The sequence below is a fragment of the Streptomyces sp. NPDC050988 genome, assembly GCF_044456225.1.
In the GTDB taxonomy this organism is placed as follows: domain Bacteria; phylum Actinomycetota; class Actinomycetes; order Streptomycetales; family Streptomycetaceae; genus Streptomyces.
The window spans coordinates 117,805-173,581 of record NZ_JBITFQ010000019.1 but is presented as its reverse complement, the minus strand read 5'-3'; the positions used below and the strand labels follow the sequence as shown (position 1 = coordinate 173,581).

Annotated in this window: 49 protein-coding genes and 10 pseudogenes (2 of these 59 running past the window's edge); 34 read left to right on the top strand and 25 right to left on the bottom strand. The window is 69.9% G+C overall.

The genetic code is table 11. From position 1 onward, the window contains the following. Window positions 1-504, bottom strand: the 5' portion of a protein-coding gene (locus ACIBEI_RS32630; protein ID WP_398893793.1) for a winged helix-turn-helix domain-containing protein. Its footprint begins 66 nt before the window's first position; 504 of the gene's 570 nt are visible here — the first part of the coding sequence; it begins with the start codon at window positions 502-504; the stop codon falls past the left edge of the window. Window positions 505-1,287: 783 nt separating this feature from the next. On the opposite strand from ACIBEI_RS32630, the pseudogene ACIBEI_RS32625 reads away from it, so the two are divergent. Both ACIBEI_RS32625 and ACIBEI_RS32620 read left to right on the top strand, forming a co-directional pair. Continuing rightward, window positions 1,288-2,476 (top strand): annotated as a pseudogene (locus tag ACIBEI_RS32625) (LLM class flavin-dependent oxidoreductase). After that, window positions 2,473-2,991 (top strand): GNAT family N-acetyltransferase, encoded by a 519-nt coding sequence (locus ACIBEI_RS32620; RefSeq protein WP_398893792.1) that lies wholly within the window; start codon window positions 2,473-2,475, stop codon window positions 2,989-2,991. The pseudogene ACIBEI_RS32625 and the gene ACIBEI_RS32620 overlap by 4 nt, the downstream one beginning before the upstream one ends. 24 nt (window positions 2,992-3,015) lie before the next feature. Here the strand turns inward: ACIBEI_RS32620 and ACIBEI_RS32615 are convergent, their stop codons facing one another. The 3 genes and pseudogenes from ACIBEI_RS32615 to ACIBEI_RS32605 all read right to left on the bottom strand — a co-directional run bounded on the left by ACIBEI_RS32615 (window position 3,016) and on the right by ACIBEI_RS32605 (window position 5,311). After that, window positions 3,016-3,870 (bottom strand): phosphotransferase enzyme family protein, encoded by an 855-nt coding sequence (locus ACIBEI_RS32615; protein ID WP_398893791.1) that lies wholly within the window; start codon window positions 3,868-3,870, stop codon window positions 3,016-3,018. A gap of 210 nt (window positions 3,871-4,080) precedes the next feature. Then, window positions 4,081-4,979 (bottom strand): annotated as a pseudogene (locus ACIBEI_RS32610) (NAD(P)-dependent oxidoreductase). Next, complete coding sequence (locus ACIBEI_RS32605; protein ID WP_398893803.1) at window positions 4,976-5,311, bottom strand: histidine phosphatase family protein; 336 nt, start codon at window positions 5,309-5,311, stop codon at window positions 4,976-4,978. The pseudogene ACIBEI_RS32610 and the gene ACIBEI_RS32605 overlap by 4 nt, the downstream one beginning before the upstream one ends. Between ACIBEI_RS32605 and ACIBEI_RS32600 the strand changes: the two genes are divergently transcribed. Continuing rightward, a complete protein-coding gene (locus ACIBEI_RS32600; RefSeq protein ID WP_398893807.1) occupies window positions 5,306-5,515 on the top strand; it encodes a hypothetical protein in 210 nt (69 codons plus the stop codon). The genes ACIBEI_RS32605 and ACIBEI_RS32600 overlap by 6 nt on opposite strands. Window positions 5,516-6,039: 524 nt before the next feature. Here ACIBEI_RS32600 and ACIBEI_RS32595 read toward each other — a convergent pair. Beyond that, the gene (locus ACIBEI_RS32595; RefSeq protein WP_398893790.1) at window positions 6,040-6,900 is read right to left on the bottom strand and encodes a helix-turn-helix transcriptional regulator; all 861 of its coding nucleotides are present in this window, start codon (window positions 6,898-6,900) and stop codon (window positions 6,040-6,042) included. A 126-nt stretch (window positions 6,901-7,026) separates the two neighbouring features. Between ACIBEI_RS32595 and ACIBEI_RS32590 the strand changes: the two genes are divergently transcribed. Both ACIBEI_RS32590 and ACIBEI_RS32585 read left to right on the top strand, forming a co-directional pair. Then, window positions 7,027-8,022, top strand: coding sequence for an aldo/keto reductase (locus tag ACIBEI_RS32590; RefSeq protein WP_398893789.1), 996 nt, complete (start codon window positions 7,027-7,029; stop codon window positions 8,020-8,022). Between the two features lie 497 nt (window positions 8,023-8,519). Continuing rightward, window positions 8,520-8,771 (top strand): hypothetical protein, encoded by a 252-nt coding sequence (locus tag ACIBEI_RS32585; RefSeq protein ID WP_398893788.1) that lies wholly within the window; start codon window positions 8,520-8,522, stop codon window positions 8,769-8,771. A gap of 77 nt (window positions 8,772-8,848) precedes the next feature. On the opposite strand, the gene ACIBEI_RS32580 is transcribed toward ACIBEI_RS32585, so the two are convergent. Continuing rightward, window positions 8,849-10,120 carry a hypothetical protein gene (locus ACIBEI_RS32580; protein ID WP_398893787.1) on the bottom strand — a complete coding sequence of 424 codons (1,272 nt, stop codon included), beginning with the start codon at window positions 10,118-10,120 and terminating at the stop codon, window positions 8,849-8,851. A 434-nt stretch (window positions 10,121-10,554) separates the two neighbouring features. On the opposite strand from ACIBEI_RS32580, the gene rox reads away from it, so the two are divergent. The 3 genes from rox (at window position 10,555) to ACIBEI_RS32565 (ending at window position 14,451) form a co-directional block, all read left to right on the top strand. After that, entirely contained in the window at window positions 10,555-11,982 is a 1,428-nt protein-coding gene (gene rox, locus ACIBEI_RS32575; RefSeq protein WP_398893786.1) for a rifampin monooxygenase, read from the top strand. Window positions 11,983-12,099: 117 nt separating this feature from the next. Then, window positions 12,100-12,888 carry a hypothetical protein gene (locus tag ACIBEI_RS32570; protein ID WP_398893785.1) on the top strand — a complete coding sequence of 263 codons (789 nt, stop codon included), beginning with the start codon at window positions 12,100-12,102 and terminating at the stop codon, window positions 12,886-12,888. Window positions 12,889-12,939: 51 nt separating this feature from the next. Then, the gene (locus tag ACIBEI_RS32565; RefSeq protein WP_398893784.1) at window positions 12,940-14,451 is read left to right on the top strand and encodes a WD40 repeat domain-containing protein; all 1,512 of its coding nucleotides are present in this window, start codon (window positions 12,940-12,942) and stop codon (window positions 14,449-14,451) included. Between the two features lie 88 nt (window positions 14,452-14,539). Here the strand turns inward: ACIBEI_RS32565 and ACIBEI_RS32560 are convergent, their stop codons facing one another. Further along, window positions 14,540-15,262 (bottom strand): VOC family protein, encoded by a 723-nt coding sequence (locus tag ACIBEI_RS32560; protein ID WP_398893783.1) that lies wholly within the window; start codon window positions 15,260-15,262, stop codon window positions 14,540-14,542. A gap of 251 nt (window positions 15,263-15,513) precedes the next feature. On the opposite strand from ACIBEI_RS32560, the pseudogene ACIBEI_RS32555 reads away from it, so the two are divergent. The 3 genes and pseudogenes from ACIBEI_RS32555 to ACIBEI_RS32545 form a co-directional block, all read left to right on the top strand. Then, window positions 15,514-15,888: pseudogene (locus tag ACIBEI_RS32555) on the top strand (TetR/AcrR family transcriptional regulator C-terminal domain-containing protein); the annotation flags it as partial. Window positions 15,889-16,252: 364 nt separating this feature from the next. After that, window positions 16,253-16,942, top strand: a complete 690-nt coding sequence (locus ACIBEI_RS32550; RefSeq protein WP_398893782.1) for a haloacid dehalogenase type II — start codon at window positions 16,253-16,255, stop codon at window positions 16,940-16,942. Between the two features lie 208 nt (window positions 16,943-17,150). Further along, window positions 17,151-17,924: pseudogene (locus ACIBEI_RS32545) on the top strand (alpha/beta hydrolase family protein); the annotation flags it as partial. Window positions 17,925-17,973: 49 nt separating this feature from the next. Here ACIBEI_RS32545 and ACIBEI_RS32540 read toward each other — a convergent pair. From ACIBEI_RS32540 to ACIBEI_RS32520, 5 genes are all read right to left on the bottom strand, one after another. Beyond that, window positions 17,974-18,486, bottom strand: coding sequence for an anthrone oxygenase family protein (locus ACIBEI_RS32540; RefSeq protein WP_398893781.1), 513 nt, complete (start codon window positions 18,484-18,486; stop codon window positions 17,974-17,976). A 144-nt stretch (window positions 18,487-18,630) separates the two neighbouring features. Next, window positions 18,631-19,299, bottom strand: coding sequence for an NAD(P)-dependent oxidoreductase (locus tag ACIBEI_RS32535; protein ID WP_398893780.1), 669 nt, complete (start codon window positions 19,297-19,299; stop codon window positions 18,631-18,633). After that, window positions 19,296-20,129: an NAD(P)H-binding protein gene (locus ACIBEI_RS32530; RefSeq protein ID WP_398893779.1), complete on the bottom strand. Its 834-nt coding sequence runs from the start codon at window positions 20,127-20,129 to the stop codon at window positions 19,296-19,298. The genes ACIBEI_RS32535 and ACIBEI_RS32530 overlap by 4 nt, the downstream gene beginning before the upstream one ends. Window positions 20,130-20,280: 151 nt before the next feature. Next, window positions 20,281-21,477, bottom strand: coding sequence for an NAD(P)/FAD-dependent oxidoreductase (locus ACIBEI_RS32525; RefSeq protein ID WP_398893778.1), 1,197 nt, complete (start codon window positions 21,475-21,477; stop codon window positions 20,281-20,283). 75 nt (window positions 21,478-21,552) lie between these two features. After that, on the bottom strand, window positions 21,553-21,999 hold the full coding sequence (locus ACIBEI_RS32520) for a nuclear transport factor 2 family protein (protein WP_398893777.1): 447 nt from the start codon (window positions 21,997-21,999) through the stop codon (window positions 21,553-21,555). 149 nt (window positions 22,000-22,148) lie between these two features. On the opposite strand from ACIBEI_RS32520, the gene ACIBEI_RS32515 reads away from it, so the two are divergent. Further along, window positions 22,149-23,039 (top strand): LysR family transcriptional regulator, encoded by an 891-nt coding sequence (locus ACIBEI_RS32515; RefSeq protein ID WP_398893776.1) that lies wholly within the window; start codon window positions 22,149-22,151, stop codon window positions 23,037-23,039. A gap of 203 nt (window positions 23,040-23,242) precedes the next feature. Beyond that, window positions 23,243-23,915 (top strand): annotated as a pseudogene (locus ACIBEI_RS32510) (transposase family protein); the annotation flags it as partial. A gap of 7 nt (window positions 23,916-23,922) precedes the next feature. Here ACIBEI_RS32510 and ACIBEI_RS32505 read toward each other — a convergent pair. Further along, a complete protein-coding gene (locus tag ACIBEI_RS32505; protein ID WP_398893775.1) occupies window positions 23,923-24,108 on the bottom strand; it encodes a hypothetical protein in 186 nt (61 codons plus the stop codon). A gap of 336 nt (window positions 24,109-24,444) precedes the next feature. Here ACIBEI_RS32505 and ACIBEI_RS32500 point away from each other — a divergent pair. Next, window positions 24,445-25,127: pseudogene (locus ACIBEI_RS32500) on the top strand (IS110 family transposase). A gap of 106 nt (window positions 25,128-25,233) precedes the next feature. Here ACIBEI_RS32500 and ACIBEI_RS32495 read toward each other — a convergent pair. The 3 genes and pseudogenes from ACIBEI_RS32495 to ACIBEI_RS32485 all read right to left on the bottom strand — a co-directional run. Continuing rightward, window positions 25,234-25,734, bottom strand: a complete 501-nt coding sequence (locus tag ACIBEI_RS32495) for a hypothetical protein (RefSeq protein ID WP_398893774.1) — start codon at window positions 25,732-25,734, stop codon at window positions 25,234-25,236. A 202-nt stretch (window positions 25,735-25,936) separates the two neighbouring features. Beyond that, complete coding sequence (locus tag ACIBEI_RS32490; protein WP_398893773.1) at window positions 25,937-26,302, bottom strand: IS3 family transposase; 366 nt, start codon at window positions 26,300-26,302, stop codon at window positions 25,937-25,939. A 286-nt stretch (window positions 26,303-26,588) separates the two neighbouring features. After that, a pseudogene (locus ACIBEI_RS32485) lies at window positions 26,589-26,740 on the bottom strand (3-oxoadipyl-CoA thiolase); the annotation flags it as partial. Between the two features lie 327 nt (window positions 26,741-27,067). Between ACIBEI_RS32485 and ACIBEI_RS32480 the strand changes: the two are divergent. The 12 genes from ACIBEI_RS32480 (at window position 27,068) to ACIBEI_RS32425 (ending at window position 40,520) form a co-directional block, all read left to right on the top strand. After that, window positions 27,068-28,264, top strand: a complete 1,197-nt coding sequence (locus ACIBEI_RS32480) for an ABC transporter substrate-binding protein (RefSeq protein WP_398893772.1) — start codon at window positions 27,068-27,070, stop codon at window positions 28,262-28,264. An 11-nt stretch (window positions 28,265-28,275) separates the two neighbouring features. After that, window positions 28,276-29,148: a branched-chain amino acid ABC transporter permease gene (locus tag ACIBEI_RS32475; RefSeq protein WP_398893771.1), complete on the top strand. Its 873-nt coding sequence runs from the start codon at window positions 28,276-28,278 to the stop codon at window positions 29,146-29,148. Further along, a complete protein-coding gene (locus ACIBEI_RS32470) occupies window positions 29,145-30,215 on the top strand; it encodes a branched-chain amino acid ABC transporter permease (protein ID WP_398893770.1) in 1,071 nt (356 codons plus the stop codon). The genes ACIBEI_RS32475 and ACIBEI_RS32470 overlap by 4 nt, the downstream gene beginning before the upstream one ends. Next, window positions 30,212-30,994, top strand: coding sequence for an ABC transporter ATP-binding protein (locus tag ACIBEI_RS32465; protein WP_398893769.1), 783 nt, complete (start codon window positions 30,212-30,214; stop codon window positions 30,992-30,994). Before ACIBEI_RS32470 ends, ACIBEI_RS32465 begins: the two co-directional genes overlap by 4 nt. Window positions 30,995-31,008: 14 nt before the next feature. Next, a complete protein-coding gene (locus tag ACIBEI_RS32460) occupies window positions 31,009-31,758 on the top strand; it encodes an ABC transporter ATP-binding protein (RefSeq protein WP_398893802.1) in 750 nt (249 codons plus the stop codon). Between the two features lie 25 nt (window positions 31,759-31,783). Then, window positions 31,784-33,325, top strand: a complete 1,542-nt coding sequence (locus ACIBEI_RS32455) for a tannase/feruloyl esterase family alpha/beta hydrolase (RefSeq protein ID WP_398893768.1) — start codon at window positions 31,784-31,786, stop codon at window positions 33,323-33,325. 83 nt (window positions 33,326-33,408) lie between these two features. Next, window positions 33,409-35,139 carry a 2,3-epoxybenzoyl-CoA dihydrolase gene (gene boxC / locus ACIBEI_RS32450; RefSeq protein ID WP_398893767.1) on the top strand — a complete coding sequence of 577 codons (1,731 nt, stop codon included), beginning with the start codon at window positions 33,409-33,411 and terminating at the stop codon, window positions 35,137-35,139. Between the two features lie 5 nt (window positions 35,140-35,144). Continuing rightward, window positions 35,145-36,566 carry a benzoyl-CoA 2,3-epoxidase subunit BoxB gene (boxB, locus tag ACIBEI_RS32445; RefSeq protein ID WP_398893766.1) on the top strand — a complete coding sequence of 474 codons (1,422 nt, stop codon included), beginning with the start codon at window positions 35,145-35,147 and terminating at the stop codon, window positions 36,564-36,566. A gap of 15 nt (window positions 36,567-36,581) precedes the next feature. Beyond that, on the top strand, window positions 36,582-38,180 hold the full coding sequence (locus ACIBEI_RS32440; RefSeq protein ID WP_398893765.1) for a benzoate-CoA ligase family protein: 1,599 nt from the start codon (window positions 36,582-36,584) through the stop codon (window positions 38,178-38,180). A 53-nt stretch (window positions 38,181-38,233) separates the two neighbouring features. Beyond that, the gene (locus ACIBEI_RS32435; protein ID WP_398893764.1) at window positions 38,234-39,265 is read left to right on the top strand and encodes an NAD(P)/FAD-dependent oxidoreductase; all 1,032 of its coding nucleotides are present in this window, start codon (window positions 38,234-38,236) and stop codon (window positions 39,263-39,265) included. Between the two features lie 22 nt (window positions 39,266-39,287). After that, window positions 39,288-39,629: a ferredoxin gene (fdxA, locus tag ACIBEI_RS32430; protein ID WP_398893763.1), complete on the top strand. Its 342-nt coding sequence runs from the start codon at window positions 39,288-39,290 to the stop codon at window positions 39,627-39,629. Window positions 39,630-39,662: 33 nt separating this feature from the next. Next, window positions 39,663-40,520, top strand: coding sequence for an amidohydrolase family protein (locus tag ACIBEI_RS32425; protein ID WP_398893762.1), 858 nt, complete (start codon window positions 39,663-39,665; stop codon window positions 40,518-40,520). 78 nt (window positions 40,521-40,598) lie between these two features. Here the strand turns inward: ACIBEI_RS32425 and ACIBEI_RS32420 are convergent, their stop codons facing one another. Next, window positions 40,599-41,432: a PaaX family transcriptional regulator C-terminal domain-containing protein gene (locus ACIBEI_RS32420; RefSeq protein WP_398893761.1), complete on the bottom strand. Its 834-nt coding sequence runs from the start codon at window positions 41,430-41,432 to the stop codon at window positions 40,599-40,601. 279 nt (window positions 41,433-41,711) lie between these two features. On the opposite strand from ACIBEI_RS32420, the gene ACIBEI_RS32415 reads away from it, so the two are divergent. From ACIBEI_RS32415 to ACIBEI_RS32405, 3 genes are read left to right on the top strand one after another with little or no spacing between them, the layout of a single operon-like run. Beyond that, a complete protein-coding gene (locus ACIBEI_RS32415) occupies window positions 41,712-42,236 on the top strand; it encodes a gamma carbonic anhydrase family protein (RefSeq protein WP_398893760.1) in 525 nt (174 codons plus the stop codon). 48 nt (window positions 42,237-42,284) lie between these two features. Further along, window positions 42,285-43,859, top strand: a complete 1,575-nt coding sequence (paaZ, locus tag ACIBEI_RS32410) for a phenylacetic acid degradation bifunctional protein PaaZ (protein ID WP_398893759.1) — start codon at window positions 42,285-42,287, stop codon at window positions 43,857-43,859. A gap of 58 nt (window positions 43,860-43,917) precedes the next feature. Continuing rightward, window positions 43,918-45,603 (top strand): CocE/NonD family hydrolase, encoded by a 1,686-nt coding sequence (locus ACIBEI_RS32405; protein WP_398893758.1) that lies wholly within the window; start codon window positions 43,918-43,920, stop codon window positions 45,601-45,603. Window positions 45,604-45,878: 275 nt separating this feature from the next. Here the strand turns inward: ACIBEI_RS32405 and ACIBEI_RS32400 are convergent, their stop codons facing one another. From ACIBEI_RS32400 to ACIBEI_RS32390, 3 genes are all read right to left on the bottom strand, one after another. After that, complete coding sequence (locus ACIBEI_RS32400) at window positions 45,879-46,145, bottom strand: hypothetical protein (protein WP_398893757.1); 267 nt, start codon at window positions 46,143-46,145, stop codon at window positions 45,879-45,881. Window positions 46,146-46,294: 149 nt separating this feature from the next. Beyond that, window positions 46,295-47,935: a CocE/NonD family hydrolase gene (locus tag ACIBEI_RS32395; protein ID WP_398893756.1), complete on the bottom strand. Its 1,641-nt coding sequence runs from the start codon at window positions 47,933-47,935 to the stop codon at window positions 46,295-46,297. Next, window positions 47,926-48,540: a TetR/AcrR family transcriptional regulator gene (locus ACIBEI_RS32390; RefSeq protein ID WP_398893755.1), complete on the bottom strand. Its 615-nt coding sequence runs from the start codon at window positions 48,538-48,540 to the stop codon at window positions 47,926-47,928. The genes ACIBEI_RS32395 and ACIBEI_RS32390 overlap by 10 nt, the downstream gene beginning before the upstream one ends. 128 nt (window positions 48,541-48,668) lie before the next feature. Here ACIBEI_RS32390 and ACIBEI_RS32385 point away from each other — a divergent pair. Continuing rightward, a pseudogene (locus ACIBEI_RS32385) lies at window positions 48,669-48,845 on the top strand (integrase); the annotation flags it as partial. Between the two features lie 112 nt (window positions 48,846-48,957). On the opposite strand, the gene ACIBEI_RS32380 reads toward ACIBEI_RS32385, so the two are convergent. Then, window positions 48,958-49,185, bottom strand: coding sequence for a hypothetical protein (locus ACIBEI_RS32380; RefSeq protein WP_398893806.1), 228 nt, complete (start codon window positions 49,183-49,185; stop codon window positions 48,958-48,960). Between the two features lie 350 nt (window positions 49,186-49,535). Between ACIBEI_RS32380 and ACIBEI_RS32375 the strand changes: the two genes are divergently transcribed. After that, entirely contained in the window at window positions 49,536-50,306 is a 771-nt protein-coding gene (locus ACIBEI_RS32375; RefSeq protein ID WP_398893754.1) for an NAD(P)/FAD-dependent oxidoreductase, read from the top strand. A 267-nt stretch (window positions 50,307-50,573) separates the two neighbouring features. Beyond that, window positions 50,574-50,732: pseudogene (locus tag ACIBEI_RS32370) on the top strand (alpha/beta hydrolase); the annotation flags it as partial. A 41-nt stretch (window positions 50,733-50,773) separates the two neighbouring features. On the opposite strand, the gene ACIBEI_RS32365 reads toward ACIBEI_RS32370, so the two are convergent. Next, window positions 50,774-51,439, bottom strand: coding sequence for a PH domain-containing protein (locus ACIBEI_RS32365; protein ID WP_398893753.1), 666 nt, complete (start codon window positions 51,437-51,439; stop codon window positions 50,774-50,776). A 189-nt stretch (window positions 51,440-51,628) separates the two neighbouring features. Further along, window positions 51,629-52,175: pseudogene (locus tag ACIBEI_RS32360) on the bottom strand (YciI family protein). Window positions 52,176-52,323: 148 nt separating this feature from the next. Between ACIBEI_RS32360 and ACIBEI_RS32355 the strand changes: the two are divergent. Continuing rightward, the gene (locus ACIBEI_RS32355; RefSeq protein ID WP_398893752.1) at window positions 52,324-53,019 is read left to right on the top strand and encodes a hypothetical protein; all 696 of its coding nucleotides are present in this window, start codon (window positions 52,324-52,326) and stop codon (window positions 53,017-53,019) included. Between the two features lie 77 nt (window positions 53,020-53,096). Beyond that, complete coding sequence (locus ACIBEI_RS32350) at window positions 53,097-54,545, top strand: FG-GAP repeat domain-containing protein (protein ID WP_398893751.1); 1,449 nt, start codon at window positions 53,097-53,099, stop codon at window positions 54,543-54,545. Between the two features lie 33 nt (window positions 54,546-54,578). Here ACIBEI_RS32350 and ACIBEI_RS32345 read toward each other — a convergent pair whose 3' ends face one another. Both ACIBEI_RS32345 and ACIBEI_RS32340 read right to left on the bottom strand, forming a co-directional pair. Continuing rightward, the gene (locus ACIBEI_RS32345) at window positions 54,579-55,241 is read right to left on the bottom strand and encodes an SGNH/GDSL hydrolase family protein (protein ID WP_398893750.1); all 663 of its coding nucleotides are present in this window, start codon (window positions 55,239-55,241) and stop codon (window positions 54,579-54,581) included. Between the two features lie 36 nt (window positions 55,242-55,277). Next, window positions 55,278-55,777, bottom strand: partial view of an FAD-dependent monooxygenase gene (locus tag ACIBEI_RS32340; protein ID WP_398893749.1) — the final stretch only. The gene runs 1,021 nt beyond the window's last position; only the last 500 of its 1,521 coding nucleotides appear in the window; its start codon lies beyond the right edge, outside the window; its stop codon occupies window positions 55,278-55,280.

Sequence of the window (55,777 nt, the reverse complement as noted above, 5' to 3'; positions counted from 1 at the left end):
GCGTCGTACGGTGACGATCCGGTGCTGGTGAGCCTTGCCCAGCTTGCGGCGCAGGCGCGCGATGTGGACGTCCACGGTGCGGCCGTCGCCGACGTGGTCGTAGCCCCAGACGTTGGCCACCAGCTGCTCGCGCGAGTGCACCTGATGGGGGCGCAGAACGAGATGGGCCAGCAGCTCGAACTCGAGGTAGGTGAGGTCGAGTTCGCGGCCGTCCGCCTGCGCGACATGCCGTGCGGTGTCGACGTGGATGCTGTCTCCGCTCGTTGGCGGCGCGGGCGGCGAGTCGTCGTAGGTGACCGGCCGGAGCTCCGGCCGTACGCCGTCCTTGACGAAGAGTTCGGCCGGGTCGGTGCCCTCGGGGACGAACAGGAGGTAGCCGACGAGCGGGGCCGCATCGCGTTCCCCGGTGCCGCTCTGTGGGGTGGCGCCCACCAGACGAAGATGGCGCACGTCGGAGAGCGGCGAATGCAGGGGAGCGGGCTGAGCGGGAAGTGCCGTGGTCATGGCGGTCGTCCTTCAGAAGGATGTCGGGCTGTCGGGAGTGGTGGGTGAGTTCACCTGAAGGATGCGGAGCGGCACGCGCGACGGGTGCGAGTCGCGTGCCCTAGCCGCGACAGCAGGCGGCGCTGACGACGTGACCAAAGTCGACATGCCGACGACGAACGAGTCGTTGCTGCGTGGGGCACATGTGCATCATCCTGCGCATCCCAGCAGGGCGTCGTCAATACTTCCCTAGTAAATCGATAGGAAATATAGGGAATGATCGACTGGGTGGCCGGTATTCGTTGTCGTGGCTGGGCGCATGGCCGGCCAGCCAGCATGCCGGAGCGGGTCCGGCATGCGGGCGTTGGTTGACGATGAGCGAGATGTACTGCTCAATTGGCCGCATGAACGCCCAGCCGCGCTTGGTCTCGCGTGACCACATCGACTTCGGTCGGGTGTGGTCCGCGGCGTGTCGCGCCTGACTCGGGCGGTGGGCCGTCCGTCGGCCCTCCCCTCCTCGGTGACCCCGTCGAACCCGTCGCGGACCGAGTTCTCCCTTCGGCGCATCGACCCTCGCAGGCACTGACCCGCACAAAGACGTGGTCCTGTGGGCCCTGACGCGCGCTGCCGCCGTCCGGTTCGCCGCCTGACGTCGAGTGTCGACTCGCTTGCTACAAGTGCCGCGCCGGTTCCTTGACGAGCCATTTCCCGACGAGCCGTTCCCTGATGAGCCGTTCCCTGACGAGTGGTCATATCCCGCTGCGCAAAGGACAGTTCCGCCAGCCCGTACGAAAGGTCATTCCCATGCCCGTGGAGTTCCTCGGCATCGCCGCGACCAACAACGGATCCGAAACCACCGCGCGGTCCGGAGCCGCCTTCGACAAGGAGTACACGCTCCGGCTGGCGCGGGCGCACGAGGAGCACGGCTGGGACCGGGTGCTGTTCGCCTACGGCTCCGGTTCGCCGGATCCCGCGCCGGCCGCCGCCTACATCGCGAGCAGGCTGGACCGGCTCCAGATTCTGCTTGCTCACCGGCCCAACGTCTCGTACCCGACCTTCGCCGCGAAGACATTTGCCACCCTCGACCAGATCAGCGAGGGCCGGCTGACCGTGCACTTCATCACCGGCGGCAATGACCAGGAGCAGGGCCGCGAGGGTGACATCCTCACCAAGGACGAGCGTTACGCCCGCACCCGCGAGTACATCCGGATCGTCAAGAAGATCTGGACCACCCACGAGCCCTTTGATCACGAAGGCGAGCACTACCGTTTCCACGACTTCGTCAGCGACGTCTTCCCGGTTCAACAGCCCCGCCCGAATGTGTCGTTCGGCGGTTCGTCGCCCGCCGCGTACGCCGCAGGGGGGCGCCGAAGCCGACATCTACTGCCTCTGGGGTGAGCCCCTCGCGACGACCGCCGAGCAGATCGAGAACGTGAAGGCCGCCGCGAAGGCCGCGGGCCGCACCGAAGTACCCCGCATCCAGGTGGCGTTCCGCCCGATCATCGCCCCGACCGAGGAACTGGCCTGGGAGAAGGCGCACCGCACGGTCGGTGTGATCAAGGCCCGCAAGGAGAAGGGCGAGGCGATCACCAAGCGCCACAACAGGCAGACGCAGCAGCAGGCCGCAGCACCTCAGAACGTCGGCTCGCAGCGTCTGATCGCCATCGCCGAGGCGGGGGAGCGCTACGACCGGGCCCTGTGGACCCCGACAGCCGCCGTCACTGGGGGCGCGGGCAACTCCAACGCCCTGGTCGGCACACCAGAAACGGTCGCCCAAGCCCTCCTCGACTACTACGACCTCGGTGTCGACATCCTCTCCGCCCGGGGCTACGACCTGTTGGACGACGCGATCGACTTCGGCCGGTATGTGATCCCGATTGTCCGCGAGGAGGTCGCCAAGCGCGATGCCAAGCGCGATGCCAAGCGTGATGCCGAGCGTGATGCCGAGCGGGCGGCCTCCGCCACGCAGAGCCTCGCGGTGGTGAACGGATGACATCAGTGGCGCAACCACCGTCGTCCTCAACCGAGTTGACGGTGGTTCAAGTGACCGTGTCCGACCCGCGAGTGAGACCGCTGCTGCGCGAACTCGGCGACGAGTATTCGACGCGATACGGCAAGGACGCGCACGCCGAACTCGCCCGCTATCCCGACGAGGAGTTCACCCGGTCGCACGGCGGGGTGCTGCTCCTGGCCCTGGAGCGGGATGAGCCGGTCGCGGGCGGCGCGTTCCGCCGGTACGACGCGACCACGGCGGAACTCAAACGGATCTGGACGCACTCCGCCCACCGCAGACGTGGCCTCGCGCGCCGTGTCGTCGCCGAACTCGAACACGAGGCGAGCGCACGCGGCTACCGGCGGATCTACCTGACGACGGGGCCGCGCCAGCCCGAGGCCCGCGGCCTGTATCTGGCCACCGGCTACACCCCGCTGTTCGACACGTCCGCCGACCCGGAAACCATCGGCCCGCTGCCCTTCGAGAAGCACTTGCCGGCCGAAGCGCGCACATGAAAGGCCGCAGGCATCTGACCGCAATCAGCCTTGAACATCCAGGCCGTTGGGATCGAGTGCTGCACGGATCCGGCCGAGCCACTCTGCACCGAGCTGGCGCCCGTTCGGGAGTTGGTCGTCTCGGTCCCAGCGCCACGTTGTGATGATGGCCAGCACGAGGATCCGGCACTCGCGGAGCAAGTCCTGGTCGAGACCTGGATAGTGCTCGCTGACCTCTTCGGGCGCATGGGCGAGGTCGAATTCGACGGGCCCGCGGCAACATGTCTCGAAGTCGATGAACAGCGGCCCGTTCTTCGTGGTGAGCAGGTTGCCCGGGTGTGGCTCGCCGTGCAGCAACTGCTCGGCGGCGCCGCTGCGCTCGCCGATCGCTCGTCCAAGGCTTCGTAGCGTGTCGCTGAGCAACTCCCGGTCCGCGTCGGCGAGTTCCGGAGTGCGCTCGCGGTTCGCCAGGAATTGTTGAGCCTGCTCGACTCGCTCCATGAAGTGCGGCGTCGGGACATCGAGCTTGCGCATCCCTGCGTGCAGCTGCTCGAGCGCATGGGCGAAGCCCGCCGGTGAGACCTCGTGAGGTGCCACGGGTTCGTAGTAGGTCCACAGCGTGACCACGAAGCCATCGCGCTCAAAGACGCGTGGCTCCACTCGCGGCTCAAGGGCGGCCACCGGGCATCCGGATTCGCCGAGCCGCTGAGCGACTTCGACCTCGAATTGTGCGACCTGTTGCTCTACAGGCGCCACCCGGGCCAGGACGTCACAAGGCAGCAGACGCAGAGTGAGCTTGTTGGAGTCATTGAGAATGATCGCGTCGTCGACGGCCAGGTCAAGCGATGAGGCGATCGACCTGGCCGCGGCCGTCGCACGCGAGACCTCTGACGCCTGCATCGTCGCCAGGCCCCTTTCCCCTGAGTGCTGCTGAGTACTGCCTCGGCTCTCCAACTGGTGCAACTGGCCTGCGCACCCTACCAAGTTGTCGATCGAGGAACGCGTGCTGCAGCGCGGCGACAAGGTCAACGATGCGGTTCAGCTCGGTATGCCATATCGCAGCCACACTCCGGGCGGCGGCCCGGGAGTGGGGAGTCGGGAGTCGGGAGTTCAGTGAAGGTGGGCCAGGACCTGCGGGTTCGCGCAGTGCGCGAGCGGCCGGCCTGCCAGGAATGCTGCTACCTCCGAAGCCACGATGGAGGCGGCATTGAAGGCGATCTGTTTGCTGGCGCCGGCCAAGATGCGGCGTCATGACGATGTTGGGGGTCGTGAGTAGACGTGAGCAGACGTGAGCCGGCGGGGATCGGCTCGCGGGGGAAGACGTCGAAGGCGGCGCCGAAGAGCTTTCCGGAGTCCAGGGCGTCGCACACGGCTTCGTTGTCGACGAGCGACCCGCGGGCACAGTTGACCAGCACGCCGCCGGCCGGCATCAGGTCGATCATCCGTCGGGAGATCAAGCCTTCGGTCTCCGGAGTCGCGCGGGCATGGACGGTGACGAACGTGGAGCGTCGCATGAGGTCCGCCAGGTCGGTCACCTCGGCCGGTGACACGTCGTGCGCATGGACGAAGGGGTCGGCGACGAGCACCTGTGCGCCGAATCCGCGGAGGATCCGGGCGACCCGGGAACCGATGGCGCCGTATCCCACGATGCCGACGGTGCTGCCCTGCAGCTCCGGCCCGACCTGTTCGAACATGTAGTAGTCACCTCGCCAAGTGCCTGCGGCGAGGTCCGCGTGGGTGGCGGGGACGCGTCGGGCCGCGGCCATCATGAGGGCGACCGTGTGCTTGGCGGTGGCGGTGGCGTTGCGTCCGGGGGCGAAGGAGACCGCGACGCCGTGCCGGGTGGCTGCGTCGAGGTTGGCGTTGACGGGGCCGCCGCGGCTGACGCAGAACAGGCGCAGACCGGGGCCGGCCTCGCGGAAGGTCGCGGTGGGCGCTGCCGGCCGGAGCCTGTCGAGGAACAGGGAGTTGAGGACGAAGTGGTCACCGGCGGTGAGGATGGTGGTCACTTGAGTTCTCCTGGGGTCACGGGGCGGTTCAGTGTCAGCAGCGACGGCGCGCCGTCACGCAGGACGAGTTCGTTCAGGGCGCAGTTGGCCAGGAACGGGAAGGTCCGGCGGTACTGGCGCAGCGGCAGGCCGAGCATGCGGCAGAGCGCGAGCCGGATCGCGGTGGAGTGGCCCACGACGAGAACACGGCCTTCGTGGTGATCGGCCTGGAGGTCGGTGAGGAACGCCAGATAGCGGTCGCTCGCGTCGAGGGGGTTCTCCCCCTTGGGGAAGTGGTTCGTCACCGGGTCGGTCCTGAAGGCCGCCAGGTGGCCGGGAAACCGCTCGTGCATCTCCGCTCGGGTGAGGCCCTGATGGAAGCCTGCGACCGCAAGATCCTGCTGGTCGACCACACCAAGTTCCAGCGACGCGGCCTCTACCAGCTCGCCCCCGTCACCGCGTTCGACCTCGTCATCGTCGACGCAGGCATTTCAGCGTCGCAGCTCGACACGTTGCAGGCCGGAGGCGCGGAAGTCCTCGTCGCCGACCCGGAGTGAAAGCCGGTTCGTGTGCGGTGGGGGAGGGGCCCGCGGCGGTGGGGGGAGCGGCCCGCGGCCGCCACCGGCGTCGTGCGCGGACTCCTTCGCGGTGCCGTCTGCGCAGGTCATGGCTGCGATTGCCGACCGGTGTCGGCTGCACCAGAAGCCGGTCCGGCAGCGACGCGTTCGACAGGATCACCCCACACGGGTGCATGGCGTAGCGGCGCGGGGGCGGATCCGGCCGCAGGCAGTGGAACGCTTCGGGCGCGGGGAGAGAAATCGGGAGAGGGCTTCCGCTTCTGAACCGGGCGGCCGGTAGGGCTCCGTCGGGTGTGATCGGGTCTTGCTCGTTCACTCTGGTGGGAGGGCCGGAGTGGGCGGTGGCAGGTGGTGCAGGCGCCGCGCCGGGACCGCCTTCGAAGTGGTCCGGGCCCAGGCCGTGTTGGAGTTCCCGGTAGTCGTGCTCGATGTGCCGGCGGATCTTTGCCGGGCGGACGAGTTCGGCGAGTGGCATGGCGGCGGGATCGGCCGGGTCGGCCGATTCACCGTGCCGTCGGGCCCGTTGCCCCCGTGGGGAATTCCTCGATTCCGATGACCCGCAACAGTTCCAGCCGCTCGCGGGCCTCGGCGTCCGCCGGGGTGAGCACCAGCAATTGCTGGCCCTGGTCGGGAGTGACCAGGGTTTCGCAGTCCATCAGGAGGCGGCCGACCCGCGGATGCAGCAGGGTCTTGCGGTCGGCGCGTCGGACCGCGACCTCGTGCTCGGCCCAGAGCCGGCGGAAGTCGGCGCTCGCGGCCTGCAATCGGTCGACGAGTCCGGCGACGGTGGAGTCGCCGGACCGGCGGCCGGCGGCCGCGCGCAGGTCGGCCACGAGCTGGCGGGCGTGGCGTTCCTGCTCCTCGGGTGGGGTGACGGCCCGGGCTACGGGGTCGGTGAACCAGCGGTATGCGATGTAGCGGCGGTCACCGGACAAGCCGGTGTGATCGCCCATGAGCAGGAGCGCGGCCCGGTTCTGGGCGAGGACCTCGCCCAGGTCGGACAGCACCAGGGCCGGGGTGTCGCCGAGCAGGTCGAGCATGCGGATCAGGCCGGCGCGGGCCTGGCGAGCCACTCCGTCGGCGGGTGGGGGCCGATGGCCGGCCAGATGGAACAGGTGGTCGCGCTCGTCGTCGGAGAGGCGCAGCGCCCGGGCCAGCGCGCCGAGCAGCTGGACGGACGGCTGACTGCTGCGGCCCTGCTCAAGGCGTACGACGTAGTCCACCGACATGCCGGCGAGTGCGGCCACCTCTTCCCGGCGCAGGCCGGTGGTGCGGCGGCGGGGGCCGTCGGCGATACCGACCTCGGCCGGGCGGATCGCCTCGCGGCGGCGGCGCAGGAAGTCGGCGAGCTGCTCACGTTCCATGGCCTCATCGTCCCTCGCGGCGGGGGGCCGAGCCAGGGAGCGGCTCTCCCAGGATGAACGCTCCGCTCCCGCACGTCGTGGCGCTGCCGCAGGGTGGACGGCAGACCGACGACGAAGGAGAACACGATGCAGACACGAACCCTGGGCACCACCGGCCCGGCCGTTTCCGAGCTGGGCCTGGGCGCGATGGGCATGTCGGGCGCGTACGGCGCGGCCGACCGCGCGGAGAGCATCGCCACCGTGCACGCCGCGCTGGAGGCGGGCGTCACGCTGATCGACACCGGAGACTTCTACGCGATGGGCCACAACGAGCTGCTGCTCGCGGAGGCGCTGCGCGGCCGGGACCGGGACAGCTACCGGTTGAGCGTGAAGTTCGGTCAGCTGCGGGGGCCGGGCCGCGAGTTCGGCGGGCAGGACGGCCGGCCCGAGGCGGTGAAGAACTTCCTGGCCTACTCGCTGACCCGGCTGGGCACCGACCACATCGACATCTACCGTCCCGCCCGGCTCGACCCGGCGGTACCCGTCGAGGAGACGGTGGGCGCGATCAAGGAGATGATCGACGCCGGCTACGTCCGGCACCTCGGCCTCTCGGAGGTCGACGCGGCGACGATCCGCCGCGCCCATGCCGTGCACCCGGTCGCCGACCTTCAGATCGAGTACTCCCTCCTGTCCCGCGCGGTGGAGGCGGACGTCCTGCCTGCGCTGCGGGAACTCGGCATCGGCCTGACCGCGTACGGCGTCCTCAGCCGTGGACTCATCTCCGGGCACTGGTCCGCCGGCCGCACGGCCGGCCCCGGTGACGGTCGCGGTTTCAGTCCGCGCTTCGCGAGCGGGAACGTGGAACACAACCTCGCCCTCGTGGAGGCACTGCGCCGGGTCGCCGACGCGAAGGGATGCACGGTCGCCCAGCTGGCGATCGCCTGGGTGGCCGCACAGGGCGAGGACATCGTGCCGCTGGTCGGCACCCGCACCCGTGAGCGGCTGGCCGAGGCGCTGCCCGCGATCGAGCTGAACCTCACCGCGGACGACCTCGCCGAGATCGAGAAGGCGGTACCGCCGGGCGCGGCCCGCGGCGACCGCTACCCGTCCGCGTTCATGGCCGGCCTCGGCGTGGGCAACTGAGTCCGCACGCCCGTCAGCACTCCGAAGAGGTCTGTAAGGGAGTGCCCTACGAGGACTTGCCCGGCAAATGATGAACGTCATGCGGGTCGAGCGGTCGGCAGGCAATGGCCGTGCTGTGATGGGCGGAGCCCAGCGATGCTGGGCCCATGCCAGGGCAGCGGAAGAGGAAGTGTCGGCAGCGGGACGAGGCACGGCGGACGGCTGCTCGCTTCGCGCCTGACCGTGTCTCCGGCGCGGATTTCGGCGAGCCGGGTCAGCGTTCCGTAGGCGGCCGACCTGGATGACAGGTGGGCCACCGGGTCGGGCAGGGCATCGCCCAGCGGAGTGCGGTCGTCCTCCGCCAACAGGCCGTGTTCGCGCCATCCGAGCCGAGGAAGTACCCGTTCCGGACAAGGACTTGACCCGGGCCGGGGGCGGAGAGCGGCTTCTCCGCGACCGCGAAGTGGTCAGGCCCGGGCAGCCCTTCAGGTGCGTCGGCCGACTGGATCTCGCGCGTCGTGGCTGTCGCGCGGGTCGATGTCAGCGCCGACGTCGGGGTGTGCCGGCGGCCGGCCCGCCTCCACGACAGGCCCGGCACCGGTACCTGGTCCCGCTGGTCCCTCAGCTGGAGGCCCGAGGCATCCGGCGCCACCCACCTGTCGGCCCGCGCCACCGACACGGCTGGCCGTACTCAGCCGGACACCGCGGTGCCGGACACACAGGGGTACCTGTTCGACGCCGTGGTGCGGCATCCTGTGAGCGTGGTGTGACGACCGCTCTTCACGATGCCCGGAGGCCGCCAACAGACCGGCTCGGGCTGCCTGTTCGCGGCCTTGAGCGCCACGCTTCAGGAGGGGAGCGAGGACAGGGGCACGGCGAACACCGTCCGTAGGTTCTCCCATTCGGTCAGGGACCAGACCTGGCCCGTGCTCTGCCAGTACGTCAGGGACTCCGGGTGCTCGGCCCAGCACTGGTAGGTGCCTCCGCAGGTGGCCACGCTGCGGGTCGTCGTCTGTCCCCAGAGGTGTCCGTGGACGCCGGACGAGGCCGAGGCATGGGCGACGTACCAGCCGTTGTTGTGGGCGAGGACCCCCTGCATGTTCCCCACGCCGCTCCGGTAGCCCTGGACGGCCGGGACGAAGGAGCCGGAGGCGCTGCTGCTGTTGAGCAGGTAGTCGCTGCCGAAGTTGTAGCGCAGCATGCGGCCCTTGGTGCCGTTGTTGAGGTACTCGGTGGTGACCAGGCTGTTGGGCACATTGCTGCGGTCCAGCGAGAGCGAACCGACGCAGGGCACGGCCGTGTTCACGTTGCCCGTGCAGGCCCCCGCGTCGTACGAGTACGAGCCGATGGCCGGCATGACGTACTGGTAGCCCCAGGCGGAGTAGCCACCGTCGACCTTGCCGATCGCGTAGCTGTTCACCGAGGCTTGCAGGATGTGCTGCATGCTGAAGACGTAGATCGCGTTGGTGTGGCCCTGCTGGCCGGAGACGAACAGCTTGTCCCCGTACCAGGCCATGCCTCCCGCATGTGCGGCGACCCGCGCGAAGTTCTCGCCGCCGCTGGTGGGAGTCACCAGGAGCACCCAGCGGTACCTGGGGGCCGCGGGGTTGTTGTAGTCGATGAAGGCGACGCGGACGGTGTTGTAGCGGGCGTCTCCGGTTCCGGTGCCGACGTAGCTCCACCCGGCCAGGATCAGCCTGTTGGTGCCCCAGGCGCCGTCGTCGTCGGCGTCGCCCGAGCTGGTGATCGACTGGGGGTGCCAGTCCGGGGTCGTGGCGTCGCCGGTGTCCCAGCAGAAGCTGGTGCTCGCGGTGGGAGCGGTCGGCAGGGTGCCCCGCTCGGCGGTGTTGCATGAGCGTGCCGGGTGGTTCGCGCTCTCCAACACCTCGGTGACGCCCACGTTGTTGAGCTTCGAGTCGAGGTTCGCGGTCGTCTCCGGGGTGACCGCGTTCCAGCGGAGCCCGTAGCCGGCCCGCTCACTCGCGCCGATCGTCTCCAGCGGATCGGTGTAGGCGGTGGCGGCTGCTCCCGCACCGGTGATCGCGCCCGGTGCCAGCGTGGCGGCGACCAGAGTGAGCAGGGCTACCAATGCGAGTCGAATACTTCTTCGGGATTTCATGTTGGGGCCTTGCCCCATGGAGCCAGGCCTCATTCCCGAACGCAACCTGGGGCATCGCCGCTCCTCCCCGCTTCGAGTGGAGTCGAGTGGAGCTTCGTCCGTCCACAGCGGACGACACATGGCAATGGCAAGGAGAACGACTCCTCCTTGCCACTATCAACCTATAGCGCACCGGGGGCCTTGCGGCAAGCCCCCGGTCGTGCTGCAGAATCTCCGGTCGACGCCAGGACCTGCGGAAAACAGTGAGTTCACGAAGGGCATCGGTCTCTGTCGTCGCCTGTCGTCACCTGTCGCCTCTCGTGTCTCGCGGGATGTCGAACCGGCGGTAGGACTCGCGCTGCGACTGCAGGCGATCGGTGTGGAGGTTCGGGCGTGCGTTCTGCCCGACTTCGAGGAGCAACGGGCCGGATGCGGCCTTGTTGAAGGGGGACTTGATGATCGACGTGATCGTGGTCGGCGGCGGACCGACCGGCTTGATGCTGGCCGGGGAGTTGCGGCTGCACGGAGTGGACGCGGTCGTGCTGGAGAAGGAGACGGAGCCGACGAAGGTTGTCCGCGCGCTCGGTCTGCACGCGCGCAGCGTCGAGGTGATGGACCAGCGCGGTCTGCTGGAGAGGTTCCTCGCGCTCGGGAAGCAGTACCCGGTCGGTGGTTTCTTCGCCGGCATCATCAAGCCGTCGCCGGACCGGCTGGACACCGCACATCCGTACGTTCTCGGCATTCCGCAGCCCGTCACCGACCGTCTGCTGTCCGAGCACGCCGCCGAACTCGGCGCCGATGTCCGGCGCGGCTGCGAGCTGATCGGGCTGAGCCAGGACGACCAGGGTGTCGTCGCCGAACTCGCCGACGGTACGCGGTTGCGCTCGCGCTACCTCGTCGGCTGTGACGGCGGCCGCAGCACGGTGCGCAAGTGGCTCGGCGTCGACTTCCCCGGCGAGCCCGCCAGGGCCGAGACGCTGCTGGGTGAGATGGATGTGACCGAATCGCCGGAAACCGTGGCCGCCGTGGTGGCCGAAGTCCGCAAGACCCATCTCCGGTTCGGCGTCGGGCCCTACGGAGACGGGCTGTACCGCGTCGTGGTGCCCGCAGCAGGTTTGGCCGAGGACCGCTCGGTCCCGCCGACGCTTGAGGAGGTGAAGCAGCAGTTGCGGGCGTTCGCCGGCACCGACTTCGGCGTGCACTCACCGCGCTGGCTCTCCCGTTTCGGCGACGGCACCCGGCTGGCCGAGCGCTACCGGACCGGCCGGGTGCTGCTGGCCGGCGACGCGGCGCACATCCACCCGCCGCTGGGCGGGCAGGGCCTCAACCTCGGCATCCAGGACGCGTTCAACCTCGGCTGGAAACTGGCCGCCCAGATCAACGGCTGGGCGCCGGAAGGGCTGTTGGACAGCTACCACACCGAACGGCACCCGGTCGCCGCCGACGTGCTGGACAACATCCGGGCCCAGACCGTGCTGATGTCCCCCGAGACGGGTCCCCAGTCGGTGCGTCGGCTGCTGTCGGAACTGATGGCCTTCGACGAGGTGAACCGGTATCTGATCGAGAAGATCATCGCGACCAGCGTCCGCTACGACTTCGGCGAGGGGCATGAACTGCTCGGCCGACGGTTGCGGGACATGGAGCTGAAGCGGGGGCGCCTCTACGAGCTGATGCACGGCGGTCGCGGCCTGCTGCTCGACCAGACCGGCCGGCTTTCGGCGGCCGGATGGGCGGACCGGGTCGACCACGTCGTCGACGTCAGCGAGGAACTGGACGCACCCGCGGTGCTGCTCCGCCCGGACGGCCACGTGGCATGGGCCGGTGACGACCAGCAGGATCTCCTCAGCCAGTTGCCCAAGTGGTTCGGAGCTGCCGTCGGCTGAGCACGCAGCCGTGGCTCAAGGGGGGCGAGAACTGCCTCAAGGCCGGATTCGGCACGGTCCGGTGCCGTAGGCAGTGCTCCTCTTCTCCGATCTCAACTTCGCTGCGACCATGAGGAGATGGCGGAGGGGCCGATCGAAGTGGGGCTCGCGCAAACGGGAGTTGACCCGCACCTCGGGTTCGACGAGCTGATCGACTTCTACGGCAGCGACATTCCCGACAGCCGCAGATTCATGGACTCGGCTCCTCTTCGGGAGGCGGTTCGGCTGGCACGCGAAGGGCGATGGGACGCCGCAGTCCCCGTCTTCCGGGACGAGGCTGCTCGTCAGCCCGACTGGGACGTGCCCCATGTGTGGCTCGCCGGTTACCTGGCAGACGTGCAGGGCAGGTCACGCGAGGCGATCACTCTGTGCCGGAACGCTGCCGCACAGTGCCGGAGCAAGGGAAGCCTGTTGTCGAAAGCGGGGGAGTGGGCATTGCTCGGGGGCGAGGTGCCGGAGTCGGTCCATCTCCTGGCACTGTCCCTCACCACGCACGGCCGACGGCCTGATCGCGATCACATTGCCCAACTGTCCGCACTGGCGTACCTGGGCGAGATCTTCGACAGCTATGTGTGGGCCATGGGCATGCTCCGCACTGGCCGCAACTCCCGTGACTCCGGCACACCGCCCCCGACTCCCGGCGACTGGGTTGCGGCTCTGCGCGGCCTCGACCGGCTGCCAACCCGGCTCCAAGGCATCCGTGACGGTCTGATCCGCGCCTACACCGCCGCCGAGGGAAACCGGGAACGTCTGGCCGCCGTCATGAACATCAGCCGGTCGGCCGCACGGCATCGACACGTGAGGGTCACCAGGCATGCCCCCAACGCGTGGGAGCAGTGGGCCGGATCGCGCCCTTCGCGGCCTTGACGCGGAACACGGCGGTGAGGGATGCGAGAGAGGCATTCCGGAGGGAGGCGAATGGTGACGACGCAGCGGTCGGCGTGTTCGTGGACGGATGAGGAGACCGTGGCGGCCAATGCCGCCGGGCGGCTGACCCCGGCGCAGCAGCCGCTGATGACCGGGGTGCCGGCTCGGATCATGTGCGCCGTGGGGTGGATCGTCGAGGTGCCGGGCGCCGAGCCGGAGGTGCGTACGGGCGCGGTGCGGATCGAAGTGCCTGACGGCGCTGCGCCGCTTCCGCCTCCCGCGACGTACCGGCTGTACTGGCTGGCGCCGCCGGAGGGAGCAGAAGGGCCGAGCCCGCTGCTGCTCTCGGCGCAGCCGCTCGACGCGCGGCACCTGGATGAGCAGACGGACGCCGTTGCCGTAGAAGTGGGACGTGTGCCCGCCGGGGGCCGACGCCGCCGTCGCACACTCCTGTTGGCCGGACTCGGAGCCGCCGCCGTTTCCGCTGCCGGCGCGACCCTGTCGCGGCTGTCCTCGGACCGGGGCTCCCGCGCCGATCCCGGTCCCACCGCCGGGCTGCTCACCCCCACTTCCTCAGGGGCCGGCCCGGTCGAAGCGTCCCTCGCCCCGGTCCCCCGAAGAACCGGCGTCACCGAAGGCATCCGCTATGTATCGCTACTGATCAATGCCGGAGAGATCACCGCGCTGGCCTTCAGCCGGGACGGTCGTACGCTCGCCGGCGGCATCATGGACGGCAGCATCCGGCTGTGGGACCCGGAGAACGGACGTCCGACCGCCCTCCTGACCGACGCCCGAGGGATCACCCCGGTCGAGGTCGCCTTCCACCCGGACGGCACCACCCTGGCCGACGCCCGGGACGCGGTACACCTGTGGGATCTGGCTTCCGGACGCACGACAGCCACCCTGACTCTGACCCGCAACTCCACCGTCGACTGGGCATGGTGCGTTGCGTTCAGCCCGGACGGTGCCCTCCTGGCCAGCGGCCACAGCTTCGACTACGTACGGCTGTGGCACGTCGCGAGCCGCTCGAACGTCGGCATACTGCACGGCCACAGCGCGTTCGTGCTGTCGGTCGCGTTCAGCCCCGATGGAAGGTTGCTGGCCAGCGGCAGCAACGACGCCTCCGTCCGGTTGTGGGACGTCGCGGGCCGTTCGAGTGTGGCCACCCTCACCGGCCACACCAGTACTGTCCACTCGGTGGCGTTCAGCCCGGACGGCACCACCCTCGCCAGCAGCAGCCACGACCGCACCATCCGACTGTGGGACGTCTCCTCAGCCCGCCCCATCGCCGTTCTCAAAGGCCACACCAGTGTTGCGGCGTCGGTGGCGTTCAGTCCCGACGGACGGATGCTGGCCAGCGGGGGCGCCAGTGCCAGCTCCGCGTTCGGCAACGACTACCCCGACGACCACACCGTCCGACTCTGGGACGTCGCGAGGCGCACGAACGTCGCCACCCTCACCGGCCACACGGGCACCGTGCGATCCGTGGTGTTCAGCCCGGACGGCACCACGCTCGCCAGCGGGAGCCACGACGGCACCGTCCGGCTGTGGCGGATCAACTGACCGTGCCGCCGGGGGAGTTGCCTCTCCAGGTCAGGTCATGTTCTACGGACCCCGAACCTCGGACGCCGGCCCCTGGACACTGGCGGAGCTACCGGGGCGTCAGGACAACGAACTCGTTGCCGTCGGGATCGGCCAGCTCCACCCAGCTGCCTTCGCCCTGGCCGGTGTCGATTCGTTTCGCCCCGAGGGCGAGCAGACGGTCGACCTCTGTCTGCTGATCACCTTGTGCAGGTGGTGCGAGGTCGAAACGCAGCCGGTCCTTGCCTGCCCTCGGCGCCACTGGCGGACCACCCCACGTGATCTTCGGACCACCGTGCGGCGAGCGGATCGCGGTCTCCTGGTCCTGGTCCCAGACCAGTGGCCACCCCAGTGCTTCGCTCCAGAAGTACCCGACCTCCTGCGAGCCGTCGCAGGCCAGCGCCCCGATGAATCCGCAGTCGGCGAGGAAGCTGTTGCCCGGCCCGATGACACAGAACTCGTTGCCTTCGGGGTCGGCGAGCACCACATGGCCCTCCTCCGGGAGTTGGCCGACATCGATGTGCCGTCCACCAAGACCCAGCGCCCTGGTCACCGTCTGCTGCTGGTCCTCCAGGGAGGTGCTCGTCAGATCGAAGTGCATCCGGTTCTGGACGACCTTCTGCTCCTGGCTCGGAAGGAATCGGATGCGGAACCCGGTGTCATCACTGGGCAGGAGCGTGACGCCGTCGTCCGGATCGTCGACCATCTCCCAGCCCAGGACTCCGGACCAGAATCGTGCGAGAACCAGCGGCTCGCCCGCACCGAAGCAGAGCGCGAACAGTTGACAAGTCATTTGCCTGCACATCCCCGTTCCACTGACCGACCGCTGTCGGCAGGGCGCCCTGTCGGTCCCCCGAAGCGGAGCTTAGGGGTGAGTCGGTGTCACCCGCATCCGAGTATTCGACGGCGGCCGGGACATCATGACGACGCGGGACGCGCCCTTGATCTTGTGGCAGTCAGGATGGCTGGCCTTGGTCGAAGAGGGCGAGAGCCTCGGCGGGGTCCGGGCTCACGAGGCGTTCCAGACCGGCCGTCGTGATTTTCGTGACGGAAGCCACGCTGGCCTCCCTCGACGGCCTGGCCGACATCGACACCATCATGCGCGCTGTGGAGACTGTCAGCTCCTACTTCACCGGCGCGATCAGGCGCGAGATCGCGAACCTGCGGGCCGAGCGCGCCACGGGCCTGTCCAAGCACGACTGGCAGCGCGCCCGCGGCCCGCATGTGACGAGAATGCTGGCCACGGGTCGCTTCCCGGCGCTGGCCAAGGCCGTGCACGACGGCACGGACGTGGACGCCGAGGCATCCTTCGCCACCGGGCGCAAGCCCGCGCGGCCCGTGGACACCGACGCCGACCTCAACCCCTCGCCCCTCGCTCACATTCGGCAGGGGTCCAGCGTCACGTCGGCGGCTGGGTGAGCTTGGCGGCCACGGCGACGTTGGTGATGCCGCCGGGGCGCCGGGAGCGTCCGCTTTCCTCGTGAGGCAGCCACGCCTCCCCGGGGCTGTTTCCTCCAGGAGGCTCGTATCCACCGCACGGCGATTTTCATCGGTCCCCTTGTCGCGTGTAGAGGAACTCACCTGGTGGCCGGTTCGGCAATTACCGGCGGAGCAGACAGAGGGCCCACCGACCACAGCAGCGCCCCGGTCCAGAGCTGGATCGCCGTTCACGGACGCGACCGATGCGTCACCTCCTTGACTGGTGACGCGGGTCGGGCAACAATCGCTACCTGCATGGTGACCCGGGCCGCGACACACCTGACCACCGCGAGGAGGAGACCGCATGGCCGAGGCGTACGGCGTCGAGGTCGTCGTCTTCGACATCCTCGGAACGATGGTCGACGAGCCGGCCGGACTCCGAGCGGCCATCCGCGACGCGGTGCCCGCGGCCGACGACGCGTCCGTCGAGCAGCTGCTCACGGTGTGGCGAGACCATGTCGAACGCGAGCAGCAACGCATCGCGGAGAAAGGCCGGGCGTACGCCAACGCCGATGTCGTTGACCACGAGGCAGCTCAACGCGTGGCCGAACGTGCCGGGCTCACCGACCCGGTGGCCATTGCTCGACTGGCCACCGCGAGCCGGCGCCTGAAGCCCTGGGGCGATTCCGTCGCCGGACTCACGCGTCTCGCCCGGCGATTTCCCGTACTGGGACTCTCCAACGCCAGTCGCGCGACGCTCCTCCGCCTCAACGCGTACGCCCAACTGGGCTGGCACCAGGCCTTGTCGGCCGAAGACGCCCAGGCCTACAAGCCCGCGCCGGAGGTCTACCGGCTCGCACTCGACGCGGCCGGTTGTCCGCCGGAGCGTGTGCTGATGGTCGCCGCTCACGCATGGGACCTTCGCGGAGCTCAGGCGGTGGGGATGCGAACTGCCCACGTCTGCCGACCGGTTGGGGATCCGCCGGCGAGCACCGACACATTCAATTGGCGTTCGCGCAGCCTGGGCGAGTTGGTCACCGAGCTGACGGCGTAAGCCTGCCCGAACAGTTCCTCGTGGCGTACGGGTTCACGGTCGGCGTTTGCACGGTTGTGCTCGCTGTTTGCGCGCCGCGCGTCGGTCCGCTTGCTGCGGGCGCGGGTGCCCCTCCGGAAGGGCTCGTAGGGGGCGCCACGCTCTCCTTCCAACTGTCGTTGACAAAGCGGAACACGGTTCCGTACTTTAAACGGAACAACGATCCGCTTCGGCCTGGAACGGCTACGCCCCACTCGCCAACTTCTGGGCCGCGCACGGCTTCGTCGTGATCCAGCCCACCCATCTGAGTTCCAGGACGCTGAGCCTGGATCCGAGCACCTCCGGGGCACCCCTGTACTGGCGATCACGGGCCGAGGACATGACGCGCATCCTCGACCGGCTCGACGTGATCGAGGCCGCCGTCCCGCAGCTCCTCGGGCGGCTGGACCGCGGCAAGGTCGCCGTGGCAGGGCATTCCATGGGCGGGCACACCGCGAGCCTGTTGCTCGGCGCCCGGCTCACCGATCCGGACGACGGATCGGAAGTGAACCTGGCCGAGCCGCGGATCAAGGCGGGAGTCCTGCTTGCCGCGCCCGGCAGAGGCGGCGACGCCCTCACCGAGTCCGTGGCGGAGAGTTTTTCGTTCTTCCTGACCACGGACTTCTCCAAGATGACCACGCCCACACTCGTGGTCGCCGGCGACAAGGACACCTCCGCGCACCTGACGGTCGCGGGCGCCGACTGGCACGCCGATCCGTACGTCCTCTCCCCGGGCCCCAAGTCCCTGCTCACCCTCTTCGATGCGGAGCACGGGCTCGGCGGGGTCTCTGGATACGACGTCGCCGAGACCACGGACGAGAACATCGAGCGGGTGTCCGCGGTCCAGCGGCTCACCTGGGCCTACCTCCGCTCTCAGCTCTACCCGGGCGATCCCGCTTGGCAGGAGGCACGCGACGCATTGACGGCCGACCCCAACCCGCTCGGACGAGTCGAATCCGAGTAGGTCGAGAGGCCCCGTCGTCGGAGGGGCCAGCGGCAGGGGCTGGTCGCCCTCAACGCTCAGCAGCGGGGTGATCCCTCCGCGCCGAGTTGTTCGGCGAGCTTGAACGACGTGTACAAGGCAACGGCGCCGCAAGGGCGAGGGCCGCGAAGGCGAGGACCGAGGCCATCGTCCGGACAGCGTGGGCGATCTGCCAGCGGTCCCGTACGTTCGTCCAGTCGGAGGGCGGGGCCTGGGCGTTCCAGTGGAGCTGGTCGGAGTTGATGGGCAGGTTGACGATGAGCGTGATGCCGAAAACGAGGATCAGGAGGGCGAGTGCGGTCACGGTCAACCATCGGGTGTTTGTCCGGTAGGTCTGGTGAACCAGTACCGCTGTGGCGATCAGCGCCGGCAGGAGTGTGGCGACGGCGAGTTTGTCGAGGGAGTCGAGTTCGACCAGCCGGACCTGGGTGTAGACGCTGCTGTCGAAGCTGCGCAGCGAGAGTTCCAGGACAAGGACTGACGTGAGGAATCCGGCGAACAGCCCCGCGAATACGAGGCTGGTGAGACGGGCGTACGTCGTCATGACCACGTTCTTTCGTGAGGGGTGACCCGGGCGGCGAAGGGGCGGGCTGGACGGCCGAGGCATCTTCTTGGCCTTGTTGGTGACCGTCGCGGGTTGTCGCCCGCTGGTAGCCGCGGCCCGGGTCGTGTGCGTGGCTGGTGTGCGTCAGTTCGCGATTCCGACGACCTGCTCGATGGTGTCCGGCTGGTTCACCATGGCGAGCATGTGGTGGGCGACGTCGGCGCGTGACACGGAGAACCCGCCCCGGATGTTGCGGTTCCGCGCGGTCCGGTAACTGCCGGTCAGGGGCTTGTCGGTGAGCTTGGGCGGTCGCGACACCGTCCATTCCAGTCCGCTGTCGCGCAGGGTCTGCTCGGTCACGGCGAGGTCGGCGTAGTGCCGGCCGAACATGGCCCGGGTCAACGGGCCGCCCAGGTAGCGCATGAAGAAGCCATCGCCGGGATCGTGCTTGGGTGGCGTCGGCCGGCCAGGTACCGGCACCGGTCCGACGGGTGCGGCGCTGACGACGATGATCCGCCGGACGTGCTCGGCCTGCATCGCCGTGACGATCGCGCGGGTGCCACGCGAGGTGATGCCCGCGTCCGCGCGCGGGTTTCGCGGGCCGAGCGCGGACAGTACGACGTCGGCGCCGTGTACCGCCGCGGCGAGCGTCCGCATGTCGGGTCGGGTGAGGTCGACGGCGGCCGTCCGGACGCCGCCCGGCAGGTCACGTGGGCGGCGGGCCACGGCGGTGACGTCATGCCCGTCGGCTACCGCCTGGTCGACCAGGTGCCGTCCGATACCGCCGGTGGCGGCCACGATCGTGAGTTTCATCGGGTTCCTCCCGCGGTGAAGGCGGCACGGTGGTCCTGCGCCCAGGTGGCGTACGTGCGTGCCGGGCGGCCCAGCAGCCGCCGCACGGTGTCGGTGGTGGGCCCGGCTTCGCGGGCGTAGTCGGCCAGCGAGCCGAGCAGCCGGTCGGGTACCTCGTCGGGCAGGCCGGCGGCGAGCATGCCGCGGCGGATCTCGTCCGGTGCGGCCTCGACGAACGACAGTGTCCGGTCGAGCGCCGCGCCCAGCGCGGCGACCTTCTCCGGCTGGCTCAGCGACTGCTCTCCGGTGAGCAGGTACGTCTGACCGCTGTGCCGCGGGTGGGTGAGGGCGAGGGCGGCCACCGCGGCGATGTCACGCTCGTCGACGGTCGAGGTCCTCGCTTGCGGGTATGCCCCCCGCACGGTCCCGGTCGCCTGGATCTGCCCGGCCCAAGCCAGGGTGTTGGCGGCGAAATCGGCGCAGCGCAGGATCGTCCAGTCCAGGCCGCTCCCCTTGGCGATGTCCTCGACCGCGTGGAACTGCTGTCGGAAGCGTGCGTGCCCAGCCGGGTACTGCACGGTCACGGCGGACAGCACGACCACCCTTGCCGCCCCCGTCTCGCGGGTGCGGGCCAACAGGTCGACAGCGGTCGATCCGGCGGCACGCGGGCTGAGCAGGATGGCCTCCACGCCGTCGATGGTGGGAAGCTCCGCGGGGTGTACGAGTTGGGTACCCGCGGGGAATCCGGCGTGCGGGTCGCGGGTGACAGCGGCGACTTTCGCTCCCTCCTCAACCAGGAGGCGGACGGTTTCCCGGCCGACGACGCCGGTGGCCCCGGTAATCAGGATCATGACTGAACCCCCAGTGGGTGTGTCGATAATCGATCTTGCGCGGTGGGTGATCGCGGTTCGTATCGCGGGAAGGCGTCACGGGCGAGCCATGTGCCACGGGCTGCGGCAGGACCATCGGCATGCGGCCTCACGTCGGCTGCCGGTGCGTGGTTCAGGCGGACTGTTCGGCGGTGGCCGCTGTCTCGCGGCGCTGGGCCCGCAGCAGTCGGCGGCCCTGCTCGCCCTTGGCCCAGGTGTGGGAGCCGGGCTTGCGTGCCTCGTTCACCAGCTGCTTGATGGTGTGCTTGCACACGAGTTCCTTCACCTTCGCGCCTGTTCGGCCGCCGAGGTGGAGCCGCTTGGCGGTGTCGTCCTTGTGGGCGAACTGGAAAATGCCCGCGCGGCGTCCCAGGCTGATGCACTGGCCGGCGAACCCCAGGTCGATCGGTGCGGGCCGCTTGCTCGCGATGCGGCTGAGCACCGTGTCGGCCGCGTGTGCGCCCAGCGGGCCCGCGGCCTGGCAGCTCATCCGGAACGGCATGTCCGACGGTGCCGCCGAGTCCCCGGCGGCGACGATCCGCTCGTCGTCGACGCTCGTGAGGGTCTCGTCGGTGAGCAGGCGGCCCAGGGCGTCGGTGGTGAGCCCGCTGCGGGCGGCCAGGTCCGGCACGCCGAACCCGGCGGTCCAGATGGTGACCTCGCTCGACAGCTCACGGCCGTCGCCGAGGCGCACGGTGTCGCCGGTCACTTCCGTGACCTTCGTGCCGGGGCCCAGCAGCACGGTCACACCGAGGCGGGCCAGCCGCTCGGCGACCGAGCGGCGGCCGTTCGCGTGCAGGTACGGCCCGAGCAGCCCGCCGCAGACCAGGGTCACGGTGCGGCCCGCCTCCGCCAGTTCGGCGGCGGTCTCGATGCCGGTCGGACCGGCTCCGACCACCGTCACAGGAGCCGTGGTGGGAGCGGCGTCGAGGACCGACCGCAGGCGCTGCGCCTCCTCGAACGTGGCGATCGGGTGGGCGAACTCGGCAGCTCCGGGCACGCCCGGGTCGGCGCTGCCGCTGCCCACCGCGTAGATCAGGTAGTCGTAGCCGACCGTGTCGCCACTCGCCAGCTCCACCCCGCGCCCCCTCGCGTCGATCCGGGTCACGGTGCCGACCACCAGCCGGACGCGCTCGCCCAGAACCTTCCGGTAGTCGCTGACGGCCTCGTGCGTCCCGCCCGCCAGCTGGTGCAGTCGGATCCGCTCGACGAAGTCCGGGCGGCAGTTGATCAGCGTCACGGTCACGTCGTCGCGCTGCGTCAGCCGGTTGGCCGCCATGACCCCGGCGTAACCGCCGCCGATCACGACGACTTCGGTGTTCTCAGCCATGGTTTCTTTCCTCCGCTTTCAGGGATTCGCATGCAAGATGTCGACTTGGCACGCCATGACGGCGTGCGGGACGGATCAGCCGTGGCGCTCCGGGGCCGAGCCGCGGAGCGGGGTGGAGTCCAGGTACCGGACCTCGTAGGTGCGTTCGCTGAACTTCCAGCCGTCGGCGGTTCGCTCGTAACGGTCGTGGTACAAGGCGTAGTTCAGGTGCGAGCTGCCGTCGCGCATCCGTCCGAACTCCTGGATGTACGCCCGGCCGGCCGCGGTGTCGCCGTCCAGCCGGATGATGCCCGGGTGGACGTTCTGCACGAAGAACTCCCAGAGCGACTGGCCCCATTCGATCCCCGCGCGGAGCTCCTCGCGGCCGACGAACTCCTTGTCGATGTGCGGCCAGCGCATGGTGCCCTCAGGCGTGAACAGCGAGACGACGCGGTCGAAGTCACGCATCATCACCGCGTCCGTGAGCTCGGCTCGCAGCGCCTCTATCTCGATGCGATCGGCGATCGCCCGTATGTCGCCCATCGGTTTCCCTCCCCATCCATGTGTGCGTCAGGCGTGTGCGGCCTGTCCGGTGGTGATGGATCCAGCATCGAGCGGGCGGGAGAGCGGAACAATGTAAGGTTCCTTGGGCTATTCATAATGTGGCGGTTATGCATGGATGGGGGTTGTGCATGGAGCTACGTGACATCGAGATCTTCCTGACCTTGGCCGAGGAGCTGCACTTCGGCCGCACCGCGGAGCGGCTTCATGTGTCCCAGGCCCGCGTCAGTCAGGCCATCGCCAAGCAGGAACGGCGCCTCGGCGTCGTCCTGTTCGACCGCACCAGCCGGCGCGTCGCCCTGACCCCGGTCGGCCGGCGTCTCCGCGAGGACCTCCAGCAGGCCGTCGACCTTCTCCGGGAGGGGCTCGCCCGTGCCGAAGCGGCGGGCGCGGGGACGGGGCAGACCCTGCACCTGGGTGTGTTCGGCCATGCCGGCCACGAACTGCGCCCCCTCATCGAGGCCTTCCGCTCCCGCCACCCCGGCAGCGATGTCCAGTTCGGCGAGGTCAACGGCAGCGACCCGTTCACCGCACTGCGCACCGGAGAGCACGACGCGCACGTGCTGTGGCTTCCGGTGGCCGAACCGGACCTCACGGTCGGCCCGACCGTGCTGACCGGAGGCCGCGTGCTCGCCGTGGCGGCAGACCATCCGCTGGCCGAGCGCGGCACCGCGTCGCTGGAAGACCTCGGCGACAACCATGTCGTCGACCTCGGCCCTGGCGCCCCCGAGTACTGGATCGCGGCCATGGTCCCCACCCGCACGCCGTTCGGCCGGCGTATCCCGCGCGGGCCCGCCGCGCGGACCTTCCACGAGGTTCTCTCTCTGGTGGCTTCCGGACAGTGTGTCCACCCGCTGGGTGAGATCGCCGCCCGCTACAACCGTCCCCCGGGCATCGTCTTCCTCCCCATTCACGACGCCCCCACCATGCACTGGGCTCTCACATGGCGATCCACCGCAGAGAGCCCCACCCTCCGCGCGCTGGCCCAGACCGCCGCCGACCTCGGTCCCATCTCCCTGTGACAGGGGGCAGTTGATCGGGTGGCGCAAGTCCCGTCGGTTCGACCGGAGTCGGCGGCGCCGGCCTGGCCCCGCTCCGGTTGACTGCGTTGCCGCAGGTCATCGAGTCAGTGAACCTCTTTCATGCTGGGTCTGAGGAGTGAAATGGGCTGGTCAGGGGTGACGTGGCGAAGCCCATCTACACCCGAAGGCATGAACTTCGCTCACCATGGCGGAAGTTGAGCTGCTTCAAGCAGGCCCTGCCGGCGCTGGCCCACCTGCGGAAGAACGAGAGGTTCGCACAGGTCGGCGCGGGGTTCGGGGTGTCGGAGGCGACGGCCTGGCGCTACGTCGACGAGACGCTCGAGGTCCTGGCCGCCTGGGCGCCCGGCCTGCACGAGGCCCTGGTCGGGCTGGGCGAGGGAGACTTCACCATCGTCGACGGGACGCTCATCCCAACCGACCGCGTCAAGGCGGACGAGCCGTACGACTCGATGAAGCATCGCCGGCACGGCATGAACGTCCAGGTCATCGCCCGGTCCGACGGCACACCGCTCTGGTTCTCCCGCGCGACACCCGGCCGCACTCACGACCTGACCTCCGCCCGAGCCGACGGCATCATCCAAGCCTGCCTCACCCGACAGATCCTCGTTCTGGCCGATCGCGCCTACCACGGCGCCGGCGCCACGTTCCGCACCCCCCTACTACCACCAGCGAACAACCCGAGCACTACCAGCAGTTCAACCGCGACCACGCCCGACTGCGAGCCCCCGGAGAGAGAGCGCCTTCGCCCAACTCAAGTCCTGGTGCATCCTCCGACGAGCCAGATGCTCAACCAGCCGCATCAGTCGCACCGTCCAAGCCATCCACGCCCTGCTGACCTGGCGCTATCCAGGATGAAAGAGGCTCACTGTCCCAGGGCGATCACCTTGCCGCGGGCCTGGCCGATGAGCGGACGGGTCTCCATCGCCCACCACAGACCGGCCGGCTCCGACCACAGCCGTTCAATCTCCACCGCCCCGCCGGCTCCGCCCGCGCGACGCAGCCGCCATGGGAGCTTGCCCCGGACGCAGGCGGTGGGCCGGGGAGCCATGGCCGCCGCCCCACACGTACTCTCCGCCGTGATCCCCGGGCTCGGCGCGGCTCCCCGTCGAGATCTGGACCGTCGGCGTGGGCGATCTGCGGGTGAGCCGACGGCACGGCGAGCTGACGTACCGTCAAGGCATGTGGTGGCCGCGCAACACCGGGCAGCAGCTCGTCCGGCTGCCCCCTACCTTGCTCGTGGAGCCCGGTTCGGGCTCGTGGCCTTCGGGACCGGTATGACTCGTTGCCCCTGTCCTTGATGATCCGGGGGGTGCTGTCGCCGGTCCTGGCGGCACCGGATGGTCGCTGATGGAAGCGTGTCCGCCGACTGGCAGGGCTGCGTAATGTGGCTGCCGGTCTCCGGTGCCCGGGCGGGCCACCGGCGGTGACTCCGGGGAGGAAAAGCCCGGTGACCAGCAACGACTTCACCTCGATCGATGTGTTCTGCGCCCTGGATGTGGGCAAGTCCGCTCATCACGGCACGGCTCTGCTGGCCGACGGCCGTACCGTCTTCGACAAGCCGCTGCCCAACGGCGAGCCGCAGCTGCGAGAGCTGTTCGTCCGTCTGGGCCGCCGGGGGAAAGTCCTGGTCGTGGTCGACCAGCCGGCGTCCGTGGGGACCTTGGCGGTGGCCGTGGCCCGCGCCGGCGGATACGAAGTCGCCTACCTGCCCGCCTGTCGATGCGCCGGCCGGCCGATCTGCACCCCGGCACGGGCAAGACCGACGCCCGCGATGCCTATGTCATCGCCGATGCCGCCCGCACCATGCCCCACCTGCTGCACAGCATCGAGGCCGAGAAGAGCGTGCGGGCCGAACTGACCATGGTCCTGGGCCACGACGACGACCTCGCGCAGGACGCCCCCGCACCTCCAACCGGCTGCGCGGACTGCTCACCTCGATCCATCCGGCCCTGGAACGCGTCCTGGGACCGCGGGTGCGCCACCCGGCCGTCCTGGCCCTGCTGCAGGCCTTCGGCTCCCCGGCCGCACTGGCTCAGGCCGGCACCGAGGAGCTCATCCAGGTCATGACCGATGCTGCCCCGCGGATGCGGACCCCTCGAGAGCTGGCCGGACAAATCCGCCGCCCTGGCCGAGCAGACCGTCCAGGTCCCCGGCACGGCCACGGCCGACGAGGTCATACTGGAGCGAGCGCAGGATCGAGGCCGTACGTGGGCTGTTGCCCGCCGACGTCCAGGCGCACCATCTCTGCGGCGGTTTCGGCGTCCTGGCCGCTGTACCTGCGGTACTCGACGAAGGCCGTACAGGTGTCGTCGTCGTTCGGTTCGACGACGGTGCGGTATCCGCTGAGCGTGACGGTGGCGCCGTTCGCCTCGGACTTGGGCTGATCGTGGAAGAAGCTCACCTCCGCATCCAGCTCGTCGACGTCGCTCGACCACTCGCAGCTCCAGTTGGCGAGGCCGACGTCCGGCACGTCGGCCTTGAGGCCGGGAACGGCCGACAGCGCCTTGGCGTCGAGGAGCTTGCAGGCGTTCGCCCAGGCCAGCGAGACGCGCGGGTATGCAGGCGAACGGCGGGGGAGCGGGCCCCGGTTGAGGACCTCGGCCGCGTTCGTGGCGGCCTTGTCGGCGACCGTGCACAGGGTCGCGTCGCCGCCGACCACGGAGCCCTTGCCCATGTTGACGTGGACCCCGAACTGGGCGCCGTCGGTGTCGCCGTCGGACGTCAGCAGCAGCTTGCACTCGTCGCTCTCGGCCCGCTCCTCGTGCTTGCCGGTCTTGATGGTGAGCTTCTTCGCGATCTCGGGGAACCAGTCTTTGGTCGTCGGGAGATAGGTGATGTCGCCGACGAGCTTCGTGCCGGGCCGCTTCGCCGTGAAGTCACGGCCGACGTTCCGGGGCCGGGGCGGCCTTGGTGTCCTGCTTGGTCAGATGGCGGTAGCTGCGGCGGGTGACGTCTCGGATGTCGCTCTCGCGCATGATCCGCTCGACCTTCTTCCGGTTGACCGTATGGCCGCCTCGCCGCAGCGCGGCGTGCACGCGCGGGGCGCCGTAGGCACCCCGGGAAGAGGCATGGATCTCCCCGGCCTGCGCGTCCTCGAACGTGCCGCCGGTCAGGAACTGCGGGGGCAGGCTGCCTGACCGGGCGAGCCCGCTACGCCAACCGTCTCGCTCAACTGGGAGACGGTCTCCGACGCCCGCAGACGCACTCGGCCCAGCACCCCGCCAGTGACGTGGTCGAACCACAGGCGCTCACGAGTGCCCACACGGCTCCAAGAGCGACGACGCCTGGTGGAAGGCGTGGGCGGTGGTGGCCGCGCGGTCGGCCGAGCGCAGGGACCGGGCGAGTTCCGGGAAGGGGAGGAGGAGCCGACGCCGAGGACAACGTCGTCGGGAAGGTCCGGGGTGCTCGTGGACAGGCCGACGACCTGCTCGTCCACGAGGGCGATCAGGCCCGTTCGGCGGTCGGCAGGCGTGATGCCCGCTCAGGTGCGCTTCGAGTTCAGGCGGCGGGCGTGCACCCAGCGGCACGGCCCTGACGGCGAGGTGCTTCACCGACGACGGGGGCAGCCAGATCGTCGGGGCGTATGGAGGCCGGGGCACCGCCGTGGCGGCCCTGCGGGGTACAAGCTCGTCGATCAGAAACACCTCGTATGGAGTTCGTCGACGAGTGCGCGGGCGCATTCCAACGCCTTTTTCGCGGACACCCACGGCAGTGAACGCAGTGCCTGGTGTTCCAGCCCATGGGCGGCTGGGCGACGGCGGGATCGGCTGACACGTGCCGTCCTCGTCCGGGGATCGCGTGCCGGTCCGCTGATCGGGTCGGGCCGGGCGAGACCGCGGCCGGACATCGGCCGCGCTGCAAGCGTCCGCGCGGACGCTGAGGACCCTACGGACCGGCGGATGGCGGCTCCACGGCCGAGCCAATCTTTTACAGACTATTGACGCTGCGGCGAGAAGATGTAGATTCTGGCGGCATCGTCCCCACCCCGGCCCACCTCAGGAGCTGTCATGGGTGCTGTCTCTGTCTTCTCTCTGACCAGAACGATCGCCGGACTGACCCTTGGTGCCCTGGTGCTGGCGGGCTGCGGGTCGAGCCTCGGCGAGTCCGGCGGGAGCCAGTCCGGAGACCCGTCCGGCGGTGACGTCAAGATCGGGCTGTTGGTGCCGCTGTCGGGCGTCTACGCGCCGCTCGGCGAGGACATGCGCGCCGGTTTCGAGCTGTACCTCGACCAGCACGACGGCAAGCTCGGCGGACGCGGGGTCGACCTCGTGACGGCCGACGAGGGCGAGGGGCCGCAGACCGGTGTGCCCGCCGCCCAGAAGCTCGTCACCCAGGACCAGGTCACGGCGGTCGTCGGCGTGGTCAACTCGGCCACCGCGCTGGGTGTGCGCGACTTCTTCCACGAGTCCAAGAAGCCGCTGCTGATCGCCAACGCCGGCGCCGACGACATCACCGGAGCCCGCAAGTCCGAGTACGTGTGGCGGACGAGTTTCAGCAACGGCGACGTGTCCGCCGCGCTGGGTCCGGCCGTCGCCGAGGAGGCCAAGGGCAGCGTCTACCTCATTGCCGCCGACTACGCCGCGGGCAAGGAGATGGTCGCGGGCTTCCGCAAGGGCTTCGAGGCGGCCGGCGGCAAGGTCGCGGGCGAGAAGTTCACCCCCTTCGGCAAGACGCAGGACTTCCAGCCCTACCTGTCGGCGATCCGCGAGTCCGGTGCCGATTCCGTCTACGCCTTCTACGCCGGTGCCGAGGCGGTGAACTTCGTCAAGCAGTACGAGCAGTTCGGACTCGCAGACAAGACGTCGCTGTACGGCGCCGGCTTCCTCACCGAGGGCGGGGTCCTCGCCGCGCAGGGCAAGGCCGCGGTCGGCGTGAAGACGTCGCTGCACTACTCGACGGAACTGGACACCGCGCGCAACAAGGAGTTCGTGGCCGCCTACCAGAAATCGGCCGGGAAGCCTCCGACGGTCTACGCGGTGCAGGCGTACGACGCCGCCGCCGTCCTCGACAAGGCGCTGTCCAAGGCGGACGGTGACAGCGGTGAGGACCTGGTGAAGGCGCTGGGCGGCGTCGGATCGATCGACAGTCCCCGGGGCCCGTGGAAGTTCGACGCCGACCACGACGCGCAGCAGACGTACTACCTGCGCGAGGTCCGTTCCGGCGCCGGTACGGCCGTCAACGCGGTCGTCGGCGAGCTGGGTTGAGCGGGGCCGGGATGGCTACCCATCTGGTGAGCGTCCTCAACGGGCTGGCGATGGGCTCCCTGCTGTTCGCGATCGCGCTGGGCCTGTCCCTGGTGTTCGGCATGATGGACGTGCTGAACCTCGCCCATGGCGCGGTCTATCTGGTTGGCGCCTACATGGCGGTGGCGCTGGTCGGCGATGGCGCGGGCGTGGCGGGCTTCGTCCTGGCCGTGCTGGCCGCCGCCGTCGCCGGAGCGGTGCTCGGGAGCCTGCTGGCCACCCTGACGCGGGCCACTTCACACCATCTCGACCAGGCCCTGCTCACCCTCGGCGTGGCCCTGGTGGTCGCCGAGGCGCTGTCGCTGGTCTTCGGCAACGACGTGCACTCCATCGCCGCGCCCGCGCCGGTCGGCGGCAGTGTCACGGTGCTGGGCGAGACGTACCCGGTCTACCGGCTGCTCGTGATCGGGTTCGGCGTCGTGCTGGCGCTGGCCGTGTACGTCCTGGTGGAGCGCAGCCCGCTGGGTTCGGTGATCCGGGCCACCGTCGCCGACCGCGCGATGGTGGCGGCGCTGGGCGTCAACACCGGCAGGGTGCTGGTCGGGGTCTTCGCGGCCGGTGCTGCGCTGGCCGCGGTCGGCGGCGTACTGGCCGGTCCGATCCTGGGGGCCCAGCCCGGTCTCGACGAGAAGGTGCTGCTGCTCGCGCTGGTCGTGGTGGTGACCGGAGGGCTGGGCTCGGTACGCGGCGCGCTGCTCGGCGCCGTACTGATCGGGCAGGTGCAGGCGCTCGGGACCGCGCTGCTGCCTCAGTACGCGTCGTTCCTCGTCTTCGCGGCGATGGCCCTGGTGCTTCTGGTGCGGCCTGCGGGGCTGCTCCCGGCGCGGACGGCGGTGCACGCGTGAAGGCGGCGAAGACGGAGGGCGGCGGCACGCGTGTACTGCGGGAAGCGCCCGTTCTCGAACCGTCGACGAACGGAATCGAGGACGGTCCGGATCACCCGGGGAGCCGACGGGTCGTGGTCGCCGTCGCGGCCGTCGCTCTGCTGGCGGCGGCCCCGGTGGTGCTCAGCCCTTATCCGGTGTCGGCCATGACCCGGATGCTGGCGTTCGCGGTGCTGGTGCTCAGTGTCGACCTGCTGACCGGGGTCACGGGACTGCCTTCGCTGGGGCAGGCGGCGTACTTCGGTGTCGGCGCCTACACGGCGGTGCTGGTCGGGGTCCACATCACGTCGGACGCGATGGTGCAGGCCCTGGCGGGTCTGGTCATGGGCGTGGTGGCGGCCGCGGTCACCGGGTGGGTCGCCGTACGGGCCCGCGGCATCGTGTTCCTGATGCTCACCCTGGCGATCGGCGAGTCGGTGCACCAGGTGGCCGACACCTGGTCGGCCGTGGGCGGCAGCAACGGCCTGGCCGGGATGCCCCCGATCAGTCTGTTCGGGGGTCCGCCGCTGGTGGTCGCCGGGTTCGTCTACTGGTGGGTGCTCGCCGTGGCGGTCGCCGTGTTCGCGGCGGTCGCGCTGGTCGCCCGTTCTCCCTACGGCCGGACGCTGCGGGGAATCCGTGACAACGAGGGCCGGATGAGGGCGCTCGGTTACCGCCCGGCGCTCGCCAGGTACGGCGTCTTCTGCCTGGCGGGAGCCGTCGCGGGAACGGGCGGCGCCCTGTGGGCGCAGCAGTCCCGGTTCGTCTCGCCCGGGGACATGGGGTTCGAGGTCGCGGCGCTCGCCCTGCTCAGCGTGGTCATCGGAGGTCCGGGCAGTCTGTGGGGGCCCTGTCTGGGCGCGGCGCTCGTCCTGTTCGTACGCGACAACCTCTCCACGTCGATCGGCGGCCACGGACCGCTGGTGCTGGGCGCGGTGTTCATCGCCGTCGTCTTCCTGATGCCACGCGGCCTGGCGGGCCTCGCGGGCACTCGCGCTCGCCTCCGGAGCCTCGTCCATACGCGCCGCCGGAAGGAGAACGTCTCGTGACCCCTCTTCTGGAACTGCGGGGGCTGACCCGCTCCTACGGCTCGCTCACCGCCGTCGACGACGTGGATCTCGCGATCGCCCGGGGCGAGCGTCACGCCCTGATCGGGCCCAACGGAGCCGGCAAGTCGACGCTGTTCGCGACGGTGGCCGGGACACTGCGCGCTTCGGGCGGAAGCGTCGTACTGTCCGGGCAGGACGTCACGGCACTGCCGGAGGCGGACCGGGCCCGGCGCGGCATGGTGCGTACGTATCAGCACTCCAGCCTGTTCCTCGACTGCTCGGTGCTGGACAACGTCGCGCTCGCCGTTCAGCGGGTCCACCGGATCGCCCACCGGCTCGACCGGGCGGCGCGACGCTTCCGGCACACCGACGCCGAGGCGCGCCGCCACCTGGACTCGGTCGGACTGTCCGGCCGTACGCGGGACAAGGTGGCCGCCCTGTCCCACGGGGAGCGGCGACAGCTCGAAGTCGCGATGGTGCTCGCCACCCAGCCCGCTCTCGTGATGTTCGACGAGCCCACCGCGGGGATGTCCGCCGCCGAGACCGAACGGTTCGTGGCCCTGATGGAGCGGCTGCCCGAGGACCTGACCGTGCTCGTCGTCGAGCACGACCTGGACGTGGTGTTCCGCCTCGCCGACCGGGTCACCGTGCTGCATCTGGGCAGGGTCCTCGCCTCTGGACCGCCGGAGGCGATCCGGGCCGACGAAGCGGTGCGGCGGGCCTATCTCGGTGCGGCCAGGACCGAGGACCTGTTCACCGAGGCAGGAGGAGGGCGATGACCACGACGGCCGACCTGCTCAGCGTGCGCGACCTGCGCGCGGGATACGCGGGCACCACCGTGCTCGACGGCGTCGAGTTCACCGTCCCCTCCGGCACCGTGGTTGCGCTCCTCGGCCGCAACGGCGTAGGCAAGACCACGTTCGTCCACACGGTGATGGGCATGCTCAAGCCGTACTCCGGCAGCATCCGCGTGGACGGACGCGAGTTCGCCGGAGCGCCGGCACACACCGTCGCCCGCGGCGGCGTCGCGATCGTGCCCCAGGGCCGCCGCGTGTTCGCGCCCCTCACCGTGGAGGAGAACCTGCGCATCGCGGTCCGGGCGTCCAGGAGATCCCGGGAGTCCAGGGAATCCCGGGGGCCCAGCGCGTCCGGGGGCGGCAGCGGTCCCTGGACCGTGGAGCGCGTCTACGAGCTGATGCCCCGCCTCGCCGAGCGGCGCGCCAACCGGGGCGATCAGCTCTCCGGCGGGGAGCAGCAGATGCTGGCCATCGGCCGGGCCCTGCTGAGGAACCCGCGGCTGCTGCTCCTTGACGAGCCGTCGGACGGCCTCGCGCCCGCGGTCGTCGACCTGATCGCCGAGGTGCTGGAGGGCCTGCGCGGTGAGGGCATCGCGGCCGTGCTGGTGGAGCAGGACCTGCACCTGGCCTTCCGCCTCGCCGACGAGGTGGCGGTGATGCAGAAGGGACGCATCGTGCACAGGAGTTCCACGGCCGACTTCCGCCAGGACCGGGACCGGGCCCACAGCCTCCTCGGCGTGGGCTGACCCACGGAGAGAGGAAACAGAGCCGATGAAACGGCCCCGCTCCACAGCCCGTTCATGGTGTGCGGTGCTGGCCGGCCTGACCCTGACGATCGGCGTGACACCCCTGGGCCCGGCAAGTCGGGCCGCCTCGCCGCCGTCCGCTGAACCGGCCAGATCCTGCGCGAGCCTCACCGAGCTGACATTCCCCGACGGCACCCGGGTCACCAGTGCCGAGCGGACCGCCACCACCCCCGCGATCTGCCAGGTGCGGCTACTCGTTCCCGAGAGCGTCAACATCGCGGTCTCCTTGCCGGTGGACGGCTGGAACGGACGGTTCCAGGGTGTCGGAGGCGGCGGCTATGCCGGCGTTCTCACGCCACCCGACGCCGCGGCGAAGGCAGGCTACGCCGCGGCGTCCACCGACACCGGCCACGCCGGATCACCGGCGTCCGGCGCATGGGCATGGTCGCCGACAGGGATGAAGCAGGATCTCATCACCGACTTCGCCCACCGTTCGATCCACGAGGCGACCGTCAAGGGCAAGGCGGTGACCGAGGCCTACTACGGCCGGGCTGCCGCCTACTCCTACTGGAACGGCTGCTCCACAGGCGGCCGGCAGGGCCTGATGGAGGCCCAGCGCTACCCGGGGGACTATGACGGCATCCTCTCCGCGGCCCCCGCCATCAACTGGGACAGGTTCATCCCCGCGGAACTGTGGCCGCAGATCGTGATGCGGGAGAGCTCCCATGTGGTCGCCCCGTGCACCTTCGAGGCGGTCGACAAGGCGGTGGTCGCTGCCTGCGATGGCGAGGACGGCGTGACGGACGGCATCGTGGACCCCCGGACCTGTCGCTTCGATCCCTCGAAGCTGATCGGCGAGGAGACGGCCTGCGGCACCGCCATCACCGCCGAGGACGCGGCCGTCGTCAAGAAGATCTGGCAGGGGCCACGCCGCCAGGACGGCTCCTTCCTCTGGTACGGACCGACGCCGGGCACCACGTTCACCGGACTCGCCGGCAGCACCCCCGCCGGGGAACCCGCGCCGTTCCCGATCACGGCCGACTGGTTCCGGTGGTGGCTGGCCAAGGACGCGGACTTCGACTGGCGTACCGTCACCACGGCCACGTTCGCCGATTACTTCGACCAGTCCCGGGCCGAGTACCACGACGTGCTCGGCACGGACGACCCCGACCTCGGCGCCTTCCGAAGCGGCGGCGGCAAGCTGATCCTGTGGCACGGCTGGGCCGACCAGCTGATCTTCCCGCAGGGCACCGTCGACTACTTCCAACGCCTCACCGCCGAGATGGGCGGACCACACCGCACGGAGCGGTTCGCGCGGCTGTTCATGGCCCCGGGCGTCGCCCACTGCGCGGGCGGCCCCGGCGCCGCTCCCATCGATCCGCTCGCCGCGCTGGTGACGTGGGTCGAGGACGGCCATGCCCCGAAGACCCTGCCGGGCCGAAACGGTGTCATCACCCGGCCGCTGTGCCGCTGGCCCGCCGTCGCCCGCTACAGGGGCCACGGCAGTACCGATGACGCCGCCAACTTCCGCTGCGCCGCGACGTACGGCCCGCGGCACCGGCATTAGTTCTACAGAACCTTGACGCATCACTCATATTCTGTAGAAGATTGCTCTATCGGTACCTGTGCTAGCGCGAGGAGGCGCTCGTCATGGTGGTGGCAAGCAAACCGGACGTGGCCGATGCCGCGAACGGAGCACCGGAGTCCACGGCCCCGGCGGTGGTGACCTTCGACCGGAGCCCGGACGCGTACCGGCACTGGAAGCTGCGCACCGACGGGCCGGTCGCGTGGCTGGAGATGGACGTCGACGAGCAGGGCGGCCTGGTCCCCGGCTACGAGCTGAAGCTCAACTCCTACGACCTCGGCGTGGACATCGAGCTGTACGACGCGCTCCAGCGGCTGCGGTTCGAGCACCCCGAGGTGCGGTCGGTGGTGGTGACCAGCGCCAAGGAGAAGGTCTTCTGCGCCGGGGCCAACATCCGGATGCTGGCGGCCTCCCCGCACCACTGGAAGGTGAACTTCTGCAAGTTCACCAACGAGACGCGCAACAGCATGGAGGACGCCTCCGAGCACTCCGGGCTGACCTTCATCGCCGCCGTCAACGGCTCCTGCGCGGGCGGCGGTTACGAACTCGCGCTCGCCTGCGACCGGATCCTGCTCATCGACGACAACTCCTCGGCGGTGTCGCTGCCCGAGGTCTCGCTGCTCGGCGTGCTGCCCGGCACCGGCGGGCTGACCCGGGTCACCGACAAGCGTCGCGTACGCAAGGACCTGGCCGACCTCTTCGCCACCCGCAGCGACGGCGTACGGGGCAAGACGGCGGTGGACTGGCGGCTGGTGGACGAGGTCGTCCCGCGCCGGGACTTCCGTACGATCGTCGAGCAGCGCGCCCTGGAGGCGGCCGAGAACAGCTCGCGGCCCACGGACGCCCAGGGCATCGCGCTGACCCCGCTGGAGCGCGAGGTCACCGAGGACGGCATCGCCTACCGCCATGTACGTGCCGAGTACGACCGCTCGCTCGGCCTGGTCGACATCACCGTGCGGGGACCGGGCGAAGACGCCCCTTCCGACGCCGCCGCGATCCACGCGCAGGGCGCCGGCGGATGGCTGCTGGCTTTCACCCGGGAACTCGACGACCTGATCCTGCGGCTGCGGACGAACGAGACCGAGCTGGGCACCTGGGTACTGCGCACCGAGGGTGACTCCGCGCGCGTACTGGCCCATGAGCAGGCCGTGCTGGGCGCCGCCGCCGACGGCGACTGGCTCAGCAACGAAATCGTGCACTACTACAAGCGCACCCTGAAGCGGCTCGACGTCACCAGCCGCAGCCTCGTCGCGCTGATCGAGCCGGGCGGCTGCTTCGCCGGGCTGCTGCTGGAACTGGCCCTCGCCTGCGACCTGCAGTACATGCTGGACGGCCCGCCCATCGCCGACCCGGACAGCACCGAACGGGCGACCCTCGCCCTGTCCGAGGCGAACTTCGGCACCTTCCCCATGGGCAACGGCCTGACCCGCCTCCAGTCCCGCTTCTACCAGGACGACAACCACCTCGACTGGCTTCACCGCGAGACCGGGCAGCCCCTGAGCCCCGCCCAGGCTCGCGAACTCGGCCTCGTCACCGACGCCCCCGACGACATCGACTGGCAGGACGAGATCCGCATCGTCCTGGAAAGCCGGGCGGCGCTGAGCCCGGACGCGCTGACCGGGATGGAGGCCAACCACCGGTTCGTCGGCCCGGAGACCATCGAGACCAAGATCTTCGGACGGCTCACCGCCTGGCAGAACTGGATCTTCATACGCCCCAACGCCGCCGGCCCCGAGGGCGCGCTGCGCCGCTACGGCACCGGTCAGAAGGCGGTCTACGACCGGAAGCGAGTGTGAACCCGATGCCCACGAAGATCGACTACGACTCCAGGATCCCCAACAACGTCGCCCTCGCCGACGACCGGCGTCTACAGCGGGCGCTGGAGGGCTGGCAGCCCAAGTTCCTCAACTGGTGGGGCGAGATGGGCCCGACGCTGGAGAACCACGGCGTCTACCTGCGTACCGCCGTATCGGTCGGACGCGACGGCTGGGCCCACTTCGACCACGTCAACGTGCCCGACTACCGGTGGGGCATCTTCCTCGCCGAGCCCACCCCCGACCGCCGTATCGCCTTCGGTGAGCAGAAGGGGGAGCAGGTCTGGCAGCAGGTGCCCGGCGAGTACCGCGCCGACCTGCAGCGGCTGATCGTCGTCCAGGGCGACACCGAGCCGGCCTCCGTCGAGCAGCAGCGCCTCCTCGGCCTGAGCGCCCCGAGCCTGTACGACCTGCGCAACCTCTTCCAGGTCAACGTGGAGGAGGGCCGGCACCTGTGGGCGATGGTGTACCTGCTGCACGCCTACTTCGGCCGGGAGGGCCGCGAGGAGGCGGAGGCGCTGCTCTTCCGCAACTCCGGCAGCCCCGACGCGCCGCGCATCCTGGGCGCGTTCAACGAGGAGACCGCCGACTGGCTGGCCTTCTTCATGTTCACCTACTTCACGGACCGGGACGGCAAGTACCAGCTCGGCTCGCTGAAGGAGAGCGCCTTCGACCCGCTGTCGCGGACCTGCACGTTCATGCTGAAGGAGGAGGCGCATCACATGATGGTGGGCACCACCGGCGTCGACCGTGTGGTGACCCGCAGTGCCCAGCTGGCCCGCGAGCACGACACCCTGGACATCGCCGCCTGCGGTGGCATCCCGCTGGACATCATCCAGAAGTACATCAACTTCCACTACACCGTCTCCCTGGACCTCTTCGGCAGCGAGACCTCCACCAACGCGGCGAACTACTACACCGCCGGGCTCAAGGGCCGCTGGATGGAGGAGCGCCGCAAGGACGACCACCGGCTCACCGACGACAGCGCCTTCCTGGACAAGCCGGACGTCGACGGCAGCTGGTCGCAGGAGGAGGTCCCGGCGCTGCTCGCCCTCAACCTGGACCTGCGGGACGAGTACATCTCCGACTGCCGCAACGGCGTCACCCGCTGGAACCGGATCCTGGACGACCACGGGATCGACTTCCGGCTGATGCTGCCGCACCCTGGCTTCAATCGGAACGTCGGGATCGCCTCCGGCCACCACATCACCCCCGACGGCACGATCGTCGACGAGGAGACCTGGGAAATCAGCCGCCACCACTGGCTGCCCACCGCCGAGGACCTCGCGTTCGTACGGTCGCTGATGCAGCCGGTGTACGAACGCGGCAAGATCGCCAGCTGGGTCGCACCGCCGGTCAGCGGCATCAACAACAAACCGTTCGACTACGAATACGTCCGCCTGGTGTAAGGGTGTGTGAGCCGCATGACCGATGTGTTCAACACGGCGGACTATCTGGTCGACCGGCACCTGCGGGAGGGCAACGGCGACCGCACGGCCCTCATCACGCCCACGCGGACGCTGACCTACGGGCAACTGGCGGCGGAGGTCCGCCGGGTCGCGGCCGGGCTGCGGGCCCTCGGCGTACGCCCGGAGGAGCGCGTCCTGCTGTGCATGGTGGACGACGTGGAGCTCTTCACCGGCATCCTCGCGGCCTTCCACATGGGTGCCGTGGCGGTCCCCGTCTCGACCATGCTCACCGGCCCGGAGCTGGGCAAGCTGGTGGCCGACTCGCGCTGCCGGGTGGTGCTGGGCTCCGCCGAGTTCGCGCCGGTCGTCCGCGCCGCGCTCCAGCAGGCACCGGAGGTCCGGCACGCCGTCCTGACCGGGGCGGACAGCACGGGACTGCCGGGCCATGTCCGGGGCCACACCTGGCAGCAGTTGCTGGACTCCGGCGTCGGCACGGACGAGGGGCCGTATCCGACCTGGCCGGACTCGCCCGCCCTGTGGCTGTACACGTCGGGCACCACGGGCATGCCCAAGGCGGCCATGCACCGCCACATCGACATCAAGGTCGTAGCGGAGAACTACGGGCAGCGGGTGCTGGGCATCGGCCCGGAGGACCGCTGTCTGTCGGTCGCGAAGCTCTTCTTCGCCTACGGCATCGGCAACTCGCTGTTCTTCCCACTGGCGGCGGGCGGCACGGCGTTGCTGGAACCCTCCAGACCGTCCCCGGCGCTCTTCGCGAAACGGGCGACGGCCGACCGGGCCACGGTCCTGTTCGGCACGCCCAGCTTCTTCGGTCCACTGCTCGCGAGCGCCGACATCCCTGACGACGCCTTCGCGACGGTACGGCTGGGCGTCTCGGCCGGTGAGGCACTGCCCGCGCGGATGTACCGAGGGGTGCTGGAGCGCTTCGGCGTGGAGGTGCTCGACGGCATCGGATCCACCGAGATGCTGCACATCTTCGTCTCCAACCGGTCGGGCCGGGTCCACCCGGGCTCGTCCGGCGAACCAGTTCCCGGGTACAAGGTCGAGCTTCGCGACGTGGAGGGCCACGTGGTGGAGGGCGACGGCACACCCGGCGAGCTCTACGTCCGCGGGGAGTCCGCCGCCACCGGCTATTGGTGCCGGGCCGAGACCACCCGCCAGGTCTTCCTCGGCGACTGGGTGCGCACCGGCGACACCTACCTCCGCAACACCGACGGCACCTACACCTGTATGGGCCGCACCAACGACCTGCTCAAGGCGGGCGGCATCTGGGTCTCGCCCGCCGAGGTCGAGGAACGTCTCCTCGCCCATCCGGACGTGGCCGAGGTCGCCGTGGTCGGCGCTCCGGACGCGGACGGCCTGGACAAGCCCGTCGCGTGCGTCGTGCCGAAGCCCGGGCGCGAGGTCGATCCGGACGCGCTCGTCGCCTGGTGCCGGGAAGGCCTGGCCGCCTTCAAACGCCCACGCGGGGTGGTCGGGCTGCCCGAACTGCCCCGTACACCCACCGGCAAGATCCGCCGCAACGTACTGCGCGCCATGGTCCGCGACGGTTCCTGGGCGGAGACGCCTTCGTCGACCACGACATCGGACTGACCTTCCCCGCCCCCTGGCACTCCCCGCCCCCGTTATCCCTCTGGAGGACGTGCATGTCCCCGCCCCTCGCGGATCACAGCACGGATCTGCTCATCGTGGGAGCCGGCCCCACCGGCCTGTTCGCGGCCTACTACGCCGGTTTCCGCGGTCTGTCCGTGACCGTCCTGGACTCGCTGCCCGAGCCCGGCGGCCAGATCAACGCCATGTACCCGGAGAAGCAGATCTTCGACATCGCGGGATTCCCGGCGGTACGAGGGCGCGAGCTCGTCGACCGGCTCCTGGAGCAGGCCGCACCGTACGACCCGAGTTACCTGCTCGGCCACCGGGCCGAGACACTGGAGAGAATCCCCGGGGCCGACGGTGGGCCCGACACCTTCACCGTGACCACGCACCAGGGCGTGCGGGTGCGGGCCAAGGCCGTGCTCATCACCGGCGGCATCGGCACCTTCACGCCTCGCCCGCTGCCGGCCGCCACCGCGTACGAGGGAGTCGGACTGGCGTACTTCGTGCGCCGGCCGGACGACTACGCGGGCCTGGACGTGGTGATCGTCGGCGGCGGCGACAGCGCCTTCGACTGGGCCCTCACCCTGTATCCACTCGCCGCCTCCGTGACCCTGGTCCACCGCCGCGACACCTTCCGCGCGCACCCGGCCACCGTGGCCGCCGTACGAGCCGCCGGCGTGGAGATCCTCACCGAGGCCGAGCTCTCGAAGGTCGTCGACGGCGGGCGCGGAATGGAGGCCGTCGAGATCACCCGGCGGGACGGGAGACCCCACCGCCTGCCCTGCCGGCGGATCATCGCAGCCCTCGGCTTCACCGCCAACCTCGGACCGCTGCTCGGCTGGGGCATCGACATCGCCCACCGCCGCCACATCCCGGTCGACCCGTCGATGCGGACCTCCGTGCCGGGGATCTACGCGGCGGGCGACATCACCGACCACCCCGGCAAGGTGCGGCTGATCGCGGTCGGCTTCGGGGAGGCCGCGACCGCCGTCAACAACGCCGCGCACCACATCGACCCCGAACAGCCCGTGTTCCCCGGCCACTCCACCGACGTTCCCGCGGCGGCCCCGGCCGCCGCGTAGCACCGAAGAGGACCGAGAGCCCATGCCCTACGTGATAGCCGAGGCGTGCATCGACATCATGGACCGCTCCTGCGTGGAGGAGTGTCCCGTCGACTGCATCTACGAAGGCGACCGCAAGCTCTACATCAACCCGCTGGAATGCATCGACTGCGGCAACTGCGAGCCCGTCTGCCCTGTCCAGGCGATCTCCCAGGACCGCCGGGTGCCGCTGGAGCTGACGGACTTCGTCGCCGACAACAAGCGCTTCTTCAGCGACCCCCTGCCGGGCCGGGACGAGCCGATCGGCACCCCGGGCGGCGCCATGGGCCACGGCCCGGTCGGCGCGGACACCGAACTCGTCACCGCGTACGACCCACGCGGCTGACCCACCGCTACGGCACAACACCGAGGAGGCGCAGTGATCGGCGGCGAGACCGTGGTCGACGCGCACGTCCACGCCCCGAGGCTGTCCACACTCAAGCCGGCCTGGTTCGAGTGGGCGGAGACCTTCTCCCAGGACCATCCGTGGCGTGACGCCTACGACGAGCGGGGCGATCCCGTTCCCGAGCGGCTGGACGCCCTGCTGGAGGCCGAGGGCGTGGACCGGGCGCTGCTGTTCTGCGAGTACAGCCCGCGCGCCACCGGCATCCAGCCGATCGAGGATCTGCTGCCGCTCGTCACCTACAACCCGGTCCGTTTCCGTCTGGTGGCGAACGTCAACCCGCATCTGCACCATCCGCTGGTGGCGGAGGCCGAACGCCAGCTGGACCTGGGCGCGGTCGCGCTCAAACTGCACCCCGTGCACGGCGGGTTCGACCCGGCCGACAAGGAGCTCTACTCGCTGTACGCGCTCTGCGCCGAACGTGGCGTCCCGGTCGTCGTGCACTCCGGCACTTCCAGCTTTCCCGGCGCCCGCGCCAGGTTCGGCGACCCGCAGCTCCTCCTGGACGCCGTGGAGGACTTCCCCGACGTGCAGTTCGTCTTCGCCCACGGCGGGCGGGGCTGGTGGTACGACACCGCCGCGTTCCTCGCCCTGGCCAGGCCCAACGTCTGGCTGGACCTCGCAGGACTGCCGCCGAGGAAACTGCCCGAGTACTACGCCCGGTTCGACGTGTCGAGGCTGGCCACCCGCTGGATCTTCGGAACCGACTGGCCGGGCGTGCCCGGCGCCTCCCGCAATATCGCCGCGCTGCGTGCGCTGGGCCTGCCGGCGGACACCGTACGTGCCGTGCTGTCGGGTAACGCGGCCAAGGTCTTCCCCGGCCTCGGAGTGTGAGCCGGTTCTGAGCGTGACTGCACATCGACGCGTCGAAGGCGGAGCCCGGGCGATCCGACCCTTCCCGCCCCCGAGGTCTCAGCTCTCGCCGTGCCCCTCGCTCAGCTCCTCCCAGCGCCGCAGCGCCACCGGGTTCCATTCGGCGTGCCTGCTGTGGAAGAGGTCGGCCGCCTTGGCGCCGCTCCAGCCCGAGGGCAGAAGCCTCGGGGGCAGCCGCGGGTCGAGGAAGGGGAAGCGGCGCCACTCGTGCACCAGCATGGTCTGGGCGTGCAGCACGGAGTCGCCGTCGGCCGGGCGCAGCCCGGTGAACTCGTCGATGAACTCCTCGTAGCGGTCCTCCACCTCGCTGAGGTCCCAGGCACGGGCCACCACGGCCGCCTCGCTGCCCACGGCACCGTACGTGGCGGTGAAGGACATCGCGTCGTCGGCGAGCCCGAGTTCCTTCAGGACGCCGAGCGCCTCCGTCTCGCGGTCGGCGCGGGGCGTGATCCACACACCGGGCTCCGGGGAGCCGAAGCCCGCCCAGCTGAGCCGCGTGCGCACCCGGTGCCGCAGATCCCGTTTGGCCTCCGGCACCGAGACCAGGACCAACAGCCAGGTACCGTCCCAGAGGCGCTCCCCGCTGCCGAAGTCGTAAATGCGCTGCGCACCCTCGGTCAGCAGCCGGCGCCCCGGCGGGGTGAGGGCCCAGCGCACCCGGCGGCCCACCCGCTCCGAGGCCAGCCAGCCCTCCGCGGCGGTCCGGGCGAGCGACTGGCGGGCCGACTTCTCCTCGACGCCGAACATCGCCAGCGCCTCCACCAGCGCCGAGGTCCACACCGGGCGGGCCGTCGGCAGCACGTACTCGCCGAGCATGGTCATCAGCAGCGACCGCGCGCTGACGTCACCGACCTCCCGGCGCCGGCTGACCACCGGTCGCGTGTCTCCCGCCGTGGTCCGGCCGACACGTGCCCTCCGGACCGGTCCGCGCGACGCACCCTCCACCATGGTCCTTCACTTCCCTCACTGCCGGCCGATCCGATGTATCACGCGGTCACGCCGCATCGACGGCCTCAGCGTATCCAGGGTGCCCGCACACGACGGCCCGGAGCCCGTCCATCCCTACACACTATCTTGTCGTTACGGAAAATATCAGTAGAGTGTCGCGCGTCGGCAGGCCGCCGACCAGCCAGTACGAGCGAGGTGGCAGCCATGCCGGTCTACGCCCTCGGACCCGACGAGCCGGACATCGACCCCAGCGCCTTCGTCCACCCGGACGCCGTCGTGATCGGATGCGTGTCGATCGGCCCGGAGGTCAGCGTCTGGCCCGGAGCCGTACTCCGCGGCGACCTCGGCGGACGCATCGAAGTCGGCGCCCGCACCAGTGTCCAGGACGGCACCGTGGTGCACACCACCGAGCAGTGGCCGACTGTGATCGGACCCGACTGCGTGGTCGGCCACAACGCCCACCTGGAGGGCTGCACGGTGGAGCGCCACTGTCTCATCGGGTCCGGTGCCGTCGTCCTCAACCGGGCCGCCGTGCGTGAGGGCGCGATCGTCGGCGCCGCTGCACTGGTCCCCGAGGACTTCGAGGTCCCGCCCAAGACCATGGCCCTCGGCGTCCCGGTACGGCTGCGCGAGACGGAGGTCGACCCCTCCTGGGTGGAGCACGCCGTACGCACCTATCGGGACGCGGGCGCGCGCTACCGGCGAGATCTGCGACGCATCGACATCTGAGCTCCGCACCCATACCGCATCGCCATCCCGACGAAAGGCGGACGACTCGTGGCCGCGACACTGCGCAGCTACCTCACCGGCGACTGGCACGCGGCACCGGACGAGGGCCGACCCCTGCTGGACGCGGCGACGGGCGCCGAGGTGGCCCGGCTCTCGCAGCGGGTCGTCGACGCCGCGGCCGTGCTGCGTCACGCACGGGAGGTGGGCGGCCCCGCACTGCGCGAGCTGACCTTCCACCAGCGTGCGGGCCTGCTCAAGACGCTGGCCAAACACCTGAGCGCGCACACGGACGAGTTCCACGCGCTCTCCACCCGCACCGGAGCCACCCGCCGCGACTCCGCCCTCGACGTCGACGGAGGCATCGGGGTGCTCTTCGTCTACGGCAGCAAGGGCGTCAGGGAACTGCCCGACGGCCATGTCCTGCCCGACGGCGACATGGAACAGATCGGCAAGCAGGGCGTCTTCGCGATACGCCACGTCCATGTGCCCCGGCAGGGCGCGGCCGTGCAGATCAACGCGTTCAACTTCCCCGTGTGGGGCATGCTGGAGAAGCTCGCGCCCGCTCTGCTGGCGGGTCTGCCGTCCGTGGTGAAACCCGCGGGACAGACGGCCTACCTGACGGAGCTGGTGTTCCGCCGCATCATCGAGTCCGGCATCCTCCCCGAAGGCGCCGTGCAACTGATCTGCGCCCCGCCGGACGGCATCCTCGACGCCCTCACCGGACAGGACCTGCTCAGCGTCACCGGCTCCGCCGCGACCGCCCGAACCCTGCGCGCCCACCCGGCCGTCGCCGCGCGCGCCGTCCGCTTCAATGCCGAGGCCGACTCCCTGAACTGCGCGGTCCTGGGGCCCGACGCCACCCCCGGCACCCCCGAGTTCGACCTGTTCACCCGGACCCTCGTCACCGAGATGACCGTCAAGGCCGGGCAGAAGTGCACCGCGATCCGTCGCGCGCTGGTACCGGCCGCCCTCATCGACGACGTACAGGAAGCGGTGTGCGCGGCGCTCGGCGACGTACGTGTCGGAAACCCCGCCGATCCCACGGTCACCATGGGCCCGCTGGCCGGACTCGGGCAACGGGAAGAGGTACTCGGCGCGCTCAAGGCCCTCACGGCGGCTGCCCGTGTCCTCCACGGCGACCCCGACCGGTTCGACGTGGTGGACGGCGACCAGGAACGCGGCGCCTTCCTCCCGCCCCTGCTGCTGCGCTGCGACGACCCCGACCGGGCCGAGCCGCACGAGGTCGAGGCGTTCGGCCCCGTCAGCACCCTCCTGCCGTACGACGGGACGCCCGCCCACGCGGTCGCGCTGGCCGCACGCGGCGAGGGCAGCCTCGTCGCCTCGATCGTCACCCAAGACCCCGGCTTCGCCCGCGAGGCCGTGCTCGGGGCCGCGCCTTGGCACGGCCGTCTGCTGCTCCTCGACCGCACCGACGCCGAGGAGTCCACCGGCCACGGCTCGCCTCTTCCGCACACCGTGCACGGCGGCCCCGGCCGTGCGGGCGGCGGCGAGGAACTCGGCGGCATCCGCAGCGTGCTGCACCATATGCAGCGCACGGCCGTCCAGGGCCCGCCCACAACCCTCTCCATGCTCACCGGACCGCTCACCGGACCGCGCCCGTGACTCCCGCCGGCCCGACCCGACCACGCACCCTGAACCACAGGGCGAGGAGTGAAAGACCATGGCAGATCTCGACGAGCGCGCTTCCGGAGCGCGTGACGCCGCAGGCGGACCGCCGGCGCCGAAGCGGCCCAGATGGGGGAGCCACCTGTTCCAGCGGCTTCTGCGCCTTGACCCTCCCCCCACCAGGGATGTCGTCGTCCAGCGGGACCTGCGGGTGCCGATGCCCGACGGGACGGTGCTGCTGGCCGACCGCTGGGCGCCACGCAAAGGCGGCGACGCCCTGCCCACCGCCCTGATCCGCACGCCGTACGGGCGCAGAGGCCCAACGGTGGCGCTGGCCGCCCCGCCCCTGGCCGAACGCGGCTTCCAGGTGGTGGTCCAGAGCACGCGCGGCACCTTCGGCTCCGGGGGCGACTTCGACCCGTTCCGGCACGAACGCGCGGACGGCCTGGCCACCCTGGACTGGCTGGTGAAGCAGCCGTGGTGCGGCGAGACGATCGTGCTCACCGGCGGCAGCTACCTCGGCTTCACCCAGTGGTCCGTGGCCGACCGGCTGCCTCCGCAGGTCAAGGGCATGATCCCGGTGGTGACCGAATCCGCGCTCACGCTGGGCTTCCTCCGCGAGGACGCGTTCGAGCTGGAGACACCATTCACCTGGGGAGTCCTGGTGGCGGGCCAGCATCGCCGCGGGGCGATACTCCGTCAGCTCCTCGACGCGAAGAAGACGCAACGCGCCCAGTTCACCCTGCCGCTGGCCGAGGCCGACGTCGCCGCGCTCGGCCGCCGCTCCCAGTACGTCCAGGACATTCTCGTCCACGGCCCCGACTCCGCCCACTGGGCCGGGGGAAACCACCGGGCCCGGGTGGCGGACGTGAGCGTGCCGGTCAGCTCGGTGGGCGGCTGGTACGACCTTTTTCTGCCCGGCCAGCTCCGTGACTACCAGGCGCTGCGCGCGTCGGGACGGGAGGCGCGGCTGACGATCGGGCCCTGGACCCACACCGCCATGGGCCTCTTCGCGGAGGCCGCGGCCCAGACCCTCGACTTCGGGCTCGCCCACGCCCGCGGTGAGCAGCCGTCGGAACGCGCGCTCGTACGCCTGTACGTGACGGGTGAGGAAGCGTGGCGGGAGGCCGAGTCCTGGCCGCCCACCGGCTACTCCGCGCAGCGCTTCCACCTCCACCCCGGCGCCGCGCTGTCACCCGACGAACCCGGCGATTCGGCCCCCGACGACTACCACTACGACCCGTCGAATCCCACCCCCGCCCTCGGCGGGGTGCGCTTCTCCGGCAAGGCCGGCCGCGTGGACAACACCGCCCTGGAAGCCCGTCCGGACGTACTCACCTACACCAGCCCCGTCCTCGACGCGGACGTCGAGGTGATCGGCGAGGTCAGCGCTGAGGTCTGGTTCCGCTCCAGCCTGCCGTACGCGGATGTCTTCGTGCGGCTGTGCGACGTGGACACCAAGGGCCGCTCGACCAACCTGTGCGACGGACTGGTCAGTCTGACCGGCGCGGACGAGCTCACGCGCGCCACGGTGCGGCTGTGGCCCACGGCCCACGTGTTCCGGCGCGGCCACCGCATCAGGGTCCAGGTCTCCAGCGGCGCCTTCCCCCGCTTCGCCCGCAACCCCGGCACCGGCGAACCCAGGGCCACCGCCACCGCTCTCCGCGCCGCCGACCAGCAGGTCTTCCATGACTCCGCGCACCCCTCGGCCGTGATCCTCCCGGTACGGCAGCCCGGCTGAGTGGCAACTGTCACGACCCCCGAGTAGTCGTGTGAGCGAGCAGCAACGCCTTCGGCCGGTTCTCCCTGGCCAGAGGTGCAGTGCCAGGCCGCCCCACGGTCACGGTCCTTCCGCCACGTCTCCGCCCAGGGACGCTGAGCGTCTGAGATGCCGAACTCCCCATGTTGTTGGTCCGGTTCGGGCGGTGGGTCGTGGCATTCGTGAAGCGGGTACGACAGACCGGTACGACAGACCGGAAGGTGGGCTCCGAGGACCGGTTCCGTCCCGCTGTCTCGTTACGCCGACAGCCTCTCGGCCGACTGCTGGATCCGGTCGATCAGGTGGTGCTGTTTCACGGCGTCCGCGAACGCGGTGGCCTCGTTGGTGCCGTTGGCCTTGTCGCGGGCGAACGCGGCGTACAGGTGGAACGCGGCGTACAGGTGGGCCAGGTCCTGCACGCTCTCGTCGAGGGAGGCGTCCGGGAGGGACCGGTACTCCTCGGGTACGGGCAGCACCGAGAGGGCCGGGTGGATGGATGTCCGAGGGACTCTTGCCCCCGCCACCCACGGATCCCGGCGCGACGGCCTCCCGTCACCGGACACTTGTCGTCCTGACCACGGGCGGCCCGGTGGACGCGGTCGCGGACCCGGGCGATGTCCGGGTCGCTCCCGGCGCCGGCTGAGCGATCCGGCACCGCAACCACTCGCCCCTCTCAAGAGTCGAGGTGGCCCGGTCGCCGGACGGGCAGGATCACCGCCGACGGGCGCGGGGGGTCGTGGAAGACCTGCTGGTCCGCGGCACGGAAGGTGGTGGCGGTCGCCCGGGGCTCGCCCGTGCCCAGGTTGCGGTTGTAGCGGGGGAAGGCGCCGCTGGAGATCTGGAGGCGGATGCGGTGGCCGCGCTTGAAGCGGTACGCGGTCGGCCACAGCCGTACCGTCGCGCGGGAGGTCTCGTCGGCGCCGGTGAGGCTGATCAGGCCGTCGCACACGTTGGTCGAGCGGCCCTTCTCATCCACGTCGCACAGCCGGACGAACACGTCGGCGTAGGGCAGGCTGGAGCGGAACCAGATCTCGGCGGTGACCTCGCCGATGACCTCGGTGTCTGTGTCGAGCGCGCTGGTGGTGTAGGTGAGCACGTCGGGCCGGGCTTCGAGTTTCGTGTTGTCGACGCGACCCCCCTTGACGCCCATGGCCATGCGCACCCCGCCGACGGCCGGGGTGGGGTCGGCCGGGTCGTAGCGGTAGCCGTCCGGGGCGGACACGGCGGGCGGGTCGGTGGCCAGGACACCATCCGCCTGGAGGTGGAAGCGCTCCGGCTCGTATCCCGGCGGCGGCCAGGACGGGAAGTCGCGCCACGTCTCCTCGCCCATCACGAACAGCCGGACCGGGGCGCGCTCGGGCGGCTGCTCGCCGCGGGCGTGGGCCAGGGCGAAGTCGAGCATCTCGCCGGTGGCCGTCGCCCCGACGCCCATGGAGATGTGCGACCAGGGGCCGACCGTAACCCGGGCGGTGCGGCCCGCCGTCTGGAGTGCCTGGTAGTCGCGGAGTTGGCCGGGCAGGAAGATGTCGTACCAGCCGCCCACCGTACTGACCGGCACGGTGATGTCGGCGACCTGCCGACTGTGGTCGACCACCGACCAGAACGGTGCGTCGGCATCGTGGGCGAGGACGTTCTGGAAGTAGTCGGAGCGGCAGCCGATGGTGGCGGAGTCCGCCTCGCTCAGTGGCAGCGTGTAGAGGGCGCGCCGGTCCTTCCGTATGCGCAGCAGCTGCTGCACCCTCGACGACGGGCCTTCCTGGCCGGCGACCTGGATGCCCCAGTTGAACGGTGCCTCCAGGGAGAATCCGTCCTTGCGGAGCTGCTCCAGGGTGAAGGCCGATTCGGAGACCGACGGGATCATGGCCTTGACCTCGGGCGGTAGCCGGTCGGCCATTGCCCACTGGGCGAAGCCGAGGTAGCTGCCCCCGTACAGGACGAGCGATTCGCCGAACCAGAGCTGCTTGACCACCCACTCCAGTGTGTCCAGACCGTCCTCGCGCTCGCGGCGCAGTGGGTCGAAGGCGCCGCCGGAACCGAAGGTCCCGCGCGTGCTCTGGATCAGCACCTGAAAGCCGCGCTCGGCCATCGGCCTGACCAGCTGCATGGCGATCATGCCCGTCCTGCCGTATGGAGTGCGCAGGAGCGCGGTCGGCAGGCCGTCGGATCCGCCTCTCGGGGACCAGCGGTCTGCCAGCAGGACGGTCCCGTCGCGCATCGGCACCGGTACGTCGCGTTCGACGACCAGATCCCTGGTCAAGGGCGGTGGAAGGTGCAGCAGGCGCTGGACGAGATGGCTGCTCAGGTTCATTGGCATTGGATGCGATCTCCGTCTGCTCGGGCGTGGTGGCTGCTGGTGAGAGCCGATCTGAGGCGGAGTAGGCGCTCGGCCAGTTCGCGGGGATCGAGGGGGTCGGCACCGTCGATCAGCCACGTGTTGACGACCCCGCCGGTGCCGGTCGCGACGAAGGTCGCCAGGTCGTCCGCCGTCTCCTGGTCCAGCTCGCCGAACAGGTCCCGCAGGGCCTGCCTGTTGAGCGAGCCGAACAAGCCGTTCAGTGTGCCGGTCATGGCGAACGCGCACGATCCGGTCAGCATGGCGCGGTAGAACGGCCGGTGCTCCGCGAAGTGCTGTGCGAGTGCCAGCACCCCCTCGGCGACGTCGGTGCCGTTCCCGGCCTGCGGGATCAGTTCCCGTCTGATCAGGTCGACCGTGGCCTCCACCAGGAGCGCGTCACGGTCCCCGAACTGGAGGTAGACCAGCCGCCGGCTCACGTCCGCCGCCTCGGCGAGATCGATGACCGGGATGTCCGTCGTGCCGCGTTCGGACACCAGGCGCACGGCGGCCGCCATCAGAGCCGCGCGTGAGCGGCGCACCCTTCTGTCCTGGATTCCGGACTCCTGTGATGGCTCAAGCTGCATGCGAGCAAAATTACACACCTGAGAAAAATTACACAAGTGTGCACTTCTGCTCGTGGCCGTTCAGGGGCGGGGCCCGACCGGCCTGGCGTCGTACGGCGACCGGCGAACGGACCGATACGTCGCAGGGGCTGACGCGCGATGAGTTGCTCGCATTGCCGGCGGCTGTGAACTTGGAGACCGCGAACCGAGCGTTGTCTTTCAGTAGGACGACGGGGTACGCCCTCGCCAAGCGGGGGCTATATCCGTGCACGGTCCTCCGTCCGGGCAACACGTGCCGGGTCGTCACCGTCGAACTCCTCAAGCTGCGTCCGGAGACGGGCTTCGACTCGCTGACCACGCTGAAGCTCACCAACCGCCCGGACACGGCGACCTCGTCGGGGCCGGGCGTGCGGTCCGGTCGTGACGGTCAGGAGACGATCAGGGAGCCGGTCGCAGTGCCGTCTGCAGGACGCGGTCGACCGTGGCCCTGTTCTCCGGCGCGAGCAGGGCGAAGTGGCCTCCGTCGAGCAGCTCGACCCGGCATTCACCGGTGGTGTGCCTGGCCCAGGTCGGCAGGAGGTCCGCCGGGATCAAGAGGTCCGAGCACCCGCCGAGGGCATGCACCGGTACGGTGACGTGGACCGTGGTGACCGGTCCGACGGACAAGAAGCTCCAGGACAGTTCTCACGCGATGTTCGCCCGCTCGAACGCGTAGCCAGTCGGCTGGTCGCCACAGTCGTCGAGCGGCTGAGTGGCAGGGACATCGAGGAAGCCATCCGCGATCAGCCCGAGCGGTGGCAGGGCGATCCGCTACCGGCCGACCTGGTCAAGGCTTTCCGGAAGGACGGCGCATCCAACCCGATCGACAGTAGTGGGCCCCTGCAGGATATGACATGAGCATGGCGCACACGGAACAGCAGTCTGATGTGTAGGACGTGGCGATCATGGGCGGCGGCTTGGCCGGCCTGACGTAGGCGCTTCTGCTGAGGCAGGCCCGCCCGGACACCAACATCCTGGTGATCGAGCGACACAAGCACCCCGTGCCCGAGGCGGCGCACAAGGTGGGCGAGTCGACGGTCGAGATCGGCGGACGCTACCTGCGCAACGTGCTGGGGCTGGAGGATCACCTGGAGCGGCACCAGCACAAGAAGTTCGGTATACGCATGTTCTTCAGTGACGACAGCAACGACGACATCACGCGCCGGGCGGAAATCGGGCACTCCGCCTTCCCGCCCCACAAAGTCATCAGCTACCAGCTCGACCGGGGGCGGCTGGATCACCATCGGCTGAGCTTGGTCTGTGACGATGGTGCCGAACGTCGGATCGCGGCCCGTTGGGTGGTGGATGCCACGGGCCGGTCGTCGACGATCAAGCGTCAGCTCGGGCTGGTCAAGAAGGTGGAGCATCGCGCCAACGCGGCCTGGTTCCGGATCGGGCGCCCCATCGACATCGATGAATGGTCGGACGACCCTGGTTGGCACGACCGGATCGACGACCAGGTTCCGTACAGCGAGCGTGAGCTGTCCACCAATCACCTGATGGGTCCTGGCTACTGGGTCTGGCTGCTCCGGCTGGCCTCGGACGCGATCAGTATCGGCATCGTCGCCGATGCGGACATGCATCCGTTTTCCACCATGAATCGCTTCGAAAAGGCTATGGACTGGCTGCGCGAAAACGAGCCGGAGTGTGCCCGCGTGGTCGAGCGGCATCGCGACAAGCTCCAGGACTTCCGCGTCATGAAGAACTACTCCTACGGCTGCGAGCAGGCCGTGTCCAGCGACCGGTGATGTCTGACCGGTGAGGCCGGAGTCTTCCTCGGTCCGTTGTATTCGCCAGGCCCAACCAGCCGCATCAGTCGCACCGTCCAAGCCATCCACGCCCTGCTGACCTGCGACTATCCAGGATGAAAGAGGCTCAGTCAGCGAAACCTTCACGGGCCGGCTCGACCTCGAACAGCACCGCGGACGCACCCTCGGCAGCGTGATCGCCCGGGTATGCAGCGCATGCTCACACTGACCGCCTACGACCACTGACCCCTTGGAATCGATCATCCAGGCGGCTCGGCGTTCATCGGCTGCCGGAACGAAGCCCGGATGCTGCTGATGGCCCACGACGTCACCGGTCACGTCTTCAACGCCGGCCGCGACCTCGCCGAGGAGGTACCCGACGAGGTGGCGGATGTGGTGCTGCCATTCCTGGCCAAGCGGTTGTAGCCGTCCCTGTGCCCCGACCGCCACCCGCCACCCGCGACCCGTCAGCCGCTGGGCCGACGGCTGCGGTACGAGGCGATCGCGGTCAGCGCGAAGATCAGGGGCGCTCCCACCCCCATGACCGTGAACGGGTTCAGGAACGACTCCATCCACTCCGGCATGTCGACGAAGAGGGGCAGCAGCATCAGCACGGTCAGCGGGATGAAGGCCAGCATCACGGCGGCGAACCCCATCATGAGGGCCGCCTGACGTGCGTCGCGTCGGTCGATGAGGACCGCGGCCCGCGGGTCGGGCGCCCAGTCCTCGCCGCGCAGTTCCACCCATGAGTCAAGCAGCAGCCCGACCTCGCGCTCGACGCTCACATGAAGGTCGTCGACGAACGGCAACAGCACCTTGGCGCCGTCCCGGCCGTAGGCGTGCACGAGCACATCGGGCGCACCGCTCTGCACGGCCGACGCCGGGTTGATCTCGGCCCTGATGTCCTGGATGTCCTCCCATGCCAACCGCCTGCGCTTCACCATGCCGCGTACATGGAGTGCCTTGATGTCCGCGACGGTCGAACAGTGCAACGTGGCATAGAAGAGCCACCCCATCAGAGCCACCCACGCCGCGAGGACGGGATACCGGAACGAGGCGGGCACCTCTGCGCCCCACAGGGCCGCCAACACGCTCAGCGTGCCCACGACGATCACCCAGAGGAACACGTGCATCCGGGACCGTCTCATCCGGTACTCGCGCGGCAATCGTTCGTACCCCACAGCCACCCCCAGTACGGCGTGCCCATCCGTCGACGGGACCGATGGGGCACCATGGTGAGGCCCCAACTCCGTTGTGTCGAGGGCCCTTTGGGGATTGAGGCACTCCGGGTTGCCTCGACGCCTCGCCGCGTGCTCAGTTCACTACGACCGCCCGCCGAACTGCCAGTTGTGGACCTCGACGTCGGCGTACAGGCCCGGGGTCAGGACGGCGCGTGCCGCTTCCGGATCCGGTGCCCGGACCAGCACCGCCGTACCGCCAGGTGGCGCCGTCGTCGGACAACAGCGGCCCGTACGCGATGAGTTCGTCGTCCCGGTCCTGCGGTACGGCGAGGTCGGCGCCCTGACCCGAGCCGAGGCCGAGCACGAGGTACCGGTTGCCGTCGGTCCCGCCACCGGGGAAGTCCCACATGGTGCGCCCCAGCAGGTTGCGCCACCGACGCAGCAGTACGTCCCGGTACGCACCGGCCTGGTAGCCGGGCTCGTCGAAGGCGAATGCGCGGGCGGCGGCAGGATCCGGCAGGTCCACGATGTGCACGCTGCCGGTGGGTACGTCGTCCCCGGTGAGGGTCGGGCCGCGGGCGATCATCTCCTTGTCGAACCGGTCCATGTAGGACCAGTGCTCTTCCAGCAACTCGTGACGCAAAGCAACGGAGTTGGGCCGATCGCGGTGGTAGCAGAAGAACTCCATGCCCCACACTCTTCACCATCCGTCGTTCGGGCAGGATCCGGTTGTCACAGGCAGGGCCCGTCATGCAGGATCAGGCGTTCGAGGCGCGCGGAACCGCTGTGCGCGGCGGGGGCCTGAGGGGGCGGCGATCTTTTCCGTAGTCGTCAATGTGCTGGTCGGTCTGGTGACCAGCCTCATCGGTGGTGGGTGCGTCTGGCTCTGGGAGCGCGGCAAGCGCGCCGGCCGGCTGCGGCGCAAGGCGGACTTCTTCGGCCTCGTCCCCGGCGAGACCTGCTTCATCGTCATGGGCAACAAACACAACACGCGGGGCGTCACCACACACAAGGAAATCCGCGCCATGATCGAGGTGGCGACCCTGGCCGGCCAACTCGGCTGTGACGTCGAGACCGAGTCCAGCGAGGACTTCCGTGGCATCAACGACGACCGTACGGAGTTCTGTATCGGCGGTCCGCTCGGCGAGGCCAACCTCCGAACGGGCGGCCACCTCGCGGCCCACCTGCCCGGCGTCAGCATCCTGCCGTACGGTCAGGGTCCGGAGTCGGTGGCGTTCGACGTCGGCGGCCGACGTTACCCCTATCGGAAGAACGAGGTGGAGTACGCCCTGGTGGCCAAGTTCAGGCCACCGCAGGCGAGTCGTCCGGTCATGCTGGTCTGCGGCCAGAGCTCCCTGGCCAACCAGGCCGCGATCCACTTCCTCAGAAGGAACTACCACCAAGTGGCCGACACCCTGGACGCGGTCGACCGCTACTGCCTCCTGATCAAGGTCTCGGACATCGGTACGTACGGCTTCCAGGGGGCGAGCCTCGAACGGGACGTGACCGCCGACGCGTTCGCCGCGCCCTGACTACTCGGCTCCCGACCGGAATCCGACCCTGACCCCGTCGTTACGGGCCCGTGAGCTGCGTCTCGCAGACTTGCGCCATGCGTCGCCGCCGTACCCGCCGCCCTGCTGTCGCCCTGATCTGCCTCTGCACGACCACTCTGTTGTTCACGGGATGCTCGGGCGATGACGAGAAGTCGGCTCCGGCGCCCCCTTCCCCCGCCCAGCGGGACGACGGCGAGGTCAACCGGGACGACGTCAACGGCGACGGGCACGCCGACGCGGTCGTCAACGGCTGGTACAAGGAGCCGAAGCCAGGGGGCGATTGGCACAACAACCGCTTCGTCGCCCTCGCCGCGTCCGGCGGCCCGGAACCGGGCAAGGCATTCCGCCTCGCGGAGCGCTACGCCAAGCCCGACCCCCGGGTCACCAGCTCGCCGATCACGCACGACCGGTCGACCCAGTTCACCGGGGATCTCGATGACGACGGCCACGCCGACGTCGTCGTACGCAACCTGCTGAGCCACCCCAGCGGGAAGTCCACGCCCGACCAGCGCATCGTCTGGGGTGGCCCAGACGGCCCCGCGGGTGTCACGGAGCTGCCCGCCGACGTCCTCCCGACCACCGCCGCAGGGGACTTCGACGGCGACGGGGCCCTGGACCTGCTGACCCTGGCGGAGCCCGGCAGCGAGTACGACCGCAAGCCGCAGCCCGCGACCGTCCTGTACGGCCCGCTCAGCCGTGACGACGGGGCGCCCCGCACCACTTCGACCATCGATGTGGGCCAACAGGGGTGGGTGTCCGTGGCCCACGCCGTCGTCGGCGACTTCGACGGCGACGGCCGGGACGACCTGGTGACCAAGTCCGAGTACGACGAGGAGGATGTCCGCTTCGAGGACGACATGCCGGAAGACGTCACCGACGCCGTGTTCTACCGGGGTACGCCCGAAGGGCTGAAACCCGCTGGAGCCGTACCCGGCATCACGAACCAGGCCGACAGCCAGGTCGCTGGCGGCAAGCCCGTGGCCGCCGGGGACTTCGACGGCGACGGCCACGCCGACATCCTCGCCCGGGTGGGCTTCACCGAAGCCGTTGCCGTCTACGGAAGCGGCGAGGGCCTCGGCCGGGGCAGGGCCGCCCGCGATCTGGGGAAGCTGGATGTTGTCAGCGCCGTCGCGGTCGGTGACGTAAACGGCGACGGCAACGACGACTTCGCCACCCAGTCACCGGGCATCGATCGCCGTTTCGGCCAGGTGGTGGTGCTCCTCGGAGGCGAGGACGGGCTCGACACGGCCCGTACCGTCAAGATCGACCGGCGCGCCATCGGCCTCGGCGGCTCTCCGCAGCACGAAGGGGACCGCGACTTCTTCGGCTGGGACCTGCACATCGCCGATCTCGACACCGATGGCCGCGACGAGTTGCTCATCGGCACGTTCGGCTTCAACAAGCCCCGCAAGGACGCCGGTTACTGGATCCTGCGCGGAACGAAGAGCGGCCCGTCGAAAACGGACCGCCGCTTCATCAAGACCAAGGACTTCGGCGAGAACTGACCACCTTCGTGCGCCGCGTCGTCGGCGTCCCGGTCACGCGACCAGGCGCAGCCAGGCCGCCGCGAGTGCGGCGTGACCGGCCGGTGTCGGGTGCACCCCGTCCGCGGCCCAGTACTCCGGTCCGGTCGTCGCGGCGAGTTCGGCGAACATGCCGTCGGCGGCGAGCAGATGCGCGCCGTACTCGCGGGCCAGCTCGCGCACGACCTGGATCTTCGGGTCCAGGTCCGCCCGCCACTCCTTGCGTACCTCTTCGCCGAGGTGCATGTCGCCGACCTCGACAAGGCCGCGAATCGGCAGCAGGAACGGCTCGATGAGGATCAGTTCGGCCCCGGCCTCGGCGAGGGGCGCGAGCAGGCGGTCGTACCCTGCCGCGAAGTCCTCCGCGGGGATCACATGGCCGTCCGGATCGTACGAGTGCCAGCCGACGTCGTTTCCGCCCACGAGGATGGACACCACGTCCGGGCGCGCGTCGAGGACGTCCGCCTGCCAGCGGACTTCGAGGTCCATCACCTTGTCGCCCGCGATGCCGGAGTTCAGCCAGGTCACGTCCCGGTCCGGGTGCCGGTGGCCCCACTCGCCCGCGACGCGCAGCGGGTAGCCGAACCCGAGACGCTCTTCGCTCTCCAGCCGTTGACAGTCGGTGATCGAATCACCGGCGAACATCACGGTGCTTCCCGGGCGGATGGTGATTGTCATGTGTGCTCCTGTAACTCGGTTGTCGGGGTGGCTGGTTCAGATGTGCGGAGCGCCGAACCACTGGCCGACGGCCTGCTCGAACGCTTCACGGTCAGGGTCGCGATCACCTGCCCAGGCGACTGTGCCGTCGGGCCGGACCAGCACGGCACCCAGTCCGAGGTCGTTCCGCGCGGGACCGGCCTCGTACCGCATCCGGCTCTCCCAGCCCATCGCCGAACCGCGTAGGGATCGGTCGATGCTGAAATCGAGCGCGACGCCCCGTCCGTCCTGCATCAGGTCGCCGAGGCGGGTGCCGTCCTCGAGACGCAGGTCCGGGGCGTTGCGGCCGACCAGTGGGTGCTCACTGTCGAGGTCGTAGCGGTTCGACGATCCCGATGTCCTGTTGAACACGTAGGTCGTTCCGTCTCGGGTCCCGAGCAGGTCACGCAGCACGCCTTGGATCGCCTGGGCATGCGGGTCCGGCCTCATGGCCGCGGCCTGGGCTCGCGTCCAGTCGAGCACCCCTGCGCCGATCGGATGGCGCTCGCGGGTGTAGG

Bases quoted from the DNA above. Each gene is read 5' to 3' on its own strand.
- ACIBEI_RS32530 (WP_398893779.1), bottom strand. From the start codon at position 20,129: ATGATCCTGATTACCGGGGCCACCGGCGTCGTCGGCCGGGAAACCGTC.
- ACIBEI_RS32525 (WP_398893778.1), bottom strand. From the start codon at position 21,477: ATGGCTGAGAACACCGAAGTCGTCGTGATCGGCGGCGGTTACGCCGGG.
- ACIBEI_RS32520 (WP_398893777.1), bottom strand. From the start codon at position 21,999: ATGGGCGACATACGGGCGATCGCCGATCGCATCGAGATAGAGGCGCTG.
- ACIBEI_RS32605 (WP_398893803.1), bottom strand. From the start codon at position 5,311: ATGCACGAGCGGTTTCCCGGCCACCTGGCGGCCTTCAGGACCGACCCG.
- ACIBEI_RS32620 (WP_398893792.1), top strand. From the start codon at position 2,473: ATGACATCAGTGGCGCAACCACCGTCGTCCTCAACCGAGTTGACGGTG.
- boxB (WP_398893766.1), top strand. From the start codon at position 35,145: ATGCCCACGAAGATCGACTACGACTCCAGGATCCCCAACAACGTCGCC.
- ACIBEI_RS32515 (WP_398893776.1), top strand. From the start codon at position 22,149: ATGGAGCTACGTGACATCGAGATCTTCCTGACCTTGGCCGAGGAGCTG.
- ACIBEI_RS32365 (WP_398893753.1), bottom strand. From the start codon at position 51,439: ATGCACGTGTTCCTCTGGGTGATCGTCGTGGGCACGCTGAGCGTGTTG.
- ACIBEI_RS32390 (WP_398893755.1), bottom strand. From the start codon at position 48,540: ATGCAGCTTGAGCCATCACAGGAGTCCGGAATCCAGGACAGAAGGGTG.
- ACIBEI_RS32495 (WP_398893774.1), bottom strand. From the start codon at position 25,734: ATGGGCAAGGGCTCCGTGGTCGGCGGCGACGCGACCCTGTGCACGGTC.
- ACIBEI_RS32595 (WP_398893790.1), bottom strand. From the start codon at position 6,900: ATGGAACGTGAGCAGCTCGCCGACTTCCTGCGCCGCCGCCGCGAGGCG.
- rox (WP_398893786.1), top strand. From the start codon at position 10,555: ATGATCGACGTGATCGTGGTCGGCGGCGGACCGACCGGCTTGATGCTG.
- ACIBEI_RS32550 (WP_398893782.1), top strand. From the start codon at position 16,253: ATGGCCGAGGCGTACGGCGTCGAGGTCGTCGTCTTCGACATCCTCGGA.
- ACIBEI_RS32480 (WP_398893772.1), top strand. From the start codon at position 27,068: ATGGGTGCTGTCTCTGTCTTCTCTCTGACCAGAACGATCGCCGGACTG.
- ACIBEI_RS32565 (WP_398893784.1), top strand. From the start codon at position 12,940: ATGGTGACGACGCAGCGGTCGGCGTGTTCGTGGACGGATGAGGAGACC.
- ACIBEI_RS32475 (WP_398893771.1), top strand. From the start codon at position 28,276: ATGGCTACCCATCTGGTGAGCGTCCTCAACGGGCTGGCGATGGGCTCC.
- ACIBEI_RS32535 (WP_398893780.1), bottom strand. From the start codon at position 19,299: ATGAAACTCACGATCGTGGCCGCCACCGGCGGTATCGGACGGCACCTG.
- ACIBEI_RS32505 (WP_398893775.1), bottom strand. From the start codon at position 24,108: ATGGCTCCCCGGCCCACCGCCTGCGTCCGGGGCAAGCTCCCATGGCGG.
- ACIBEI_RS32350 (WP_398893751.1), top strand. From the start codon at position 53,097: ATGCGTCGCCGCCGTACCCGCCGCCCTGCTGTCGCCCTGATCTGCCTC.
- ACIBEI_RS32540 (WP_398893781.1), bottom strand. From the start codon at position 18,486: ATGACGACGTACGCCCGTCTCACCAGCCTCGTATTCGCGGGGCTGTTC.
- ACIBEI_RS32560 (WP_398893783.1), bottom strand. From the start codon at position 15,262: ATGACTTGTCAACTGTTCGCGCTCTGCTTCGGTGCGGGCGAGCCGCTG.
- ACIBEI_RS32395 (WP_398893756.1), bottom strand. From the start codon at position 47,935: ATGCCAATGAACCTGAGCAGCCATCTCGTCCAGCGCCTGCTGCACCTT.
- ACIBEI_RS32345 (WP_398893750.1), bottom strand. From the start codon at position 55,241: ATGACAATCACCATCCGCCCGGGAAGCACCGTGATGTTCGCCGGTGAT.
- boxC (WP_398893767.1), top strand. From the start codon at position 33,409: ATGGTGGTGGCAAGCAAACCGGACGTGGCCGATGCCGCGAACGGAGCA.
- ACIBEI_RS32405 (WP_398893758.1), top strand. From the start codon at position 43,918: ATGGCAGATCTCGACGAGCGCGCTTCCGGAGCGCGTGACGCCGCAGGC.
- ACIBEI_RS32615 (WP_398893791.1), bottom strand. From the start codon at position 3,870: ATGCAGGCGTCAGAGGTCTCGCGTGCGACGGCCGCGGCCAGGTCGATC.
- ACIBEI_RS32440 (WP_398893765.1), top strand. From the start codon at position 36,582: ATGACCGATGTGTTCAACACGGCGGACTATCTGGTCGACCGGCACCTG.
- ACIBEI_RS32415 (WP_398893760.1), top strand. From the start codon at position 41,712: ATGCCGGTCTACGCCCTCGGACCCGACGAGCCGGACATCGACCCCAGC.
- ACIBEI_RS32580 (WP_398893787.1), bottom strand. From the start codon at position 10,120: ATGAAATCCCGAAGAAGTATTCGACTCGCATTGGTAGCCCTGCTCACT.
- ACIBEI_RS32455 (WP_398893768.1), top strand. From the start codon at position 31,784: ATGAAACGGCCCCGCTCCACAGCCCGTTCATGGTGTGCGGTGCTGGCC.
- ACIBEI_RS32590 (WP_398893789.1), top strand. From the start codon at position 7,027: ATGCAGACACGAACCCTGGGCACCACCGGCCCGGCCGTTTCCGAGCTG.
- fdxA (WP_398893763.1), top strand. From the start codon at position 39,288: ATGCCCTACGTGATAGCCGAGGCGTGCATCGACATCATGGACCGCTCC.
- ACIBEI_RS32435 (WP_398893764.1), top strand. From the start codon at position 38,234: ATGTCCCCGCCCCTCGCGGATCACAGCACGGATCTGCTCATCGTGGGA.
- ACIBEI_RS32570 (WP_398893785.1), top strand. From the start codon at position 12,100: ATGGCGGAGGGGCCGATCGAAGTGGGGCTCGCGCAAACGGGAGTTGAC.